Raw genomic sequence first — 56,120 nt, 5'->3', positions numbered from 1 at the left:
CGGTGTTGCCGTAGTGGTTCCAGTCGCGCTGCGCCTGCGCCGGGGTCACCGGCACCGGTGCCGGGCCGGGGCCGCTGGCGGCCACCGGCGGATGCGGCACGAACATGCCGGCCAGGCCGCCGGCGCAGGCCAGCGCCAGCACCGCTGCCAGCGCATACGCGCCGCGGCCGCCGGGCAGGCCGCGGGCGCGGCGCAGGGTCGGGTAGACCAGGGCGACCAGCAGCGCCAGCACCGCCGGCATCATCAGCCGCGACACCAGCGGCCAGAACGCCAGGCCGGCGTCCCAGCACGCCCAGGCCACGCTCAGTACGAAGGCCAGTGCGTACAGCCACGCACCGGCCGGACGCCGGCGCAGCAGCAGCACGGCCGAGACCACGCAGGCCGCGCCCATCGCCAGGAAGTAGAGGCTGCCGCCGAGGGTGGCCAGGCGGATGCCGCCGACCAGCAGCGCCAGCCCGATCAGCGCCAGCAGCAGGCCGACGCTCCACAGCACGATCCGGCCGCCGGCCGACACATCCGATTGGGTTTGCACGTTTTCGATCCTCTGCAGGGGAGACGCACGGCGTCCGCGAAGGGCCACGAGCGTGGCGAAGGCGGGGCGTGCGCACGATGACATGCCGCGTCTGGAAAGGACGTCGCCACGTTGGGCGATTATCGCATTTGTGTTCGGTAATAGAACGAATGGCGGTGCCCGCCGACGCGACGCTGCGTGCCGGTTTCCGACGTTTCTCCGACCTTGGTGAAGCCCGTACAACGCACTGTTACAGGGATGGTGCGATGCGACACATCCGTGGAGTAGCGTTGCGCGTTTCTTCCCAGCCGCACTCCCCATGTCCGACCTCTTCCAGGCGCCTCGTCGTCCCGTTCGCTGTGCCGTATTGCTGGCCATTGCCGTGGCCGGAGGCTGCTCCGGCGACAAGCCGGCGGCCGCGCCACCGCCGCGGGTGGGGGTGCTGACCCTGGGCGCGCGCACGCTGCCGGTGGAGCGCACCCTGGCCGGTCGCACCGTGGCCTACGAGACCGCCGACGTGCGCCCGCAGGTCGGCGGGCTGCTGCGCCAGCGCCTGTTCCAGGAGGGCCAGGAGGTCAAGGCCGGGCAGGCGCTGTACGTGATCGATCCGGCGCCGTACCAGGCCGCCTACGACATCGCCCGCGGCAACCTGGTGCAGGCCGAGGCGGCGCTGGCCAGCGCGCGGCCCAAGGCCGAGCGCACCCGCAGCCTCACCGACATGGACGCGGCCAGCAAGCAGGATGCCGACGACGCGGTGTCCGCGCTGCGCCAGGACGAGGCGGCGGTGGTCGCGGCCAAGGCGGCGTTGCAGGCGGCGCGCATCAACCTCGACTACACCCGCATCACCGCGCCGATCTCCGGCACCATCGGCACCTCCGCCTACACCGTCGGCGCGCTGCTCACCGCCGCGCAGGACGCGGCGCTGACCACCATTCAGCGCCTGGACCCGATCTACCTTGACGTTACCCAGTCCAGCACGCAGATGCTGGCGCTGCGCCGCCAGCTCGACGCCGGGCAGATCCACGCCATCGACGGCAAGGCGCAGGTGCAGGTGCGGCTGGAGGACGGCAGCACGTACCCGCACGCCGGCACCCTCGAATTCGTCGGCACCCAGGTCAACGCCGGCACCGGCAACGTCACCCTGCGCGCGGTGGTGCCCAATCCCGAACACCTGCTGCTGCCGGGCATGTACCTGCGCGCGGTGCTGCCGATGGCCACCGACCAGGGCGCGGTGCTGGTGCCGCAGCAGGCGGTGACCCGCGACAGCAAGGGCGAGCCGGTGGTGAAGCTGCTGGATGCGCACGACAAGGTGGTGGAGCGGCACATCCGCACCGGCGAGGCCATCGGCCACGACTGGCTGGTGGAGTCCGGGCTCAAGCCGGGCGAGCGCCTGATCGTGGTCAACGGCAGCCGTGCCGAACTCGGCAAGCCGGCGCAGCCGTATCCGGTCACCGCCGCCCAGCTCGATGCCGCGCCGGCGCTGCCAGGCGACGACGCCCAGGCCGACTGAGGACTCCCGCATGTCGCGCTTCTTCGTCAACCACCCGGTGGTGGCCTGGGTCATGGCCATCGTCATCGTCCTGATCGGCATGCTGGCCATCCATGGGCTGCCGGTCGAACGCTATCCGCACATGGCGCCGCCCACCATTACCGTGCGCGCCACCTACACCGGCGCCTCGGCGCAGACGGTGGAAAACACCGTCACCCAGCTGATCGAGCAGTCGCAGCAGAGCCTGGACCACCTGCTGTACATGACCTCCACCAGCGCCTCGGACGGCACCGCGCAGGTCAACCTGGTGTTCGAGACCGGCACCAACGCCGACACCGCGCAGGTGCAGGTGCAGAACCAGTTGCAGTCGGTGATGTCGGTGTTGCCGCAGGCGGTGCAGCAGAACGGCCTGGTCATCACCAAGTCCAGCGGTTCGCTGTTCGAGGTGGTGGCGTTCACCTCCGACGACGGCAGCATGGACAACTTCGATGTCGCCAACTACATGGAATCGAACATCGACGACCAGATCAGCCGCGTCAGCGGCGTCGGCAACATCCAGCCGATGGGCTCGGAATACGCCATGCGCATCTGGCTGGACCCGGAGAAGCTGCGCAAGTACGCGCTGATGCCCTCGGACGTGGAGAACGCGCTGCAGTCGCAGAACACCGACGTGTCGGCCGGCGAGATCGGCGGCCAGCCGGCGCTGCGCGGGCAACGCCTGGACGCCACCGTGACCACCCGCAGCCGCCTGCAGACCCCGGCGCAGTTCGGCGCGATCGTGCTCAAGAGCGATGCCAGCGGCGCGGCCGTGCATCTGTCGGACGTGGCCAGGATCGGCCTGGGCCCGGAGACCTACGACAGCATCACCCGCTTCAACGGCAAGCCCTCGGCCTCGCTGGGCATCGAGCTCAACTCCGACGCCAACGCGGTGGAGACCTCCAGGGCCATCGACCAGCGTCTGCAGGAACTCAAGCAGTACTGGCCGCACGGCTTCAACTACCACATCGCCTTCAGCACCACGCCGTTCGTCACCACCTCGATCAAGGAAGTGGTGATCACCCTGATCGAGGCGGTGCTGCTGGTGGTGGCGGTGATGTACCTGTTCCTGCAGAACTGGCGGGCCACGCTGATCCCGACCATCGCCGTGCCGGTGGTGCTGATGGGCACCTTCGGCGTGCTCGCCGCGTTCGGCTACTCGATCAACACCCTGACCATGTTCGCGATGGTGCTGGCGATCGGCCTGCTGGTCGACGACGCCATCGTGGTTGTGGAGAACGTGGAGCGGGTGATGGGCCAGGAAGGCCTGCCGCCGAAGGAAGCCACGCTGCGCTCGATGCAGCAGATCGGCGGCGCCCTGGTCGGCATCGTGCTGGTGCTGACCGCGGTGTTCGTGCCGATGGCGTTCTTCAACGGCGTCACCGGCGTGATCTACCGCCAGTTCTCGATCACCATCGCCGCCTCGATGATCCTGTCGGTGCTGGTGGCGATGACCCTGACCCCGGCGCTGTGCGTGACCATCCTCAAGCCGCTGCACCAGGGCGAAGCGCCGATCGGCTCGCACGGGCGCCTGGGCTGGTTCTTCATCTGGTTCAACACCCGCTTCCGGCACCTGTCCGAGCGCTACCGCACGCTGGTCGAGCGGGTGCTGGGCAAGCGCGCGCTGGGCCTGGTCGCCTATGCGCTGCTGATCGCGGTCACCGGCCTGCTGCTGTGGCGCCTGCCCGGTGCGTTCCTGCCCGACGAGGACGAGGGCATGCTCAACGTGCTGGTCAAATTGCCCGCCGGCTCCACCCTGGAGCAGACCCTGGCGGTGACCGACCGGCTGACCAAGGCCGCGCTGAAGGATCCGGGCGTGCGCTCGGTGCTGTCCTCGGCCGGCTTCAGCGTCACCGGCGCCGGCCAGAACGTCGGCATGGCCTTCGTGCGGCTGAAGGACTGGGACGATCGCGACGACGATGCGGCGACCATCGCCGACCATCTGAACAAGGCGCTGGCCGACGTGCCCGACGCGGAACTGTTCGTGACCTCGCCGCCGGCGATCACCGGCCTCGGCGACGCCTCCGGCTTCACCTTCGAGCTGATGGACTACGAAGGCGCCGGCCATGCCGCCCTGGTCGCCGCGCGCGACAAGCTGCTGCGTCTGGCCCAGCACGATCCCAAGCTGATGAACGTGCGCTACGCCAGCCTGGAAGACGCGCCGGTGTACGCGGTCAAGATCGACGACGCCAAGGCGCAGGCGCTGGGCGTGGACCCGGGCGACATCAACGCCACGCTCAACAGCGCGCTCGGCGGCGACTTCGTCAACAACTTCATCTACAAGGGCCGCATCAAGAAGGTCTACGTGCAGGGCGATGCCGACGCACGCATGGCGCCGCAGGACCTGGACCGCTGGACGGTGCGCAACGGCGGCGGCGACATGGTGCCGATGTCGGCGTTCACCCGCTCGCACTGGACCAGCGCACCGGCCGCGCTGGAACGCTACAACGGCGTGTCGGCGATGGAGCTGACCGGCCAGGCGGTGCCCGGGGTCAGCTCCGGCGCGGCGATGGACGCGATGGCCGAACTCAGCAAGCAATTGCCGCACGGCTTCGGCTACGCCTGGTCGGACATGGCCTACCAGGAAAAGCTGTCGGCCAACCAGGCGCCGGCGCTGTATGCGATCTCGCTGCTGTTCGTATTCCTGTGCCTGGTGGCGCTGTACGAGAGCTGGTCGATTCCGTTCGCGGTGATGCTGGCGGTGCCGGTGGGCGTGTTCGGCGCAGTGCTGCTGATGACCCTGCGCGGGCTGGAGAACGACGTGTACTTCCAGGTTGGCCTGCTGACCACGGTGGGCCTGGCGGCGAAGAACGGCATCCTCATCGTCGAGTTCGCGCGCGACCTCGAGCACCGCGGCGAAAGCCTGCTCGCCGCGACCCTGCACGCAGTGCAGATGCGTCTGCGGCCGATCCTGATGACCTCGCTGGCGTTCCTGCTCGGCGTGCTGCCGCTGGTGTTCAGCAAGGGCGCCGGTTCGGCCGCGCGCCACTCGCTGGGCACCGGCGTCACCGGCGGCACCCTGGCCTCGATCACCCTGGGCCTGTTCTTCGTGCCGCTGTTCTACGTGATCGTGCGCCGCCTGTTCCCTGGACCGGCGGTGGCCAAGTCGGAGGCGCAGGCATGAGCGCGATCTCTCGGATGAGTGTGGCGGTGACCACGCTGCTGGCCCTGTCCGGCTGCACACTGGCGCCGACCTACGTACGCCCGGCGGCGCCGGTGCCGGCCGACCTCGCTGCGGTCGATGCGGCGACCGCCGCGGGCACCGCCACCGACACCCTGGCGATGCCGGACTGGCAGCAGGTGTTCCTGGATCCGCGGCTGCGCCAGACCATCGCGCTGGCCTTGCAGAACAACCGCGACCTGCGCGTGGCGGTGCTGTCCATCGACAAGGCGCGTGCGCAGTACCGAATCCAGCGCGCCGCGCAGTTGCCCTCGTTCGACGCCAACGCCAGCATGAGCCGCGGCCGCAGCAGCGCCGCCAGCAACGACGACGGCGTCTCCCAGGTCAGCACCAGCGACACCCTGCAGGTGGGGCTGAGCAGCTGGCAGCTGGATCTGTTCGGGCAACTGCGCAGTCTCAAGCAGGAAGCCCTGCAGAACTGGCTGTCCAGTGCGGAAAACCAGCGTAACGTGCGCCTGACCCTGGTCGCCCAGGTCGCCGCGGCGTGGCTGACCGTGGGCGCCGACCAGGCGCAACTGGATCTGGCGCAGCAGACCCTGGACAGCCAGGCGCAGACCCTGCAACTGACCGAACGCCGCCACAGCATCGGCAGCGCGTCCGGGCTGGATCTGGCGCAGCAGCAGACCAGCGTGGAGTCGGCGCGCGTGGCCGTCGCCAGCGCCGCCACCCAGCTGGCGCAGGCGCGCGATGCGCTGCAATTGCTGGTCGGCGCGCCGGTGGAGGCGGCGCTGCTGCCCACCGCGCAGGCGATGCAGGACAGCGTGGCGCTGGCGCCGCTGCCGGCGCACCTGTCCTCGACGGTGTTGCTGCAGCGTCCGGACGTGCTCGCCGCCGAGCACAGCCTGCAGGCGGCCAATGCCGACATCGGCGCCGCGCGCGCGGCGTTCTTCCCGTCGCTGAGCCTCACCGCGTCCACCGGGCGCAGCAGCGATGCATTGTCCACGCTATTCTCCGCCGGCAGCCGCACCTGGTCGTTCGTGCCCAGCATCACCGCGCCGATCTTCCACGCGGGCGCGCTGAAGGCCTCGCTGGACGCCTCCAAGCTCGGCAAGGACATCGCCGTGGCGCAGTACGAGAAGGCGATCCAGTCGGCCTTCGCCGAAGTGGCCGACGCCCTGGCCACGCGCGACCACCTGCAGGCGCAGCTGACCGCGCAGCAGGCCCTGGTCGACGCCAGCCAGCGTAGCTACACCCTGGCCGACGCGCGCTACCGCGCCGGCCTGGACGGCCACTTGCCGGTGCTGGATGCGCAGCGTTCGTTGTTCGCCGCGCAGCAGGCGCTGATCGCACTGCGCCTGCAGGACGCCAGCAACCGCGTCACCCTGTACCAGGTGCTCGGCGGCGGCGCCGACGCCCAGGCCCCGGCTCAGGCCGCTACCGCGCCCTGAACCGCGATCGAGACAGGCCCCAGGCGGGCCTGCGGCGAGCGCGAAGCAGGCCTGTGCGAGCCTGAGCGAGCAGGAGCGTCGTCACGCACGACGCTCCCTTGTGGGAGGGACTTCAGTCCCGACGCGACGGCAATCGAACGCCTACCCAACCATCCACCCAGGCAACGCCTCGCGCGCGCCCTTGCCCACAACACGACAGCCCTGCGCCACCGTCTCGAAAGCTGAACGCGGCGATGCACCTCGGCGGATGTCGTAGACAAATGCCGGACGCCGCCGCGCCGCCGATCGTTCGTCGCAAAAGCCACAGCCCGCGCCGGACGCCGCTTCAGCGCGTTGGCGCCACCCTCGCGCCGCGGCGGCGTGCCCGGCACCACACCAGGCTTGCGCCATAATCGCGGCGACTCACTCCAGGTATGCCGCACCCGATGAAGATTCCCCCGAGCCTGCAGCCGCTGATCGACGATGGCGTCATCGACGGCGTGCTGCGCCCGCTCAAGAGCGGCAAGGAAGCCGCGGTCTACGTGGTCCAGGCCGGCGACGACGTGCTCTGCGCCAAGGTCTACAAGGACATGGCGCAGCGCAGCTTCCAGGCGCGCGTGCAGTACCAGGAAGGGCGCAAGGTGCGCGGCAGCCGCCAGGCGCGGGCGATCGGCAAGGCCAGCAAGTTCGGCCGCCGCGAGCAGGAAGCGGCGTGGAAGGACACCGAGGCCAACACCCTGTACCAGTTGGTGGACGCTGGCGTGCACGTGCCGCAACCGCGCGGCTACTTTCACGGCGTGCTGCTGATGGACCTGGTCACCGACGCCGACGGGCAGAGCGCGCCGCGGCTCAGCGAAGTCGAACTGGAGCCGGCGCAGGCGCAGGCCTTCCACGCGCAACTGGTCGGCGACGTGGTCAGGATGCTGTGCCTGGGCCTGGTCCACGGCGACCTGTCCGAATACAACGTGCTGGTCGGCGCCGACGGCCCGGTGGTGATCGACTTCCCGCAGGTGGTCAGCGCCGCCGGCAACAACGCCGCCCGCAGCATGCTGCTGCGCGACGTGCATAACCTGCGCGACTGCCTGGGCCGCTTCGCGCCCGAGCTCAATGCCACCCACTACGGCGAGGAGATGTGGGCGCTGTACGAGAAGGGCACGCTGCGCCCGGACAGCGTGCTCACCGGCCGCTTCACCTTCGACAGCCGTCGCGCCGACGTGCGCGCCGTGCGCGCCTCGATCGAGGACGCGCGGCAGGAAGCCATCATCCGCCAGCAGGGCCGCGAAGCCGCCGCGCAGGACGACTGAGCCGCGTTCCGCCACGCAGCGCGCAAGTCCATGCTGCGCCGCAATGTGGCGGCACCGCGTGCGCGCCCGCCGCCAGCGTGTGCCCCAAGCCGCGCAATGCCTCGCCACGCCTGCATCGCACGCGCATCCGCGCCGCGACGATCGGCCGCCTGTCGCTGATCCGCCGCTGGCGCGCACGGGCGTCCCGGTTCGCTTATTTGCGAAAATGGTTATTGAAAATAACAATCTGCCCGACGCCGCTTGCGTAGCCGCCCCGGGAGGGCCACCCATGTATTTCGATCCAGACGTCGTCCGTTTCTTCGCCCAGGCCCAGCAGTCCGGGCAGCCGCCGATGGAGGAACTGCCCTTGCCCCAGGCGCGGGCGATGATGCGCGGCGTCGCCGCGCAGTTCGGTTTCCCGCGCGTGGAGATGGCCGAGCTGCGCGACCTGCAGGCACCGGGCCCGGCCGCCCCGATTCCGCTACGCCTGTACCGCCCGCACGGCCTCGACACGGGGCCGGCGCCGACCTGCCTCTACGCGCACGGCGGCGGTGGCGTGGTCGGCGACCTCGATTCGCACGACGACGTGTGCAGGCAACTGGCTGCGCGTGCCGGTTGCCAGGTGCTGGCGGTGGACTACCGGCTGGCGCCCGAGCATCCGGCGCCGGCTGCTATCGAGGACGTGATCGCGGTGGTGCAGTGGCTGGCCGCGCACCCAGGCGAGGTCGGCGCCGATCCGCAGCGCTTGGCCATCGCCGGCGACAGCATGGGCGGCGCCCTGGCGGCCAGCGCCGCAGTGGCCGCACGCGATGCCGGCATCGCCCTGCGCTGCCAGATCCTGATCTATCCGCTGACCAACCTGCGTGCGGACAATCCCTTCCCCTCGCGCGTGCACAACGCCGGCATCCCGCCGTTGACCGAAGCGGCGATGCGCTTCTTCGACCGTCAGTACCTGCCCGACCCGTCGCTGGGGTCGGACTGGCGCATCTCGCCGGTGGTCGCGCCGGACGTGGCCGGCGTTGCCCCGGCGCTGGTGGTGCTCGCCGAGCGCGACGCGCTGCACGACGAAGGCCTGCACTACGCGCAGCGCCTGCGCGAGGCCGGCGTGGAAACCCTGGTGCGCGTCCACCCCGGCATGATCCACGGCTTCATCAACATGGGCAGCGTGATGCGCGTGGCCGGCGAAACCCTGGACCTGGCCGCGCTGCTGCTGCGCCAGCGGCTGCTGCCGGTGGCCACGTAGGACTGAGCCTCACCGCAGCGCGTACCACCTCCCGGCAATCGCCGCCGGTGCTGGCACGCGCTGCCTCGCCTGGAGCCATGTGCCAGTCGCGCGGATGCGTCGGCTTCCGTAGTCAAAGCCCCTCTCCCCCCGGGAGAGGGGTTGGGGTGAGGGTCCGGGAGCGCAGCGCCGCTCCGGACCTTAGTGCACCATCCGTACCCTCATCCGCCCCTTCGGGGCACCTTCTCCCGAGGGGAGAAGGGAAAAACAAGGAGCGGCTTCAGCCGCGACGGGGCATTGCCGATACGCCCAGATCGCGGCTGAAGCCGCTCCTGCGTGGGAGTGCTGCGCGCGATGCGCGTTCGCGACCGATCACGCCACCCGACTGCGGCGCGCCCGCTCCAGATGCACCAGCAGCAGCGAGATCGCCGCCGGGGTCATGCCGGGGATGCGCTGCGCCTGGCCCACGGTCTGCGGGCGTACGCGCTCGAGCTTCTGCTGCACTTCGGCCGACAACCCGCGCACCTGCGCATAGTCGAAGGCGGCCGGGATCGGGGTGTCCTCGTGGCGCTGCTGGCGCGCGATCTCCTCGCGCTGGCGGTCCAGGTAGCCGGCGTACTTAATGCCGATCTCCACCTGCTCGGCCACCTGCGCGTCGGCCACGCCGGGACCCAGCGACGGCACCCGCATCAGCGCGGCGTAGTCCAGTTCGGGGCGCTTGATCAGGTCCAGCACGGTGGTCTCGCGGCTCACCGCCACGCCCAGCGTGGCCGCGACCTCGCGGCCCAGCGCGTTGCCCGGCGTGGCCCACAGACCGCGCAGGCGCTCGTTCTCGCGCGCCACCGCCTCCTGCTTGGCCTGGAAGCGGACCCAGCGCGTTTCGTCGACGATGCCCAGGTCGTGGCCGATGCCGGTCAGACGCGCGTCGGCGTTGTCCTCGCGCAGTTGCAGCCGGTACTCGGCGCGGCTGGTGAACATGCGGTACGGCTCGCTGGTGCCATGGGTGATCAGGTCGTCGATCAGCACGCCGATGTAGGCCTGGTCGCGGCGCGGCGACCACGGCTCCAGCCCGCGCACCTGGCGCGCGGCGTTGAGGCCGGCGATCAGGCCCTGCGCAGCGGCTTCCTCGTAGCCGGTGGTGCCGTTGATCTGCCCGGCGAAGAACAGCCCGGGCATCGCCTTGGTCTCCAGCGAGGCCTTGAGCCCGCGCGGGTCGAAGAAGTCGTACTCGATGGCGTAGCCGGGGCGGGTGATGCGCGCGCGCTCGAAGCCGCGGATCGAACGCACCAGCTCCAGCTGCACATCGAACGGCAGCGAGGTGGAGATGCCGTTGGGATAGATCTCGACCACGTCCAGGCCTTCCGGCTCGACGAAGATCTGGTGGCTGGCCTTCTCGGCGAAGCGCACTACCTTGTCCTCGATCGAGGGGCAGTAGCGCGGGCCGATGCCTTCGATCTGGCCGGTGTACAGCGGCGAGCGGTCCAGCGCGCCGCGGATGATGGCGTGGGTGCGCTCGGTGGTGTGGGTGATCCAGCACGACACCTGGCGCGGATGCTGCGCCACCTCGCCCAGGAACGACATCACCGGCAGCGGATCGTCGCCGGGCTGTTCCTCCATCGCCGTGTAGTCCAGGCTGCGCCCGTCGATGCGCGGCGGGGTGCCGGTCTTGAGCCGGTCCACGCCGAAGCGGCCGTCGCGCAGCGCCTGCGCCAGCGCGGTGGCCGGCGGATCGCCGGCGCGGCCGCCGGCGTACTGGGTCTGGCCGATGTGGATCTTGCCGGCCAGGAAGGTGCCGGCGGTCAGCACCACCGCGGCCGCCTCGAAACGCAGCCCGGTCTGGGTCAGCACGCCGCGCACGCGCTCGCCGTCCATCACGAGGTCGTCCACCGCGGCCTGGAACACGGTCAGGTTCGGCTGCGCCTCGACCAGGCGCCGGATCGCGCTGCGGTACAGGCTGCGGTCGGCCTGGCAGCGGGTCGCGCGCACCGCCGGGCCCTTGGACGCGTTGAGGGTGCGCCATTGGATGCCGGCCAGGTCCGCGGCGTGGGCCATCGCCCCGCCCAGCGCATCGATCTCCTTGACCAGGTGGCCCTTGCCGATGCCGCCGATGGCCGGGTTGCAGCTCATCGCCCCCACCGTCTCCACGTTGTGGGTCAGCAGCAGGGTGCGGGCGCCGGCGCGCGCGGACGCCAGCGCCGCCTCGGTGCCGGCATGGCCGCCGCCGATCACGATCACGTCATGGCGGTAGAAAGAGTCGCTCATCGGGGTCTCGTCGGCCGGCGCGGGGCCGGCGGCAGGGGGCGGCACGGCGGGTCGCCCAGGGTGTGAACAGGAATTTTAGCGGTTGCATCACAAATTGCAGATCCGGGCCTCAAGTTGGCACGCAATCTGCAGATATTCCTACTGCACCCAACGTGGCAATGCGTCAGGGGCGTATGACTGGAATTGGAACAGGGGCCAGTCACGCGCACGTTGGGGGAGCTGGGGGCCGGTAGTCGGGGGACTACCGGCCCTTTTTTATGCCCGTCTTTCGCCGGTTGCCGGCGCCGCGCCAGCAATGACAAGGCCCCAACGCGAAAAGCCCCGGCGGACCGGGGCTTTTCGTTGTGAGGCGCCGACGCCCGACAGGGCCGGAACAGGGGGGATCCAGATTTCCCTGCCGGACATCGACATAGACGGTGGGGTCAACCCCTTCGGGTCATAAAGCGACGCAGGCGGTCACCCCGTAGGACGTAGAGTGCGTGCTGGGACAGGCGAACGCAAGCCCTTTCTCAGGGTTCGAGTGTGCGACGTGTCCCATTGCTGCGTCCCATATTGCCGGGGCGCGGTGCGGGCGGCCGCTGGACCCCCTCGGGGCGCTGCATCGCCGGGCGCGGCGGCTGCATCGACTGCGGCCGCGGCGTCGAATTGAGCGCGTCCGGACGGCGCAGGCGGTCCAGGTTGCGCCAGGGCGACGGCACCCGACCGCCGACGCTGGGTGGCGGCGGCGGCGGTGCCGAACCGCCGTCGTCCGGCCGCGGGCGCGGCGGCGGGCGGTGGCGCGGGCCGTCGTAGCCGCGATAGTAGTAATACGGCACCCCGTACCCGTAGTAGCCGTAGTAGGCCGGGCCGTAACCGTAATAGGGCACGGCGCCGTACGGCGAGTAGTACTCGGAGTAACCGGGCGGATAGCGGTATTCGACCGAGGGCGCGCCACGGTAGTAGCCACCCTCACCGCCTCCGGCGTAGTCGTAGGTGGCACAGCCGCCCAGTGCGGCCAGCAGTCCAGCGGCGCAGATCAGGCGCAGTTTCATGGCGTTTGCCCTCCAGCAGGCTGGCTGACAGGTTCGGTCCGTTGCATTGAATCCCCCCTTAACTTCCCGCGGTGCACTTGAACGCTTAAGTCGCGCGCAACGGCGGCGAACCTGCGCCGGTTGCGGACGCTGCAGTTTGGCGACGATACGCTACCCTTTCGCGCATGGTCTCACGTTTTCTGCCCGAGTTCGGCGACGTCCTGGCGGCCGCCGCACGCATTGCCGCGCACGCGCGGCCCACCCCGGCGCTGCGTTCGCGGGCGCTGGATGCCGCCACCGGTGCGCAGCTGTACTTCAAGGCCGAACACCTGCAGCGCGGCGGCGCGTTCAAGTTCCGCGGCGCCTGCAACGCGGTGTGGGCGCTGGACCCGGCCCAGGCGGCCTGTGGGGTGGTCACCCACTCCTCGGGCAACCACGGCGCGGCCCTGGCCCTGGCCGCGCGCACCCGCGGCATCGGCTGCCACGTGGTGGTGCCGGACGGCGCGGTCGCCGCCAAGCTCGCCAACATCGCCCGCCACGGCGCCACGCTGTGGCGCTGCGCGCCGAGCATCGCCGCACGCGAGGCGCTGTGCGCGCAGGTGCAGCGCGACACCGGCGCGACCCTGGTGCATCCCTATGCCGATCCGGCGGTGATCGCCGGGCAGGGCACCGCCGCGCTGGAATTGCTGGACGCCAGCGGCGGGCTGGACCTGCTGGTGGTGCCGGTGGGCGGCGGCGGCCTGGCCGCGGGCAGCCGCCTGGCGCTGTCGGCGCGGGCGCCGCAGGCGCAGCTGCTGCTGGCCGAGCCAGCCGGTGCCGCCGACACCGCGCGCTCACTGGCCGCTGGCGAGCGCCGCCTGGACATGGTCCCGGACACCGTCTGCGACGGCCTGCGCGGCAGCCTGGGCGCGCCGAACTTCGCCCTGCTGCACGGCCATGCCGAGGTGCTGGTGGTCGAGGACGCGGCCACCGTGGCGGCGATGCGGCTGCTGTGGCAGGTGCTCAAGCAGGTGGTGGAGCCGTCCTCGGCGATCGCCCTGGCGGCAGTGCTGGCGCAGCCGGCGCGTTTCGCCGGGCGCCGGGTGGGGGTGATCCTGTCCGGCGGCAACGTCGACCTGGACGCCCTGCCGTGGGGCGCGGCATGAGCGCGCGGCGCGGGTTCCGCTGGCTGCGCTGGCTGCTGCGCCTGGCGGCGCTGCTGGGGCTGTGGTTGCTGGGCGTGGCGATCTACATCGTCTGGGTCGGCGACCGCGACCAGGCGGCGCCGGCCGACGCGATCATCGTGCTCGGCGCGGCGGCCTACGACGCCAAGCCCTCGCCGGTGTTCGAGGAGCGCATCCGCCACGGCCTGGACCTGTACCAGCGCGGCTACGCGCCGACCCTGATCTTCACCGGCGGCTTCGGCAACGGCGCGCGCTTCGCCGAGTCGCAGGTCGCAAGGCGCTACGCGCTGCGCCACGACGTGCCGGCCGACGCGATCCTGATCGAGACGGTCTCGCGCACCACCCGGCAGAACCTGATCGAGGCGCGCCGGCTGATGCGCGAACACGGCCTGCACCGGGCCATCGTGGTCAGCGATCCGCTGCACATGGCGCGGGCGCTGCGGCTGTGCGAGGAGCTGCAGATCGACGCGCTGGCGTCGTCGACGCCGAGCAGCCGCTTCCGCAGCTTCCAGACCCGCTGGCGCTTCCTGCTGCAGGAGCTGTACTTCTTCCATCGCGACCTGCTGGAGCGGGGCGTCGAGCACGGCGGCGAGACCGTATGATGGGCCTTTCCCCGGCCGGAGGGCTGCAGCCATGAGCAACCACGGAGTTCCTGCGCAGGACCAGGCCATCGCCCTGGTCCAGGCCTATTACGCGGCGTTCAACCGCGGCGACTGGGACGGCATGCTGGGCATGCTCAGCGACGATGTCGCCCACGATCTCAACCAGGGCGCGCGCGAGACCGGCAAGGACGCGTTCGCCGCCTTCCTGCAGCGCATGAACGCCAGCTACCGCGAGCAGCTGCACGACATCGTGGTGCTGGCCGCACAGGACGGCCGCCGCGCCGCCGCCGAGTACGTGGTGCATGGCGAATACCACCACACCGATACCGGCCTGCCGGAGGCGCGCGGCCAACGCTACGTGCTGCCGGGCGGGGCGTTCTTCGACATCCGCGACGGCAGGATCGCCCGGGTCAGCAACTACTACAACCTGGAAGACTGGATCGCGCAGGTCTCCGCCTGAGCCGCGCGCCGGCCCGAGGCCGGCGCGTTCGCGCTGTCGCAAAACTGTCCGCCGGCCGTCATCTGCGGCCGCAGGCGCGGTGACTATGGTCGCCGCGTCGACCGAGAGGACTGCCGATGCGCGCGCTGCTTCGTTCCCCGGCCGTCGCGGTGGCGCTGCTGGCCTGCACGCTCGCGCTGGCCCTGCTCGGCGCCCGCGGCATCTGGGATGCCGACGAGGGCCGCTACTCCAATGTCGCGTTGAACATGCTGCACAGCGGCGACTGGCTCACACCCCGCCGCAGCGAGGACGTGGCGCACTGGACCAAGCCGCCGCTGACCTACTGGGCGATCGCCGCCAGCGTCGCCGTGTTCGGGCCGTCGCCCTGGGCGGCGCGGTTGCCGTCGGCGCTGTCCTACCTGCTGTGCGTGCTGCTGGTGTGGCGCCTGGCCGCGCGGCTGTTTCCCGAACGCCCTGAGCTGCCGGCGCAGGCGGCGCTGCTGTACGCGACCATGCTGGCGCCGTTCGGCGCGGCGCAATGGATTTCCACCGACTTCCTGCTCGCCGCCTGCGAGACCCTGGCGGTGTGGGCCTTCGTCGAAGCGCGGGCGCATCCGCCCGGACAGGGCAAGCGCTGGATCGCGGCGATGTGGGCCGGCTTCGCCCTGGCGTTCATGACCAAGGGGCCGCCGGGCCTGCTGCCGCTGCCGGCGCTGCTGCTGTTCAACGCGGTGACGCCGGGGCCGCCGCGGCGCGCGCTGCAGCTCTCCGGCATCGTCCTGTTCGTGGTGCTGGCGCTGCCCTGGTACCTGGCGGTGATCCGCGGCCATCCCGGATTGCTGCAGTACTTCGTCGGCGACGAGGTGGTCAAGCGCGTGGCCAGCGACGCGTTCGGGCGCAACGCGCAGTGGTACGGCTGGGCGGTGGCGTATGCGCCGATCCTGGTCCTGGGCACGCTGCCGTGGACGCCGGCGCTGGCGCGTTGGGCCTGGCAGTTGCCGCGGCAGCTGCGGGAATGGTGGCGCGATCCGGCGCTACGCCTGCAGCAGGCTGCGCCGCTGCTGCTGACCCTGTGGCTGCTGCTGCCGCTGCTGGTGCTGTGCCTGTCGCGCTCGCGGCTGCCGCTGTACGTGCTGCCGCTGTTCGTGCCGCTGGCGTTGCTGGCGGCGTGGCAGCGCGCGCAGGAGGGGCGCGCGCCGTGGCGCTGGCCGTGGCTGCTGGGCTGGTGCGGGTTGCTGCTGGCGCTCGAACTGGCCGTGGCGCTGCTGCCCACGCACAAGGATGCCGGCGCCTGGGCGCAGGCGATCGCGCAGCGTGCCGGCGCGCCGGTGCGCGAGGTGGTGTTCGTCGAGGACATGGCGCGCTACGGCCTGCGCCTGGAACTGGGCGCGCAGGTGCGCAAGATCCGCCTGGACCCGTTGTCCGACACGCCGCGCTTCGGTCCCGAATACGACGCCGATCTGCTCACGGTGTTGCGGCAACCGCGCGCCGGGCGCGTGTGGGTGTGCAAGCAGGACGCCTGGCCGCAGGTGGCCGCGCGCCTCGCCGCGCAGGGGGCGCAGGCGCAGGTGTTGGGCACGCCCTACCAGGGCCGGGTGCTGTTCCGGGTGCGGCCGGACTCAGTCGCCGCGGCGGCGGATCGGGATCGCTGACAGCGGCACCGCGGCGATCTCGCCGCCGCCCTCGCGGATCGGTGCGCCCGGCGGGGGCGCCCAGGCATGTGCGTAGATCACTTCCCAGGTGCTGGGCAGGGTGCCGTCGGCGCCGCGCAGCGGCTCGTAGGCGGCAGTGGCGGCGGCGAACCGGCCGCGGCCGGTGAGGGTATGGCGGCGCGCCTGCAGCGCGTTGGTGGCGCCGATCGCGCGCAGTTCGCGCATCAGCGCGGCAAGGTCCGGATAGGTGAGGTTGAACACGTCGCGGTCCAGCACCGGATCGCGGAAGCCGGACAGCATCAGCGCATCGCCGAACTGCGCGATCGGCGCAAAGCGGCTCACGTGCGGCGTGGTGCGGTCGGCCTGGGCAAAGGCCTCGCGCAGCTCGATCAGGGTGTCCGGGCCGAAGCTGGAGCACAGCAACAGGCCGCCGGGGCGCAGCACGCGGCGGAACCCGGCGAACACCGCCGGCAGGTCCTCGACCCACTGCAGGCACAGATTGCTGAAGATCACATCGACGCTGTGCTCGGCCAGCGGCAGGGCGCGCGCGTCGGCGCAGACGCGGCCGAACGGCTTCCACCAACCGGCCTGGCGCTTGGCCTGCTGCAGCATCGGCAGGGCCTGGTCGAGCGCGATCACCTGCGCGCGCGGCCAGCGCTTCTTCATCGCCGCCGCGGCATGTGCCGGACCGCTGCCCACGTCCAGCATCACCTGCGGCACGCGGTCGCCGAGGTAGTCCAGCGATTCCAGCAAGCGCCCCTGCACCTCGCGTTGCAGCGCCGCGGCGGCGTCGTAACTGGCGGCCGCACGCGCGAAGGCGCGGCGGATGTGCTGGGAGTCGAACGCGGAAGGATCCATCCGCGCATTATCGCCGCCGGCGTCGCGCCGCGGCCAGCGGTGGCGCGGATCACCGCGTTGCGCACTTCGCGCCGATCCAGCGGCGCGACCGCCGCTACGTACTCCCGATGTCGAATCCAGCCGGTTCCTTATCGCCGCCTTTCCCTCGTGGCCAGCGTGGTCCGCAGATCATCATGTTCAGCGCCTCGCGCCGACCAAGCGGCGCGACCGCGGCTGTGCATCCCCACTCCCGAATCCCCAATCCCGGCTCTTCAGAACGTCCCCGGATAGCTGCCGCCATCCAGCAACAGGTTCTGTCCGCTGAGGTAGCCGGCCTGCGCGCTGCACAGGAAGGCGCAGGCCGCGCCGAACTCCTCCGCGGTGCCGAAGCGCCCGGCCGGGATCTGCTGGCGCTTGCGTTCGGCCAGCGCGGCGGGGTCGATGCCCTCGCGCTGAGCGGCGTGGGCGATGTTGCCGCGCAGCCGGTCGGTGTCGAACTGCCCGGGCAGCAGGTTGTTGATGGTGACGTTGTGCGCCACCGTGCGCCGCGCCAACCCGGCGACGAAGCCGGTGAGGCCGGCGCGCGCGCCGTTGGACAGGCCCAGGCTGTCGATCGGCGCTTTCACCGCGGCGGAGGTGATGTTGACGATGCGGCCGAAGCCGCGCGCCTGCATCGCATCGACCGTGGCGCGGATCAGCGCGATCGGCGCCAGCATGTTGGCGTCGAGCGCGCGCAGCCAGTCCTCGCGCTCCCACTCGCGGAAATCGCCGGGCGGCGGCCCGCCGGCGTTGTTGATCAGGATGTCGACCTGCGGGCAGGCGGCCAGTGCGGCGGCGCGTCCTGCCTCGGTGGCGATGTCCGCGGCCACGGCGACCACCTCGCCACCGCCCTCGAGCGCGCGCAGCTGCGTCGCGGCCGCATCGAGCCCGGCCTGGCCGCGCGCCACGATCGCCACGTGCACGCCTTCGCGGGCCAAGGCCTGCGCGCAACCCAGTCCCAGCCCCTTGCTCGCGGCGCACACCAGCGCCCACTTGCCGGCGATTCCCAGGTCCATGCTTGCACTCCGGTTCGATGGAACCAGGATGATCGGATATCGGTGCGGTGGCGGCCAGTGTCGCATCGCGACGTTGAGGACACTGAGCACGCACGGCAGGTGCAGGAGTGGCTTGGCTGCGCAGCGTTTTGCTGCCATGCGTCGCGACTGCAGTCGCTCCCACAGGGGTGGCCGGCATCCTTGTGGGAGGGACTTCCGTCCCGACGCCGGAGGCTGTCAGTCGGCTTTCGGCGTCGCTTGTCGCGGCGGCACGACAGTTGAATCCCACGGCGGAGCCGCTTGCGTCTTTCTGACGTCGGTGCGGGTCGCGTGATGCAGTGTGCCAGTCAACTGTCATGCAGCGCGCGACGCGCGAGGTGGTGTGCGCTTTCCGATGGCGCAATGCGTCGGGACTGAAGTCCCTCCCACAGTGCACCCGGCGGGCTCGCCGCAAGCGCCTGTAGGAGCGGCTTGAGCCGCGACCAGATGCAGCAGGCGTGTCGCGGCTGAAGCCGCTCTTACGACAGCATCGTGGAACGCGCGGCGCGACGCCGCTAGTCCAGCGTTGCCAGGAATCCGCGCAGCGCCTCGGCCACCGTATCGGCATGACCGAGGAACGGGGCGTGGCCGCCGCCGGCGACGATCAGTGCGCGCGCGTTCGGCGCCAGCGCCGCGGCGGCCTCCATGCCCGCGGGTGGGACCAGGCGGTCGCGCTGGCCGCCGATCCACAGGCTGGGCACGCGCAGGCCGGGCAGGGCGCGGCGCAGGTCGGTGCGTTCCAGCAGGGTCAGGCCGTCCTGCAGCACGTGCGGGTCGGGCGCGCCGCGGGCGTCGAGCGCTTCGCGCAGGGTGCGCAGTTCGGCGCGTGCGTGCGCCGAACCGAGCGTGTCCAGCGCCAGGAAGCGGTCGAGGGTGCCGCGGTAGTCCTCGGCCAGATCGTGGCCGAACTGGGCGAACACCTGCGGCTCCACCGCGTGCGGCCAGTCGCTGCCGCGCACGAAGCGTGGCGTCGCCGCGAGCATCGCCAGCCCGCGCACCTGCGGTTGCGTGGCGGCGGCGTGCAGCGCGAACAGCCCGCCCAGCGACCAGCCCAGCCACACTGCTGGCGGCGTGGCCGCGGCGATCGCGCTGACCACGTGCGGCAGTGCCAGCGGCGTGTCGTCACCGCGGCTGTGGCCGTGCCCGGGCAGGTCCACCAGATGCAGGCGGTACTGCGCCGACAGGCGCTCGACCAATGGCGCGAAGATGCCGCCGTTCAACGCCCAGCCGTGCAGCAGGACCAGATCGGGGCCTTGCCCCAGGGTGTCGATATGCATCGTCGTCCGTCGTCGCGAGGGAACAGGAAAGGCCGCTTCGGCCGTCGCGTCAGTGCGAAGCGCGCTGCGCCAGCACCTGCGGCAGCAGTAGGCGCCACTGTCGGCGCGGGTAGTCGCGGGTGCACCAGGCGGATACGCGATGCGCACCGCGACGCTGCTCGATCGCCGCGCTCAGCCAGTCGCCGTCGATGCCTTGCCAGGCGCCGGCGGGCGTCAGCAGGTTCGGTGCCAGCCGCGGATGCACGTCCTCGCGCAGCATCTGCCACAGCGTGTCGGTGGCGAACGGCGAGGCGGCGAGTACCGCGGCGATCTGCGCATGCCGCGCGTCGACCGCATCGTCCAGGTACAGCTCGGCCAGCGTGTCCCACACCGCGCGTCGCGCGGCGAGGTCGGTTGCGCTCACGCTGGCACGCCGGGCGGATGCGCGGCCACGCGATCGCGCGCCAGCGCCAGCGCATCCAGCAGCGCCTGCACCTGCGCCGGTGTGTGCAGTGCGGACAGGGTCACGCGCAGCCGCGACTTGCCTTCCGGCACGGTCGGCGGGCGGATCGCCGAGACCAGGTAGCCGGCCTGTTCCAGCGCCGCCGACCACGCCAGCGCGGTGCTCTCCTCGCCGCACAGCAGCGGCTGGATCGGCGTGTCCGAGGCCATCAGTTCCAGGCCATGGCGCCGCGCGCCGCCGCGGAACAGGGCGATCAGCTCGACCAGGCGTTCGCGCCGCCACTGGTCGCGCCGCGCCAGCTTGACCGCCGCCAGCGATGCCGCGGCTTGCGCCGGCGGCAGCGCGGTGGTGTACAGATACGGCCGCGCGGTCTCGGCCAGGTGCCGGATCAGCGTGGCATCGCCGACCACTGCGGCGCCGTAGCCGCCCAGTGCCTTGCCCAGGGTCACCAGTTGCAGCGGAACGTCGTCGACACCGAGGCCGGCCTCGGCGACGCTGCCGCGCCCCTGCGGGCCGATCACGCCGACGCCGTGCGCGTCGTCCACGTACAGCAGCGCCTGTTGCGTGCGCGCCACCAGCGCCAGCGAACGCAGCGGAGCGACGTCGCCGTCCATGCTGAACACGCCATCGGTGGCCAGCATCGCCGCACCGTCGGCGGCGTGCTTGAGCTGGCGCATCGCGCCTTCGGCATCCAGGTGCGGATAGCGGCGCAGGCGGCAGCCGGCCAGGCGGCTGGCGTCGAGCAGGCTGGCGTGGTTGAGCCGGTCCTGCACGCACACGTCCTCTTCCTCGCTCAGCAGCGCCTGCTGCACCGCCAGGTTGGCGATGAAGCCGCTGCCGAACAGCAGCGCCTGCGGGTAGCCGAGCCAGTCGGCGATCTCGCGTTCCAGCGCCTCGTGCAGCGCATGGTGGCCGCACACCAAGTGCGAGGCGGTGGCGCCGGCGCCTTCGCGCGCGGCCGCGTCCTGCAGGGCCGCGACCACTTCGAACTGCTGCGCCAGGCCCAGGTAGTCGTTGCTGCAGAAGCCGGTCAGCCAGCGGCCGTCGACTTCCAGGCGCACGCCGTCGCGGCGGCCGACGCTGCGGCGCATGCGCAGGCGCCCCTGCGCTTCGCGCAAGGCGCGCGCGGACTGGATGCGGTCGTGCAGGTCGGGACGGGCCATGGGCGCGGGACGGGCATCTGGCGGGCTAGCGTAGCGCGTCCCCGGCCAAGCCGGACGCCGCCGGCGATGGACGGCCGGATCGGCGGACGGACGCGCGGCGTCAGACCAGGGCGGCGGCGATCGCCGGCGGGGTGGTGATGTCGGCGTGCACTGTGCCGGGATGGTCGTGCGCGTCGGCATCGACCATCACCTGCATCGGCCGCAGCCCCAGCCGTGCGAACAGCGCCTGGTCGCGCTCGGTGTCCGGGTTGCCGGTGGTCAGCAGTTTCTCGCCGTAGAAGATCGAGTTGGCGCCGGCGCAGAAGCACAGTGCCTGCAGTTCGTCGCTCATGCTCTCGCGCCCCGCCGACAGCCGCACCATCGCCCGCGGCATCGCGATGCGCGCAACGGCGATCGTGCGCACGAACTCGAACGGATCCAGCTCGACCGTTCCGTGCAGCGGGGTGCCGGCGACCTGCACCAGGCGGTTGATCGGCACCGAATCCGGATGCACCGGCAGGTTGGCCAGCGCCTGCAGCAGGCCGGCGCGCTGGTCGCGCGACTCGCCCATGCCGACGATGCCGCCGCAGCAGGTCTTCAGGCCGGCGTCGCGCACGTGGGTCAGCGTGTCCAGGCGGTCCTGGTACTGGCGGGTGTGGATGATCGAATCGTAGAAATCCGGCGCGGTGTCCAGATTGTGGTTGTAGTAGTCCAGTCCCGCCGCCTTCAGCGCCTGCGCCTGGTTGCCGTCGAGCATGCCCAGGGTGGCGCAGGTCTCCAGGCCCAGCGCCTTCACCTCGCGGATCATCTCCGCCACCTTCGGGATGTCGCGGTCCTTGGGCGAACGCCAGGCCGCGCCCATGCAGAACCGCGAGGCGCCGGCGGCCTTGGCCTGGCGCGCCTTGTCCAGCACCGCCTCGGTGCTCATCAGCTTCTGCGCCTCCACGCCGGTGGCGTAGCGCTGCGCCTGCGGGCAGTACGCGCAGTCCTCCGGGCAACCGCCGGTCTTCACCGACAGCAGCGTGGACACCTGCACCTGCGCCGGATCGAAGTGTTCGCGGTGCACGGCGGCGGCGCGGTGCAGCAGTTCCGGGAACGGCAGGTCGAACAGGGCGAGCAATTCCTGGCGTTGCCAGTCGTGTCGGACGACAGCGGACATGGGGGTTTCCTGACGGTCAGCGGCTGGGAAAGCGGGCAGTCTGGTGAGCATGCAAAGTCCTGTCAACTTCGTGAGTGGCGGTTTGGTTGACGGCGGCTGGCGCTGGCTGCAGCGCCGCCTGCTGCCGGAACGCTGCCTGGTCTGTGGCGAGCCCGGCGTGCCGGGCCTGGACCTGTGCGCGGCCTGTCGCGACGGCGTGCCATGGAATGCGGCGGCCTGCTGCCGCTGTGCACTGCCGCTGCCGGCGCTGGATGCCGAGCAGGTCTGCGGTGTGTGCCAGCGTCGGCCGCCGTTGCTGGAGCGGGTCGCCAGCGCCTGCGTATACGCCGCGCCGGTCGATGGCCTGTTGCGCCGCTTCAAGTTCCACCAGGACCTGGCGGCCGGACGCCTGCTCGCCGCGCTGCTGCAGACTCGCTGCGCGGCCTTGCCGCGGCCGCAGGCGCTGTTGCCGGTGCCGCTGCATCCGGCCCGGCTGCGCCAGCGCGGCTACGACCAGGCGCTGGAACTGGCGCGGCCACTGGCCCGCGCGCTGGAGCTGCCGCTGTGCCTGGACATGCAGCGGGTGCGGGCGACCGCGGCGCAATCCGAACTGGATGCCCGCGCGCGTCGGCGCAACCTGCGCGGCGCGTTCGCGGTACCGGCCTCGGTGGCATTACCTGCACATGTGGCGCTGATCGACGACGTGATGACCACCGGCGCGACCCTGCACGCCGCGGCAAAGGCGCTGCGCCGTGCCGGCGTGGAACGAGTCGATGCCTGGGTGGTGGCGCGGGTGCCGTGAGCGTCCGCGTGCCCGTCGTCCGCGGATGTGTGCGGATACCTGCCGTCAGGCAATCCGTTTCGACATACGGTAGTTGTGCAGCATCACGCCATTGAAAAAGAACGCGTTGCGGGAGTCGAGCGCGAAGCCGCGGCGTGCGAAGAGACGGCGCGCGCCCTCGCTTGCTTCGACAGACAGCACGGCGATGCCGGTCTTCTGAGCCACCGCCTCCAGTTCGGCGCAGATCCCCGAGCCTATGCCGGTTCCCACCCGCTCCGGGTGACAGTAGAGATGATCGATGTGGCCGTCCGGCTCCAAATCGCCATAGCCGACGACCACGCCCGTTGCGTCCACTGCGACCAGGATCGTCCGGTGTACGGCTCGCCTTAGATAGGTGCCGGGGTCGGGGCGCGACGGACTCCAGGCCGCGACCTGCTCGGCCGAGTAATCGCCGATGCCTGCCTGGCGCACGGACGCATGGAACAAGGTGGCAAGCGCGTCCGCGTCGGCAGGCGCAAACGCACGGACACGGATCGGCATCGACATCCACGGAGCATAAGGCCGCATGCGATAGCGGGAAAGCGGCGGCAGGCCGGGTTTCGCGTCAGGGCGGCCACGGCGGACTTGCAGGCACAAGGCGTGGAACGGATCGAAATGGCAATGCCGCCGGGTCTGCGCGGCAAGCGGGGATGGCCCAGCTGCGTTATCGGCGGCGCTCGCGCCAACCGCGAGCAGCGGCCTGCGATTTCCTCACGCTGTGGCCGCGAGTCGGTGGCCTCAGTGGGATGTCGCGCGCAGCGCCAGCGACGCGGCGATGCCGGCGAAGATCGCCAGGCCGACCCAGTTGTTGTGCAGGAAGGCGCGGAAGCAGGCTGCGCGTTCGCGGTGCCGGGCCATGCGGAACTCGGCGGCGACCAGCAGCGCCGCCACGCCCAGCCCGGCCCAGTACCACACGCCCAGATCCGCGCGGTGGCCGACGAAGGCCAGGGCGACGAACATCAGTGCGTACAGCACGCCCTGGATGACCAGGTCCAGTTCGCCGAACAGGATCGCGGTGGACTTGGAGCCGGCGCGCAGGTCGTCCTCGCGATCGACCATCGCATACCAGGTGTCGTAGGCGGTGGCCCACAGGATATTGACCGCGTACAGCAGCCAGCCCAGCGCAGGCACCTCGCCGCGCACCGCGGCGAAGGCCATCGGGATGCCCCAGCCGAAGGCCATGCCCAGGTAGACCTGCGGCAGGTAGGTGTAGCGCTTGAGGTAGGGATAGCTGGCGGCCAGGAACAGCCCGACCACGCTCAGGCCGATGGTCAGCGCGTTCATCGTCAGCACCAGTGCGAACGCGACCAGCATCAGCAACGCGAACACCGCCAGCGCCTCGCGGCCGCTGACCGCACCGGTGGCCAGCGGCCGGCTGCGGGTACGCTCGACCTGCGGGTCCAGCCAGCGGTCGGCGTAGTCGTTGATCACGCAGCCGGCCGAGCGGGTCAGCCAGACCCCGGCGGTGAACACGAACAGCGTCCACAGTGGCGGTACCCTGTCGGCAGCCAGCCACAGCGCCCACCAGGTCGGCCACAGCAGCAGCAGCACGCCGATCGGCCGGTCGCCGCGCAGCAGTTTCCAGTACTGGCCCAGGCGCGCGCGCGGCGGCAGCGCGGCAGGCGTTTCGTAGCGTTCGTAACCCATCGTGCAAGGGTAGCAGCCACGTCGTGCGGGCGGCAGCACGCGGTGTTGTGCGCTTGGCCCGCGCTCCGCGCGCTGGCGGCGGCAGCGCGAGGCGTCGGCGGTGCTGGTGGCGCTGCGGATGCGCGCTGGTGGTCTGTCCGGCGCCAGACGGACGACACGCCGGCGCGCCTGCGACGCCCGGCGTTCGATCGGCCCCTGCGTCATCCGGGTGCCGCGCACCGCTTGCCTGGACATCGGTGCAGCCGGATCGGACTGGCCGTGGCGCCGTTGCCGCAGCGAGTTGCGGCCGGGGGAGACGCGGCCGACGAATGCCGTTAGAATGCGCGTCCGTTGCGCCCGTAGCTCAGCCGGATAGAGTAGTGGCTTCCGAAGCCATTGGTCGGGGGTTCGAATCCCTCCGGGCGCGCCATCCAGTCCTGCCCTTGCGTCCTCCGCATCGTCTTTTCGACGAGCGCGTGCTTGGTCAACAGGCCCGCAGGCGCCGCAGCGCGCATGCCGGCGACGCGGCTATCGTATGCGCATGCCAGCGCTCATCGTCCCCATTCCTGCTCTTGTGCCTGCCCATCCTGCCGCCTGTTGCGCCGCAGATGCCAGCATCGTCGGCCCGTGCCTGCGCATCGGGCGCTCCGCGCAGACTTGCGCTCGGACATGACCATTCCGCGTACCGTCAGTCCACGCACCGCGTTGCCCAAGCCCGCCGTCCGCCGGCTCGGTGCGGACGATGCGCTGGCCTATCTGCGGGTGGGCGAGGGCGCGCCGGTGCTGCTGGTGCACGGGGCGCTGTGCGACTACCGCTACTGGGCGCCGCAGGTGCGCGGCCTTGCCGACCGCTTGCAGCTCAGCGCGCTGAGCCTGGGCCAGTACTACCCGCGGTTGCCATCGGCGTCGCGGCATGCGTTCGGCTGGCGCTGGCATGCGCAGCAGCTCGCCGCCTTCATCGCCGAGGAGGCGCGGCCGATGCATCTGGTCGGCCACTCCCGCGGCGCCGCCGTCGCCTGGCAGGCGGCATTGCTGCGTCCAGACGCGATCGCCAGCCTGGCCCTGTTCGATCCGGGCGGCCCGCAACCGCAGGGCCTACCGGCCGCGGTGCAGGCGGTCCGCGCGCAGGCGATCGCGTTGCTGCAGGGCGGCCAGGTCGAGGCCGGTCTGGAATGCTTCGTCGATTCGGTCAGCCAGTCCGGTGCCTGGGCGCGCAGCAGCGCGAGCTTCCGGCAGATGGTGCGCGACAACGCGCAGACCCTGATACCCCAGATCGCGGATGCACTACCGGCGTACCGACCCGAGCAGGCTGCCACCCTGATGATGCCGGTGTTGTTGGTCGCCGGCGAACGCAGCCCGGCGCAGTACCGCGACAACGCCGCCGCGCTGGCGTCCTGGCTGCCGCAGGCGCGCCACGAGGTGCTGGCGGGGGCCTCGCACGGCATGACCTTCACCCACGCCAGGCGGTGCAATGCCTTGCTCGCCGAGTGGGTGAACGCTGCCAGCGGGTAGGCGCGTATGGCAGGAGATGCGCTCGTCCATCGCTGCCGGGTGCCGAAGAGCGGGACACACCGGCCCCCTGCGGCGTCTTCAACCGACCAGGCGGCGTGCTCCGGGTGACGTCAGACCCACGGCGCTGGCCGTCGGCTCGCAGCGGTCCAGTTGCCGGTACGCGATGGCCTCGGTCAGGTGCGCGGTGGCGATCGCGTCGCTGGCGTCCAGGTCGGCGATGGTGCGTGCCACGCGCAGGATCCGGTGCAGCGAGCGTGCCGACAGCCGCAGGCGCTCGATGGCCTGTTCCAGCAGCGCCTCGTCGCGCGGTTGCAGGCGGCAGTCGCGCAGCGTTTCGCTGTGGCCGAGCTGGCCGTTGGGCCGGCCGGCGCGGGCCTGCTGGCGTTGTCGTGCCTGTTCCACGCGTTCGCGCACGGCGGCACTGGACTCGCCTGGCGGCGCATCGGCGCGCAACGCCTGCGGCGGCAGCCGCGGTACGTCCACGTGCAGGTCGATGCGGTCCAGCAGTGGGCCGGAGATGCGTGCGCGATAGCGCCGCACCGCGTCCTCGCTGCAGCGGCAGCGGCCGCTGGGGTCGCCGGCCCAGCCGCAGGAGCAGGGATTCATCGCCGCGACCAACTGGAAGCGCGCAGGGAACTCGGCGCTGCGTGCCGCGCGTGACACGGTCACCTGGCCCGACTCCAGTGGCTCGCGCAGCACTTCCAGCGCATGCCGGTTCCACTCGGGCAACTCGTCCAGGAACAGCACGCCATGGTGCGCGAGCGAGATCTCGCCGGGACGCGGATGGCTGCCGCCACCGACCAGCGACACCGCGCTGGCGGTGTGGTGCGGTGCGCGGTACGGGCGTTGCCGCCAGCGCGCCGGATCCACGCCGCGGCCGCTGACCGAGGCGATGGCCGCGCTCTCAAGCGCCTCGGCTTCGCTGGCTTCGGGCAGGATCCCGGGCAGGCGCGAGGCCAGCAGGGTTTTGCCGCAGCCGGGACTGCCGATCAGCAAGAGGTGGTGATGCCCCGCCGCGGCGATCTCCAGGGCGCGCCGCGCCTGCGCTTGGCCGCGGACGTCGCTCAGGTCGGGAAAGGGCGCGGCGACCGCCGGCGGCGCCGTCGCCGCAGGCAGGGTCTTGCTGCCGTTGAGCAATCCGCAGACCTCCAGCAGGGTGCGCGCGGTGAAGGCCTGCACGTGTTGCGCCAGTGCCGCCTCGGCGCCGTTGTCGGCCGGGACGATCAGGGTGCGCCCGGCCTCGGCGGCGGCCAGCGCGGCCGGCAGGACCCCGTCGACCGGGCGCAGTTCGCCGGTCAGCGCCAGTTCGCCGAGGAATTCGTACTGGCCGAGCACCTGCGGGTCGAGCTGGCCGGCGGCGGCGAGGATGCCCAGCGCGATCGGCAGGTCGAAGCGGCCGCCCTCCTTGGGCAGGTCGGCCGGCGCCAGGTTGACGGTGATCCGCCGTGCCGGGAATTCGTATTGCGCGCAGAGCAGGGCGGCGCGGACGCGATCGCGCGATTCGCGTACCGCCGCCTCGGGCAGGCCGACGATCTGGGTGGCCGGCAGGCCGCCGGAGAGATGGACTTCGACCCGAACCGGAGGCGCAAGCACCCCCGCGCGGGCACGGCTGTGCACCAGCGCCAGGCTCATGGTGGCGGGTGGATCAGGCGGTGGGGCTGGGCGAGGGCCCGCTGCGTGCCGCTTCCAGCGCGGCGACGCTGCGCTCCAGCGCCTCGAGCTTCTCGCGGGTGCGCAGCAGCACCGCGCGCTGCACTTCGAATTCCTCGCGAGTGACCAGGTCGAGCTTGCCCAGCCCGGCCTGCAGCGCGCTCTTGAAGGTGCTCTGCAGTTCGTCGCGGGATTGGCGCAGGCCCGGCGGCACCAGGTCGCTGAGGCGGCGGGCGAGGTCGTCGAGATGGTTGAGGTCGATCATGGTTGTGCTCCGGCAGGTGGCGTCAGAGTGCGGTACCCGGCAGGTCGGGACCATCGGGATCGGACGCGGCGCGCTGTCGGAAAATTCCGGCGTTGGGGGCGCGCGGCCATTGAACCCGACGGCCGGGAATCGCGCAACCGCGCTATCCTGACGCCATTGTGATTGGAGAACGCCGCATGAAGATGATCATGGCCGTGATCAAGCCGTTCAAGCTCGACGACGTGCGCGAAGCGCTCGCCGCGCAGGGCGTGGCCGGCATCACCGTTACCGAGGTCAAGGGCTTCGGCCGGCAGAAGGGCCACACCGAACTGTACCGCGGTGCCGAGTACGTGGTCGATTTCCTGCCGAAGGTGAAGCTGGAAGTGGCGGTCAGCGAGGACCAGGTGGAGCGCGTGGTCGAGGCCATCGTCAAGGCCGCCGCCACCGGCAAGATAGGCGACGGCAAGGTGTTCGTCTACGACCTGGGCACGGTGGTGCGGATCCGCACCGGCGAACTGGACGCGGACGCGCTGTAACGCGCTCGCCGTGGCTGCATCGCCGTGGCATGGATGGTGTCGTGTAGGAGCGGCTTCAGCCGCCATGGGCGTTTCCGATAGAACCTGTCGCGGCTGAAGCCGCTCCTACAGGCATGGCGGGCCAGCCGGATGGGCTGCCACGCTGCGCCAGACGCGCGCTCAGACGCCGCCGTAGCCCCGGCCGAGGGTGAGCCAGAACGTCGCCACCACCAGCACCGCCACGATGACCGTGGCGCGGCTGGACGGTAGCGGCAGCGGCGCACGCGACCGGCGCGACAACGCAACGACCACCAGGCCGATCGGTGCCAACAGTCCTTCCTGCGCCGCCTCGCGCAATGCCGGCAGCACCGGCCCGGCATGAAACAGCACGCTCGCGCAGGCCACCGTGCCGGCAGTGGCGTAGGCTGCCAGCATTGGCCTGCCTTTCGGCAGCCACGGGGCGATGGCGCGCAGCATCTGCAGATACAGCCAGGCACCGGCCAGTCCCATCCCCGGCCGCCAGGCCCAGGCCGGCTGCAGGGCGAGATCGCGGAGGACGAAGGCGAGGTCGCCGTCATCGGTGACTGCGGAGAACAGCAGGTAGCCGGCGCCCCACAGTCCGTTGAAGGCGGCGATCAGCGCGAGCGCCAGGCGCGGCATGTCCGCGCGACGGCGGTGTGCCGCCAAAATGCAGATTGCGGCCACGCACAGATTCGCCAGCGGCCCGGCGGCATCGACGAAGGGGCGCCCAGGCTGGCAGCGGAAGTACACCGACGTGAGCCAGCGGACGGTGCCGCCGCTGCCCAGGCAGGCCAGGCCATGGCCCACCGCTTCGTGGGCGACGCAGGCGACGACGAAGCCGATCGCGGCCAGCGCGCACAGGGTCCACGGCGACGTCGTCTGGGAGCGCATGGGAGGCTCGCGGTGTGGTGCGATTGGTGCCGGCGCATCTTCGCACGCGCGGGCCATGGCGTGCGGCTTCTTTGGCGTTGGCGTCTGTGCAGTGCGCGATCGCGTACCGGCGAGGCGATGCCATGCGCGATGCAGCGCGCCTGTCGATGCGGATGCGAACGTCGGAGCAGGGGCCGGCGACAGCGCCTGCGATCCGCGGCATCGGCGCACGTCGAGCGCGCGCCGATGCCGAAGAGGACCGGGGGGCTTAGCCGCCCAGCGCCTCGGCCACGAACGGCGGCAGCGCCTGGGTGCCGGTGTGCAGGTGCGCGCTGTAGTAGCGGGTGGCGAACGGCTTGGCCGCGGCGTCGTCCTGGCGGAAGTCGAAGCCGCCCTGCTTGCGCGCCATGGTCACGCTCCACCAGCCGGTCGGGTAGCACGGCTGCGGGAACGGCACGGTGTGGAAGCTGGCGAAGCCGGCCTTGCCCATTTCCGCGCGCATTTCCTTGATCAGGTCCAGCAGCGCCAGCGGCGATTCGGACTGCTGCACCAGGATGCCGTCGTCCTTCAGCGCATTGAAGCAGCTCTCGTAGAAGGCCTTGTTGAACAGGCCTTCGGCCGGGCCGACCGGGTCGGTGGAGTCGACGATGACGATGTCCACGCTGCCGGCCGGGCAGTTGGCCATGTAGGCCACGCCGTCGTCGAACAGCAGTTCGGCGCGCGGGTCGTTGTTGGAGTCGCACAGTTCCGGGAAGTACTTCTCGGCCATGCGCGTGACCTGCTCGTCGATGTCGCACTGGGTGGCGCTTTCCACGCCCGGGTGCTTGAGCACTTCGCGCAGGGTGCCGCAGTCGCCGCCGCCGATGATCACCACGCGCTTGGGCGCGGCGTGGGTGAACAGCGCCGGGTGGCTGATCATCTCGTGGTAGAAGAAGTTGTCGCGCGTGGTCAGCATCACCGCGCCGTCGATCACCATCAGCTTGCCCCAGTCGGTGGTGTCGTAGATCTCGATCTTCTGGAACGGCGACTGCACCTCGTCCAGCTTGCCGGTGATGCGGTAGCCGATGGCCGAGCCGGTGGGCTGGAAGTGTTCGATGTACCAGTTGTCGTTGGCGCTCATGCAGATGTCCTAGGAAAGCAAGAAAAGAAGCGGCGATTCCTTCTCCCACCGGGAGAAGGTGGCGCGTAGCGCCGGATGAGGGTCGGGCGCAGCCTCGCGCATCCAGCCCGCACCACGCGCCCGCGAACCCGGCCCGGCTCCACCAGGAGCCGAGGGCGTCGGAACGGCGCGGATTGTAACGGACCCCACGCGTAGCAGGGGTTACAATCCACGCCCTTTTTCCGTCAGCCGAGCCGCCACGATGAGCGATTGGTCCCTCGACCAAGCCCGCAAGACCTACTCGATCCCGCACTGGGCCGACGGGTACTTCGACGTGGACGCGGCCGGCCGGGTGGTGGTGCGGCCGCAGGGCGCCGACGGCGTGGCGATCGCACTGCCGGAGGTGGTGGACGCCGCGCGCGCGGCCGGCGCCAAGCTGCCGATGCTGGTGCGCTTCCCCGACATCCTCGGCGAGCGCCTGGGCAAGCTGCAGGCCGCCTTCGCCCAGGCCCAGTCCGATTGGGACTACACCGGCGGCTACACCGCGGTGTACCCGATCAAGGTCAACCAGCACCGCGGCGTGGCCGGCACCCTGGCCAGCCACCAGGGCGAGGGCTTCGGCCTGGAGGCGGGTAGCAAGCCGGAACTGATGGCGGTGCTGGCGCTGTCGCGGCCGGGCGGGTTGATCGTCTGCAACGGCTACAAGGACCGCGAATACATCCGCCTGGCGCTGATCGGGCGCAAGCTTGGCCTGCAGACCTTCATCGTCATCGAGAAGCCGTCGGAGCTGAAGCTGGTGCTGGAGGAGGCGCGCGCGCTGGACGTGAAGCCGGGCCTGGGCGTGCGCATGCGCCTGGCCTCGCTGGGCGCGGGCAAGTGGCAGAACAGCGGCGGCGACAAGGCCAAGTTCGGGCTGTCGCCGCGGCAGGTGCTGGACCTGTGGAAGACCCTGCGCGACACCGAGTACGCCGACGCGCTGAACCTGCTGCACTTCCACATGGGCTCGCAGATCTCCAACGTGCGCGACATCGCCAACGGCATGCGCGAGGCCACGCGCTACTTCGTCGAGCTGTCCAAGCTGGGCGCGAAGATCAGCCACGTCGACGTCGGCGGCGGCCTGGGCATCGACTACGAAGGCACCCGCTCGCGCAGCTACTGCTCGATCAACTACGGCCTGCATTCCTACGCCAGCAACATCGTGCAGCCGCTGGCCAGCGCCTGCGAGGAGCACGGCCTGGCGCCGCCGCGCATCGTCACCGAGTGCGGGCGCGCCATGACCGCGCACCACGCGGTGCTGATCGCCAACGTGTCCGAGGTGGAGCAGGCGCCGGAAGGCCGCGTGCCCGACGCGCACGACGACGAACCAGCGGCGATCCGCCACCTGCGCGAGATCCATGCGGAACTGGACCAGCGCCCGGCGGTGGAGCTGTTCCAGGAGGCGCAGCATTTCCACGCCGAAGGCCTCAGTGGCTACGCCCTGGGCCAGATCGACCTGACCCACCGTGCGCGCATCGACGACCTGTTCTACGCCATCGCCCACGGCGTGCGCGCGCGGCTGAGCCACGAGGAAAAGAGCCACCGCCCGGTGCTGGACGAACTCAACGAGCGCCTGGTCGACAAGTACTTCGTCAACTTCAGCGTGTTCGAGTCGATCCCCGACGTGTGGGCGATCGACCAGGTGTTCCCGATCGTGCCGATCGAACGCCTGAACGAGGCGCCGGCGCGGCGCGGCGTGGTCTGCGACATGACCTGCGATTCGGACGGCATGGTCAAGACCTACGTCGAGAACGAAAGCCTGGACAGCTCGCTGCCGCTGCACGCGCTGCGCCCGGGCGAGAGCTACCGCATCGGCTTCTTCCTGGTCGGCGCCTACCAGGAAATCCTGGGCGACATCCACAACCTGTTCGGCGACACCGACGCGGTGGAAGTGGCGGTGGACGGCGACGGCTACCGCATCGCCCAGCAGCGCCGCGGCGACACAACCGACGTGATGCTGGACTACGTCGGCTACCGCCTGGACGACCTGCGCGCCGCCTACGCCGAACGCGTAGCCGCCGCGCAGTTGCCGGCCGCGCAGGCGACGGAACTGGCCGACGCGCTCGAGGCCGGCCTGACCGGCTACACCTACTTGTCCGACGAACCGCTGGGCTGACAGCGGCGACCCACGCAAGCCCCTCTCCCCCCGGGAGAGGGGTTGGGGTGAGGGTACGCCCGTGCACGCAATCTTGGGGTTGGCCGCCTGGCGCCGCGGCTGCATCTTCCAGGCGCGATCGCTTGGGCGTCGGTGAACGCCCACTGCCGCAACCGGCGATGCAACCAGTAAGCTGCGCGCTCCCCACCGCCACCGCCCTACGATGCGCTATCCTGGCCTCGACCTGCTGCGCGCCACCGCCATCGTCTGGGTGATGTTGTTCCACTCCTTCGTGGTCGGTGGGCTGGGCTCGGATTGGGAGTGGCTGTCGCGCTATGGCTGGATGGGCGTGGACCTGTTCTTCGTGCTCAGCGGCTTTTTGATCGGCGGCCAGGTACTGGCGCCGCTGGCCCGCGGCGAGCCGCTGCGCTACGGCGAGTTCTATCGCCGCCGCGCCTACCGCATCCTGCCGGCATACGCGGTGGTGCTGGCGCTGTATCTGGCCTGGCCCGGTTTTCGCGAGGCGCCCGGGATCGCGCCGTGGTGGCTGTTCGCCAGTTTTACCCTCAATCTGGGCATCGACTACGCCAACCAGCAGGCGTTCTCGCATGCCTGGTCGCTGTGCGTGGAAGAGCACTTCTACCTGGTGTTCCCGCTGCTGGCGGCGTGGCTGCTGCGGCGGCCGTCCGCGCCGCGTTTCGTGGCGCTGTGCGTGACCGTGGTGCTGGCCGGCATCGCCCTGCGCAGCGCCATCTGGCTGCACGACAGCGCACTGGATCGCATCGGTGCCGGGCTGCAGCGCAACTGGTTCATCGAGGATCTCTACTACCCGACCTGGAACCGCCTGGACGGCCTGCTGGCCGGCGTGGCGCTGGCGGTGCTGAAGACCTTCCGGCCGCAGCAGTGGCAGCGCCTGCAGCGCCATGCCAGCACGGTGGCGCTTGCCGGCATCGTGGTCTGCGCGCTGGCGATGTGGCTGTTCCGCGATCGCACCGGCCTGCTCGGCAATGCGGTCGGCTGGCCGGTGCTGTCGTTGGGGCTGGCGCTGCTGGTCGGCGCCGGTGCCTCCACGCAGGGATGGCTGGGGCGTTGCCGGGTGCCGGGTGCGGCCTGGCTGGCCGCGGTGTCCTACAGCCTGTACCTGAGCCACAAGGCCGCGTTCCATCTGACCCAGGTGTGGTTCGGCGCGCAACTGGACGGCCGCGGCCTGCTCGCCTTCGCCGCCTATGCCGGCATGGCACTGCTGTTCGCGGCCGTGCTGCACTACGCGGTGGAGCGGCCGTTCCTGCGCCTGCGCGAGCGACGCAGCGTTCCCGCCCCGCTCGCGCTGTCCGGCAGCTGACGCCCTGCGACGGTGCTCATCCGCGCGCTGCCAGCGCCGCATGCGCCGCCTGCAGGCGCTGTTGCAGGATCTCCGCCAGCCGCGTCACCGCCGGCGGTGGCGTGGCGACCGCGCAGTGCAGGGTCAGTCCCAGTGCCGGCAGCGTCGGCAGGCCGCCGGCGCCGGGCGCCAGCAGGGTCAGTCCGGCCGGCACGCCGGCCGGGGTGCGCAGGGTTATGCCCAATCCGGCGCGGACCGCCGCCCACACCCCGCCAAGGCTGGCGCTGGTGAAGGCGATGCGCCACGGGATGCCGGCTCGGTCCAAGGCGGTGGTCGCCGCCGTGCGCAGCAGACACGGTGCTTCCAGCATCACCAGCGGCAGCGGCGCGTCGCCGCTCCAGGTGGCCGTCGTGGGCAGGCTGCTACGGTCGTCTGCGGCGATCCAGCGCAGCGGCCACGCCGCTTGCGCCTGCCGATGCGGCGAGGCGGCGCCGGACTCCCAGGCCAGGGCCAGATCCAGGTGCCCCGCCTCCACCCGTGCCAGCAGTTCCTGGTGGCGGGCGATGCGCGCTTCGATCCGCACCTGCGGGTGGGCGCGGGCGAAGCGCCCCAGCACGTCCGGCAGCATGTGCTCGCCGAAGTCCTCCTGCAGCCCCAGCCGCACCCAGCCCTGCAGCGCCGTGTCCTGCAGGGCCACCACCGCCTCGTCGTTGAGCTCGAGCAGCCGCCGCGCGTAGCCCAGCAAGGCTTCGCCGGCCTCGGTCAGGGCCAGGCCGCGGCCCTGGCGGCGCAGCACCGGCTGCCCGGCCTGCTCCTCCAGCTTTTTCAACTGCGCGCTGATCGCCGAGGTGGAGCGCCCGCGGCGGTCGGCCGCCTTGGCAAAGCTGCCCAGTTCCACGCCGGCGACGAAGCTGCGCAGCGCGTCGAGGTCGAAGGTGATGGGGCGCATAGGTCGATCCTGATTTTCCGGATGGTCGTTTCGATATTTTCCGATTTTTCGGAAGGTTGTGCGCGACTAGGCTGTGCCCGTTCCCACGCGAGACCTTCCGATGTCCGATCCAGCCACCCCGTTTCCTTCCCCCCAGGCCGCGTTCGGCGACATCGCGCCGGCCTTCGCCCGCCTGACCGACGAGGTGCTGTTCGCCGAGGTGTGGCAGCGCCCGGGGCTGTCGCCGCGCGAACGCAGCCTGATCACGGTGGCCACGCTGGTCGCGCTGTATCGGCTGGAGCAGTTGCCGTTTCACCTGGCGCGCGCGCTGGACAACGGCCTGGACCGCGACACCCTGGCCGAAGCCATCACCCACCTGGCGTTCTACGCCGGCTGGCCGTGCGCGGCATCGGCGCTGCCGTTGCTGCGCGCCGCCAGTGCGGCGAAGCCGGCCACGACGGAGACGCGCTGATGCCGTACGCCCGCATCTCGCTACTGCGCGGTCATCCGCCCGCCTACCTGCGCGCGCTGTCGGCCAGCCTCTACCAGGCCATGCACGAGGCCTTCGAGGTGCCGGACGGCGACTGCTTCCAGGTCATCCACCAGCACGACCCGGACGAACTGGTGTTCGACCGTCACTACCTCGGCGGGCCGCGCTCGGAGGGCTTCGTGCTGATCGCCATCACCGCCGGCCGCGAACGCAGCGACGCCTGCAAGCAGGCGTTCTACCGGCGCCTGGTCGAATTGCTGGCGATCGCGCCGGGGATCTCCCCGGAGGACGTGATGGTCACCATCGTCACCACCGCGGCGCAGGACTGGTCCTTCGGCGGCGGCCGCGCCGGCATTTCCGCCAGCGGAGCACCGGCATGATCGCCATGCAGTACAGCATCGCGCTGCCGGCGGACTACGACATGGCGATCATCCGCCGCCGCATCGCCGACAAAGGGCCCTTGCTCGACACGCTGCCGGGGCTGCGGTTCAAGGCTTACCTGGTCGCCGATCGGCACGATCCGCGCCTGCCCGGCCGGCAGAATCTGTATGCGCCGTTCTATCTGTGGCGCGATGCGGCAGCGATGCATGCGTTTCTCGCCGGTCCCGCGTTCGCCGCACTGTGCGAGGCCTTCGGCCGCCCGCCAGTGCAGTCGTGGATGGTCGGCACGGCATGGACGTCCGCGGCGCTGCGCACGGCGCGCTATGCAACCCGCGCGCTGCAAGCGCCGTCGCCGGCCTTGGAGAACGACGCCGACGCTATGCGTGCTCCTGACGAACGCACGCTGGCCACGGTGCACGGTTACGAACCGCAGGGATGGACGCGGCTGCGGTTTCATCTGTGGCGCGACCTGCCGCCGGCGGACGACGATGCGCACTGCTATGCGGTGCATCACCTCAGCGCGCCCGGCGCGATCGACGCAGACGGGTGAACCGGCGGCGTTGCGCGCTCAGTACATGTTCTTCTTGTAGTCGGCCTGCAGTCCTTTGCGGACCATGCCGGGCACCGAGACCGCCGCGCGCAGCAGCGTGGCCTGGGCGCCGCGCGCGCCGCTGCGCCTGACGTGGTCGCGGAAGATCGTCGGCGGGTCCAGGTCGTGTGCGATGGCAGTGGGCGGCCAGTGGTCGAAGCGGCGCAGCGCAGCACTGTGGATGTCTTCGAGCACCGCCGGCAGCACCCACACCGCCAGATGCGGAACGCGTCCATCGACCGCGAGCGCGCTGCGGATCGCTGCATCGGTGCTGGGACGGGCGAGCCCTTCGATGCGCACGCAGCGCGCGCTGCCGGGGCGCAGCGCCAGCAGCGCGATCTGCGGCTGCGCCAGCAGATTGCCCAGGCTGTCGACGCGGCGGTTGCCTGGGCGGTCGGCGAACCACCAGGCGTCGCGGTGGGCTTGCAGCAAGGCGCCGGGGCGATCGCCGCGCGGGCTGACATCGACGCGGCCTTCGGCATCGGCGGTGGCCAGGACCAGCAGCCGGCAATTTCCCAGAAATCCCTCCGGCGTCTGCGGCGGCGCTTCGTCGGTGGATTCCGCGGCCTGCCACCAGTTGGCGCGGAGCAGGGCCTTGGCGCAGTGCAGATAGCATTCCTCGACGGCAACGAACACGCGCGTGCCATCGTCGCCGGCGATGCGGCCATTGATGCGCAGGGTCTCGCCCAGGCCGCGCACCAGGAACAGCGCGCCGAAGCCGGCGCCGACAGGCGTGTGGGCCGTATCCAGCGCCTGCAGCGGGATCGACAGCAGGTGCGGGGTGTCGCCGCGCGCAAAGCCGGGCGCACCGCTGCCCACGCTCAGCGCCAGGCGCTGAGCCGCGACGCCGGCGAACAGCAGCGGGCTGGCGGCCAGCCAGCGCAGCGCGTGCGCGTCCAGGTGGTCGATCACCTTCATGTCGCGTGGACCAGCCAGACGGCCCACGCAATCCTGCAGCTGTGCCGCGTCTGTAATGAAGTCGGTCATCGCCGCGGCCCCTGCGAGAAAAGGACGGCGCGGTCGAACGGAGAGGGAGAGAGCATCGCAAAGCACTCCGGTGAACGGGCGGAAGGCTTGCGCGAAGGCTGGCGACGCCGGAACCGTACCACATGCGGCGAGGACGTCGCATCCGACGACTGCGCGGCTATCCTTGCCCAGGCAAACGCCGCTGCCGGGCACCTCTCACCCCGGGACGTGCCCCATCGGCGCGGTTTCTTCAGACGCGATGGTCGCGTTCGCGGTGAAGCCCGTCGCGGCTGAAGCCGCTCCTGCGCAGCACGCTGTGGCGGATGCAGGGGATGCGAGTTGCCCTACAGCCGCAGTTCGAAACCGAGATAGGCAGAACGTCCGGACGCTGGCGAAAACATCGGCTGGTCGTTGCCGCCCCAGAAGAAGTTGTCGTACCAGACGTAGGCATAGCGCGCGTCGGTGAGGTTCTTCACCTGCAGGTCGAGGCTTGCGCGCGGGCTGAGCTGGTAACGCACGCTGGCATCGACCACGCGGAAGCCGCCGTACTTGCCCTGCGTGTTGCGTTCGTCGATGTAGTAGTCGCCCTGCGCGCGCGCCTGCACGCCGAACTTCCAGCGCGCGTCGGGCCGGTAGTCGAGGCCGACGTTGCTGATGTAGCGCGGCGTGGAGAACACCTCGCGTCCGCGCAGCGACTCGCCGGTGGCGGTGTAGGCGCTGACCACCTTGGCTTCCTGGAGCGCGTGCGACAGCCACAGCGTCCAGCGCTCGCCCAATTGTGTGCTTAGCTGAAGATCCACGCCTTGCCGACGGGTCTGGCCGAGGCCGACCGTGGTGCCGGTGCTGGGCATGTTCGCCACTTCGTCGGTGGCGTCCTGGCGCCAGACCGCCACGCGCGCCTCGGTGCCGGCCACCGGCTGCAGTTTCAGGCCCAGTTCCTTGCCGGTGTTGATCGAGGGCCGGAACGCCGGCTGGCCCGGGGTGAGATAGGCCGGCGCGGTGGAGCCGGTGAGGATCTGGAAGGTGCGGCCCCAATTGGCGTACACGCTCAGCTGCGGCGTCAGCGCGTAGATCACGCTGAGCTTGGGCTGGTCGATCCAGCCGTAGCGCTGCAGCGGCGCGTGGATGCCGCCAGGCAGCGCGGTCTCACCGGAGAAGCGGTCGGCACGGAATGCGGGGACGATCTTCAGCGCATCGCTCGGTTGGATCACCGCCTGCAGGTACAGGCCGAGGTTGTCCAGGCTGTAGCGGTCGTCGTTCTGCACGCGTGCCGGCGCGCGGTCGAAATCTGTCGGTACGCTGTAGGCGTAGCGCGCGCGCCGGTAACGGTTGTCCTGGTGCTCGGCATTGACGCCGGCTTCCACGCTGAGCAGGGCGCTGGCCTGCCAGGTGACGGTGCTGAGCAGGCCGGTCTGGGTTTCGTCCCACTGCCGACGCTGCCGCGGCGCATTGCCCAGCGGGTAATTGGTGAAGGTGACGCGGCGGTCGTCTTCATAGCGGTTGAAGTACAGCGTGTTGCGCAGCTGCAAGCCGCCGCCGAGATTGAAGTCGGCGTGCACGCTCGCCTGGCGCATGTCGCGGTCGTCGCCGTCGTTGGCGTTCTTCGGCGGCGACTGTTCGCGGTCCTCGACCAACTCGGTGGCAGTGAGGAAGCCCGGTTCGTCGGCGTCGTGATGGTAGGCGCGGGCGATCAGGCCGATGCGGGCGGCATCGTCGTCTTCGCCATAGAACCATTTGCCGCCCAGGGTGTATTTGCGCGAGCTGTCGTGCTGGCGATAGCCATGCGCGGCCTGCGCGCCGACGAAATAGTTCTGCGCCAGACCATCGGCCTCATGGCCGACGGCGTACTGCAGTTCGCGGGTGGCGAAGCTGCCATAGCGCAGCCGCAGGTCCTGGTAGTCGCCGCCCTGGCGGGTGGCGATGTTGAAGTTGCCGCCGATGTTGTGCAGGCCGTAACGCGGATCGTTGGTGCCGCGCACCACCTCGATGTAGGCGATCTCCAGCGGGAAGATCATGTCGATGAAGCGTTGGTTGCCGCTGTTGACGTTGCTCGGCACGCCGTCGATCAGCACCTTGATGCCGTTGATGTAGCCCTCGCCGTTGAAGGCACGGAAGGTGACCTTGCCGGACTCGGCGCCCTGGCGGGTTTCGGTGAGCTGCATGCCGGGCATCTGCCCGAGCAACTCCCAGCTGTTCATGACCTGCTTGTCGGCGATCTGTTCGCTGCCGAGCACGTCGACCGAACTGAGGATATTGCGCGTGGACAGCGAGGCGGCACTGTGGCGCCGCGCTTCCACGGTACCCAGCGTGGTGGTGGTCTCGGTCGACGTCTGCGCGGCGCCGTCGCCGGCCGCGAGCCCGGCCAGCACGGCGAGGGCATGGGTGTAGGTCTTCATGGTGGCTGTGGACGAAGCGGCAGGGAGGTTGGCGGCAGCGGTGGGCTGCAGGCGAGCAAGTGGTGCGCTGCCCGATGCCGGGCAAGGCTGCATGAAAGATATGTTATATCATTTCGTTAAAGTATTGTCGGAATTGCCATCCGACCGGCGCAGTCGATGCGCGTCGCTGCCGCGCGGCGGCAGAGGGGCTCCGCCGCGTGAGCGTGAGAAAAGAAGCGTCATGGCGGGGCCGCGCGTCGCGGCCCCGCGGCCGTTCAGGCCGGTTGCCGCGCGACCTGGAAGCCGGCGAAGGACTGCGTCACCGGCATGATTTCCAGCCGATTGATGTTCAGGTGCGGCGGCAGCGTCGCCACCCAGAAGATCTGTTCGGCGATGTCCTCGGCGGTCATCGGCTGTGCGCCCTGGTAGAGCGTGTCCGAGGCCTTCTGGTCGCCATGGGTGCGGACCAGGGTGAACTCGGTCTCGGCCATGCCCGGTTCGATCGCGGTCACGCGCACGCCGGTGCCGTGCAGGTCCGAGCGCAGGCCCAGCGAGAACTGACTGACGAAGGCCTTGGTGCCGCCGTAAGTGTTGCCGCCGGGATAGGGATACAGCGCGGCGACCGAACTGATGTTGATGATCGCGCCGCGGCGCTGGATCAGCGTCGGCAGCAGGCGATGGGTCAGCGTCACCAGCGCGGTGACGTTGGTGTCGATCATCGTGCGCCAGTCGTCCAGTTGCGCGGCCTGCGCCGGCGCGGTGCCCTGGGCCAGGCCGGCGTTGTTGACCAGCAGGTCGATGCCGCGGAACGCCTCTGGCAGCGCCGCCAGCATCGCGTCCAGCGCGTCGGTATCGCGGATGTCGAAGGCGGCGATGTGCACGCGTTCGGCGCCGAAGGCGTCCAGCAGCGGCTGCAGGCGCTCGGCACGGCGGCCGGTGGCGATCACGCGCCAGCCCGCGTCGACGAAGCGGCGCACGGCGGCGGCGCCGAAACCGGAGGTGGCACCGGTGATCAGGGCAGTCTGGGTCATTGGGGGGCCGGGAATGGGGAGGGGGAATCGGGAATGGTAAAAGCAAAACCCGGTCGCGCGCGTCGACAGCGCGTGTGCCCGTGGGGGAGTCGGCTTCGATGATCGATGACGTCAGCGCGGCGCGACGGCGCGCGGATCCGAAGCGTCTTCAAGTCGCGTCGCGCGGAACGGGACGTGCCCGCGTCCCCATTCCAGATTCCCTGGCGACTAAGTCTTTTGCGTAGTCCCCAGCAGATCGCCGTCGTGGAACTGCAGCGTCATCTCGGGGCCAGCGCGGCCCAATGTCAGCGGCGACAACGCATCCGCGCACGTACAGGTGAAAACGGCAAGAAGGCCGCTTCACCCATTCCCCAATCCCGATTCCCGATTCCCAGCCTCACTGCGCCTTGATCGCGATCGCCGACAGCCCGCTGCCGTTCAACTTCTGCTTGGCCTCGGCCAGTTCGCTGGCGGTGCCGTAGGGCCCCATGCGCACGCGGTACACGGTCTTGCCGCTGATCTGCGCCGATTCCACGCGCGCCGACAAGCCCAGCATCGCCAGCTTGGCCTTGGTCGACTCGGCGTCGCCGGAGGCGCCGAACGAGCCGGCCTGCAGGATGTAGCGTGCGGTGTCGGGGGCCGCAGTCGCCGCGGCCGCTGCCGGTGCGGTGGTCGCGGCCGGCGTTGCCGCCGCGGTCGCCGGCCTGGAGGCGGCCGGCGTGGCGCTGGCCGCGGTGCTAGGCGTTTCCGGCAGCGGGGTCGGATTGGCGGCCGTCGCGGTCGGCGCAGTGGCGGCCGCGGCCGGGGTGGTGCCGGCGGCCGCCGTGCCTGCGGCGGCCTGCGCCTTGGCCTGGCGAATGGCCTCGGCGCGCGCGCTGGCGGCCAGTTCGGCGTCGGACATCTGCACTTCCTTGCCGGGTAGCAGGGTGTAGAAGTCGTACTGGGTCTGCGCGTCCTTCTTCGCCTCCGGCTTGGTGCTGCCGGCCGCATTGGCGGCGGGTTTGGGCAGCTCCGGGGCCGCATCGACGTCGGCATCGGCCACCGGTGCGGGCTGCGCGTCCGGATTGGCGCGCGGGCCGCCCACGCGCAGGAAGTCGCCGTCCTTCTTGAACAGGCCCGGCGCGCCGAGGAACACCACCGCGGCGATCGCCGCGCCGGCGATCAGCCACACCCATCCGGGCGTGCCGTTGCCGGTGTTTCGCCGGGCCTGGGTCTTACCGCGTCGTGCTGCCATTTACCGCTTCTCCACTCACATTTTTTCCGGGGCCGAGACGCCCAGGAGATTCAGACCGTTCGCCAGTACCTGCTGCGCCGCCACCGCCAGGGTCAGCTTGGCGTTGCGTTCGCCGGCGTCGTCCACCAGCACCGGGGTGCCGTGGTACCAGGTGTGGAAGGCCGTGGCCAGTTCGCGCAGGTATTGCGCGATCAGGTGCGGTTCCAGCGCATGCCCCGCATTCTCCACCACTTCCGGGTAGCGCGAGAGTTCCTGCATCAGTTCCAGCGAGGTCGCGTCGTTCAGCCGATTCAGTTGCGCCTGGCCGTCGGCTTGGTCGTAGTCCAGCTTTTTCTCCTGCGCCTGGCGCAGCAGGCTGCACACGCGGGCATGCGCGTACTGCACGTAGAACACCGGGTTGTCGTTGCTCTGCTGGCGCGCCAGGTCGATGTCGAAGGTGAGCTGGGAATCGGGCTTGCGCGCGATCAGGAACCAGCGCGTGGCATCGCGGCCGGCTTCCTCGATCAGGTCGCGCAGGGTCAGGTAGCTGCCGGCGCGCTTGGACAGCTTCACTTCCTCGCCGCCGCGCATCACCGTGACCATCTGGTGCAGCACGTATTCCGGCCAGCCCTTGGGGATGCCCAGGTCCATCGCCTGCAGGCCGGCGCGCACGCGCGCCAGCGAGCCGTGGTGGTCGGCGCCCAGTTCGGTGATGGCGCGCACGTAGCCGCGCTGCCACTTGCTCAGGTGGTAGGCCACGTCCGGCACGAAATAGGTATACGTGCCGTCGGACTTGCGCATCACGCGGTCCTTGTCGTCGCCGAAATCGGTGGATTTCAGCCACAGCGCGCCACCGTCCTCGTAGGTGTGGCCGGAGGCGACCAGCTTCTGCACCGCTTCCTCGACCTTGCCGTCGCGGTACAGCGAGCTTTCCAGGAAGTAGATGTCGAAATCCACGCCGAACGCGGCCAGGTCGTGGTTCTGCTCGTTGCGCAGATAGGCCACGGCGAAGCGGCGGATCGCGTCCAGGTCCTGCGGGTCCTTGGCGCCGGTGACCACGTGGCCCTCCAGGTCGACTGCAGCGCCGGCCATGTAGGCCTCGGCCACGTCCTGGATGTAGTCGCCGCGGTAGCCTTCTTCCGGCCAGTCCGGGCTGTCCGGGGTCTTGCCCAGGGCGCGCGCCTGCACCGAGCGCGCCAGGTTCTCGATCTGGTTGCCGCCGTCGTTGTAGTAGAACTCGCGCTTGGCATTCCAGCCGTTGGCCTCGAGCAGGCGCGCCAGGCAGTCGCCGATGGCCGCGGCGCGGCCGTGGCCGACGTGCAGCGGCCCGGTCGGGTTGGCCGAGACGTACTCCACGCCCACGGTGCGGCCGTTGCCGACCAGGCTGCGGCCGTAGTCCTCGCCCTGCTTGAGCACCGCCAGCACCTCGCGCTGGTAGGCGCCGGGGCCGAGGTGGAAATTGATGAAGCCAGGGCCGGCGATCTCGACCTTGCTGACATCGTCGTTTGCCGGCAGCGCGTCCACCAGTTGCTGGGCGAGGGCGCGCGGATTGGTGCGCGCGGCCTTGGCCAGCAGCATTGCCGCGTTGGTGGCGAAGTCGCCGTGCTCGCGGGTCTTGGGGCGCTCGACCACGAAGTCCGGCGGCAGGGTGTCGGCCGGCAGGGTGCCATTGGCGCGCAAGGCTTCGATGCCTTGACCGATCAGGGCGCGGAGTTGGGATTTCACGAGATCTCTGCTTGAAGCGCGGAACCGGCGATTTTACCCGACCCGCCGCCTCCCGGCCCGTCCCGGGTTCAGCCCGACCTCAGCCGTGGCGCCGTGACGCCGTGACCGGGCGCAGGCCTGCGCCTGGGCCCGCCGCGGCCCGCCGGCCGGGTGTCTGCTTTGTGCGGCACGCGCGCCACCCCGGCACCGCCCGCCACGCACATCGGTTCAGGCCCAGCCGCGCGAGGCCATCGAGACCGGGACGCCGTCGCCGACGATGAAGTGGTCGAGCAGGCGCACGTCGATCAGGTCCAGCGCCTGTTTCAGCCGGTCGGTGACGGCGCGGTCGGCGGGCGAGGGTTCCGGGTTCCCGGACGGGTGGTTGTGGCCGATGATCACCGCGGCGGCATTGAGCGTGAGCGCACGCCGGACCACTTCGCGCGGATGCACCTCGGCGCCGTCCACGGTGCCCTGGAACAGCTCCTCGAAGGCCAGCCAGCGGTGCCGGGTGTCCAGGAACAAGGCGGCGAAAACCTCGTACGGCCGCGCCCGCAGGCGTTGCGCGAAGTAGCGGCCGGCGGTGACCGGGTTGCTGAGGGTGTCGCCGCGCTGCAGTTCCGCGGCCAGGTGGCGCTGGCCCAGTTCCAGCGCCGCCGACAGCTGGCAGGCCCGCGCCGGCCCCAGCCCGGGCAGGCGCACCAGGTCGCCGGGCGACCGGTCCAGCAGCGTGCGCAACGGCCCGTGCCGATGCAGCAGGTCGCGCGAGGTGCGTACCGCGTCGCTGCCGGGCAGGCCGGAGCCGAGAAAGATCGCCAGCAGTTCGGCGTCGGAAAGGGCCCGGGGACCGCGCGCCAGCAGCTTTTCCCGGGGACGTTCTTCGCAGGGCCAGTCGGAGATGTGCATATCGCCAGGGTGCCGGCCGACATGGCGCAACGGTATCAGGCCGCCAAAAGCCATCGGGTAAGCTAATCGTCCTTGTATGGGTAGGACATTCCCGACGTGACCGCGATTTTCGAGAGGCCCCTGCCGGGGCGACGTGTGCTGTTGTGCGTCGGCGGGGGAATCGCCGCCTACAAGGCGCTGGAACTGGTGCGGCGGCTGCGCGATGCCGGCGCCGAGGTCCAGGTGGCGATGACCGCCGGCGCGCAGCAGTTCGTCACCCCGCTGAGCTTCCAGGCGCTGTCCGGCCATCTCACCCGCACCACGTTGTGGGACAGCGGCGCGGAACAGGCGATGGGCCATCTGGAACTGGCCCGCTGGGCCGAACACATCGTGGTGGCGCCGGCCACCGCCGACCTGCTGGCGCGCCTGGCGCACGGGCTGGCCGACGACCTGGTCGGCACGCTGTGCCTGGCCAGCACCGCCCCGCTGACCGTGTGTCCGGCGATGAACCACCGCATGTGGCTGCACCCGGCCACCCAGGCCAACATCGCCACCCTGCGCCAGCGCGGCGCACAGGTGGTCGGCCCCAACGACGGCCCGCTGGCCGAAGGCGAGTCCGGCCCCGGCCGCCTGGCCGAGCCCGGGCAGATCGTCGCGGCGCTCGCCGGGCGCACCGACCAGGGCGCCGCGTCGGCCACGCCGGCCGCCACCACCGCCGTCCCGTCGCGTTCCGGCACCGGCGCCACCGGCGCCTTACGCTGCCTGCGCCTGCTGATCAGCGCCGGTCCCACCTACGAAGACCTGGATCCGGTGCGCTACCTGGGCAATCGCAGCAGCGGCAAGATGGGCTACGCGCTGGCCGCGGCCGCGGCCCGGCAGGGCGCCGAGGTGGTGCTGGTCAGCGGTCCGGTGCATTTGTCTACGCCCGATGGCGTGCAGCGCATCGACGTGCGCTCGGCCGCGCAGATGCGCGAGGCGGTGCTGGGCGCACTGCCGGCGGACATCTACATCGGCACTGCCGCGGTCGCCGATTACACGCCAAAACACGTGGCGGCGCAGAAGATCAAGAAGAGCGGCGAGACCCTGACCCTGGAGCTGACCCGGACCCCGGACATCCTGGCCGAGGTCGCCGCGCAGACCCAGGCGCTGAAGCTGGTGGTCGGTTTCGCCGCCGAGACCCACGACATCGAGCGCTATGCCCGTGGCAAACTCGCCGACAAGCACCTGGACCTGATCGTGGCCAACCGGGTGGGGGTGGCCGGCAACGGCTTCGAGAGCGACCAGAACGCGGCCACCGCCTATTGGCAGGACGGCGAACGCGACTTCCCGGCGGTCTCCAAGACGCAGCTGGCCGAACAACTGCTGGACCTGATCGCGCAGAGGCTGCACGCATGAGCACTCCCACGCCCCATCCGCTGCAGGTGAAGCTGCTGGATCCGCGCTTCGGCGACAGCTGGCCGCTGCCCGACTACGCCACCGAAGCCAGCGCCGGGCTCGACCTGCGCGCGGCCACCGAGGCGCCGCTGACCCTGGCCCCGGGCGACACCGCGCTGATCCCCAGCGGCCTGTCCATCTACATCGCCGATCCGCAGCTGTGCGCGGTGGTGCTGCCGCGTTCGGGCCTGGGCCACCGCCACGGCATCGTGCTCGGCAACGGCACCGGCCTGATCGATGCCGACTACCAGGGACCGCTGCTGATCAGCGTCTGGAACCGCGGCCGAGAGGACTTCACCATCGCCCCCGGCGACCGCATCGCGCAACTGGTGGTGATGCCGGTCGTGCGTGTTGCCCTGCAGGTGGTGGATACTTTCGCCGACAGCGCCAGGGGAACGGGTGGATTCGGCCATACCGGAGTGCGCTGACAGGGGATCGTCTGCATGAGCGAGGCAACACAAGCGCGGCCGGTGCCGCAGGGTTTGCGCAAGGTGGCGCCTCTGCTGACGGTGCTGCTGGTGCTGATGGTCGTCTGGTTCGGCTGGAGCGGGGTCGAGCAATGGCGCGCCGAACAGGCCGCCACCACCCTGGAGCAGGCGCGCGATGCCGCGGTGACGCAGACCCAGCAGGCGCTGGCGGGCGTGGGCAAACGCCTGTCCGAGCGCCTGCAGCAGCCGGCCGTGCAGGCGGCCCTGAGCCGCGGCGACGCCGCGGCCGCGGCCCAGGCGCTGCGCGCGGACTGGGCGCAGGCCGAGGACGCGCAGGTACTGCCGGCCGACCTGGAGCCGGGCTATACCGATGCGGCGCGCTTCGGCTACGGCCGCCTGGCGCTGCTGGAAAAGACCCTGCTGAGCGACAAGATCGCCAGTGCGGTGATTCGCGACGGCGGCGGCCCGCGGCTCGGGCTGGCCGCGCCGGTATCGCTGGGCGGCACCCCCGCGGTGGTCTACCTGCGCCTGCCGCTGGCGCTGTTGACCGACCCGGTCGCGCAGGCGCCGGTGCCGGGCAGCGGCTATCTGGCGCTGCGCCAGGGCAACTACGACGTGATTGCCGCCGGCAACAATGCGCTGCACGACCGTGCCGACGCGCTGTCGCGCCCGGTCGGCGACAGCGGCCTGCGCATGGTCGCCTCGCTGCCGGATAGCGAAGCCGGTCCGCTGGGGCTGGGGGCGATGCCCTGCCTGCTGGTTGCCGGCCTCTGCCTGGTGCTGGGCGCACTGCTATTGCTGGCCGCGCGCGGGCGCCTGCCGCAGCCGCGGGTACGCCGCGCCGACGCCGCGGCCACCGAAGAACACACCCTGCAGCAGAGCCTGCAGCGTCAGGAGCCGCCCCCGCCGCCGCCCTCGGCCGCCGAGGAGGCCGCGCCGGCCAAGCCGGTGCCGGCGTTAGCAGTGGCGCCGGAGATCTTCCGCGCCTACGACATCCGCGGCGTGGTCGGCCGCGACCTCAGCCCGCAGGTCGCGGCGCTGATCGGCCAGGCGATCGGCGCGGTGATGCAGGAGCAGGGACTCAACGAGGTGGTGGTCGGCCGCGATGGCCGCCTGTCCGGGCCGGAACTGTCGGCCGCGCTGATCGAAGGCCTGCGCCGCGCCGGTTGCCATGTCACCGACATCGGCCTGGCGCCGACCCCGGTGGTCTACTTCGCCGCCTATCACCTGCGCGCCGGTAGCTGCGTGGCGGTGACCGGCAGCCACAACCCGGCCGACTACAACGGCTTCAAGATCGTGGTCGGCGGCGAGACGCTGTCCGGCGCGGCCATCGCCGATCTGTACGCGCGGATCAGCGCCGGCCGCCTGCCCACGGCCGAGGAGCCGGGCCGGCTGCAACAGCGCGACGTCGGCGACGACTACATCCAGCGCATCGCCGACGACGTGCAACTGGACCGCCCGCTCAAGGTCGTGGCCGATGCCGGCAACGGCGTCGGCGGCGAACTGGCACCGCGGCTGCTGGAAGCGATCGGCGCCGAGGTGGTGCCGTTGTACTGCGACGTCGACGGTACCTTCCCCAACCACCATCCCGACCCCAGCGAGCCGCACAACCTCGAGGATCTGGTGCAGACGGTGCGGCGCTTCGACGCCGACCTGGGCGTGGCCTTCGACGGCGACGCCGACCGCCTCGGCGTGGTCACCAAGGAAGGCACGGTGATCTACCCGGACCGCCTGCTGATGCTGTTCGCCGCCGACGTGCTGCAACGCAACCCCGGCGCGCTGGTGATCTACGACGTCAAGTGCACCGGCAAGCTGTCCGACTATGTGCTGCGCAACGGCGGCAGCCCGCTGGTATGGAAGACCGGGCATTCGCTGATCAAGGCGAAGATGCGCGAGACCGACGCCGAACTGGCCGGCGAGATGAGCGGCCATTTCTTCTTCAAGGAGCGCTGGTACGGCTTCGACGACGGCCTGTACGCAGCTGCGCGATTGCTGGAGATCCTGGCTCAGCGCGAGGAATCGCCGTCGGAGGTGCTGGCCGAACTGCCCGACAGCGTGGCCACGCCGGAGATCAAGCTGCCGGTGGACGGGCAGGATGCGCACGCGCTGGTCGCCGACCTGGTCGCCCAGGCGCAGCAGGAGGGCTCGCCGTTCGCTGGCGCGCGGCTGCTGACCATCGACGGCCTGCGCGTCGACTTCCCGGATGGCTGGGGGCTGGTGCGCGCGTCCAACACCACGCCGGTGCTGGTGCTGCGCTTCGAGGCCGACAACGCGGCGGCGCTGGAGCGGATCAAGGCGCTGTTCCGCGCCCAGGTGCAGGCAGTGCTGCCGGGCGTGGCGCCGACCTTCTGAGCCAGCGGTACGCGCCCGGCACGGTCGGGCGCCGAGCCACGCTGCGGCTCAGCCGCCGGCGGTGGTCGCGGTCGCTGCCGGGCCGCCGCCGCGGGCCGCCCGATAACGCTGCAGCACGTCCTCGATTTCCTGGTCCAGGCCGAGCCGCTGCTGTTCGAAGTTCTTCTGCATGCGCAGCTGCCACAGCAGGGCACGGTGCCGTTGCTGCACGTCGTCGGCGATCTTGGCGGGCACGCTCTGCCCGGCCAGTTCGCGCGCGCCGGCGCCGGACAGCAGGCCGATCAGACCCTGGCGCAGGCTGGCGACGTTGTAGCGGGCGGTGTTGATGTTGTTGTCGACGATGCCGATGCGCTCGGCGAACACCCGGCGCAGTTCGTCCTCGGTCTGGTACGACAGCAGCATCGCCTGGTCGGTGCGCTTGCGCGTCTCCAACGCGGCCTGGTCGGCGCGCTGCTGCGCGGCATCGGCCGCGGCCGCGGCGCGTTCGTCGGCGTTGAGCGCACGCCCGACCTCGGCGCTGCGCATGCCGCTGGTGGCGTTGAACTCGTCGCGCGCCTGGTTCACCGCTTCCGGCGGCAGCGCATCGCTGCAGGTGCGTTGGCCGCCCTGGTTCCAGCAATACAGTTTCTTGGACGGTGCCGACGCCTGTTGCGCGGCGGCCGGCAAGGCCAGCAGCGCCAACACGGCCGGCAGGACGCGGTTGCGTGGTCGGATCGGCATCGTGGCAGCCCCCTGCTGTCAGCCAGACGAAGCGCAACCGTAGCGGGCCCGGTAGGCCAGCAGCGGTTCGCGGAAGCCGACAAGGTCTGCGTTTCCGTCGATGAATGCAAGCAGGTCGCCCAGATGCGCGACCGACACCACAGGAACGCCGGCTTCGGCGGCCACCGCCTGCGCCGCCGAGCGGCGGTCGTCCTCGGCGGCGATCTCCTGGCGGTCCAGCGCGACCAGGATCGCGGCCGGCTTGCCACCGGCGGCACGGATGATGCCCAGCGCCTCGCGGATCGCGGTGCCGGCGGTGATCACATCGTCCACGATCAGCACCCGGCGGCCGGCCAGCGGCGCGCCGATCAGGCTGCCGCCTTCGCCATGCGCCTTGGCTTCCTTGCGGTTGAACGCCAGCGGCAGGTCGCGCCCGCGCCGCGCGTATTCGCAGGCCACCGCCGTCGCCAGCGGGATGCCCTTGTAGGCCGGGCCGAACAGCAGGTCGAAGTCGAGCCCGGCCGCGTCGGCCGCATCGGCGTAGCACGCCGCCAGCCGCGCCATGCTGGCGCCGGAGTCGAAGCGCCCGGCGTTGAAGAAATAAGGGCTGAGGCGCCCGGACTTCAGCGTGAACTCGCCGAAGCGCAGCGCCTCCGCGTCCAGGGCCAGTTGCAGGAAACGTTGCCGGTAGTCGGTCATTGGGGGGCCGGGATTCGGGATTAGAGATTGGGGATTCGTAAAAGCGTACCCCATGCGCGGACGCTGCACGGGCGTGACCGGCTATGCTTTCACAAATCCCGTCATCCCCAATCCCGAATCCCGGCTCCTCATGCGCATCATCAGCTTCAACGCCAACGGCCTGCGGTCGGCCGCCACCAAGGGCTTTTTCGAGTGGTTCGCCACCCAGCAGGCGGATGTGCTGTGCGTGCAGGAGACCAAGGCGCAGGAGCATCAACTGGCCGGACCGGCGTTCCTGCCGGACGGCTACCGGGTCTGGTTCCGCGACGCCAGCACCAAGAAGGGCTACAGCGGCGTGGCCATCTACAGCAAGCGTGAACCCGACGAGGTGCGCACCGCGCTGGGCTGGCCGGAGTTCGACGAGGAAGGCCGCTACATCGAGGCCCGCTTCGGCAACCTGAGCGTGGTGTCCTTCTACATTCCCTCCGGTTCCTCAGGCGAGCTGCGCCAAGGCTACAAGTTCCAGGTCATGGACTGGCTGCGGCCGATCCTGGTGGAGTGGCTGCACAGCGGCCGCGACTACGTGCTGTGCGGCGACTGGAACATCGTGCGCTCGGCGCTGGACATCAAGAACTGGAAGTCGAACCAGAAGAACTCCGGCTGCCTGCCGGCCGAGCGTGACTGGCTCAACGGCCTGTGCGCCGACCGTGCCGACGAGGCCGACCCGGCCAGCGGCCGCGGCTGGGTGGATGCCTACCGCGCGCTGCATCCGGACGGCCAGGACTACACCTGGTGGAGCAACCGCGGCGCGGCGCGCGCCAACGACGTCGGTTGGCGCATCGACTACCAGTTCGTCACCCCGACCCTGCGCGAGCGCCTGCAAGGCTGTTCCATCTATACCGCGCAGCGCTTCTCCGACCATGCGCCGTTCACGGTGGACTACCGCGAATGAGCGGCGGCACCTCCGCGGCGCCGGTGTCCTACAAGGGCTGGGCCGGGATCAAGCGCGCCTTCGCCACGCCGTCGGCGGCGACGATGGCGCTGCTGGGCTTCGGCAGCGGCCTGCCGTTCCTGCTGATCGCCTCGCAGACCCTGTCCACGCGCCTGCGCGACGTCGGCCTGGACCTGGGCAGCATCGGCCTGATCAGCCTGGCCAGCTTCTTCTACCTGCTCAAGTTCCTGTGGGCGCCGCTGCTGGACCGCTATCGCTTCCCGCTGTTCGGCTTCCTTGGCCGGCGCCGTTCCTGGCTGCTGGTCGCGCAGCTCGGCGTGGCCATCGGCCTGGTGGCGCTGGCCTTCACCCGCCCGGAATTGAGCGTGGGCGCGCTGGTGCTGTGGGTGCTGATCGCCTCCTTCGCCGGCGCCACCCAGGATTCGGTGGTGGATGCCTATCGCATCGAGATCGCGCCGTCCTCGGCGCAGGCCGCACTCGCTGCGACCTACACCTTCGGCTACCGCATCGGCCTGATCCTGTCCGGCGCCGGTGCGCTGTATCTGGCGCAGTTCGGCAACTGGACCTTGGCCTATCTGGTCATGGCCGGGCTGATGCTGCTGCCGATCGTGACCACCCTGGTGTGCCGCGAACCGGAGGTGCCGGCCTCGACGGTGGTGCGCAGGATCGACGTGGTCGGTGCGTTCTGGCAGCCGATCTCCAGTTTCTTCTCCAGCAACGGCATGGCGCTGGGCCTGGCCCTGCTGCTGTTCGTCGGCCTGTTCAAGTTTCCCGACCAGGTGATCGGGGTCATGTCCGGCCCGTTCTACCTGGACTCGGGCTTCGACAAGGCCGACATCGCCACCGTCTCCAAGCTGTTCGGGGTCTGGATGGGGATTGCCGGCGCCTTCGCCGGCGGCCTGGCGGTGGCGGCCTTCGGCTTCCGACGCATGCTGCTCGTCGCCGCGCTGGGCGTGGCGCTGTCCAACCTGGCGTTCCTGCTGATGGCGCACAACCCTGGCCAACTCTGGTCGTTCTACGCCGCGCTCAGCGCCGACAACCTGTTCCAGGGCTTCGCCGGCACCGTGCTGGTCGCCTTCATGTCCTCGCTGACCGACCGCAACTTCACCGCCACCCAGTACGCGCTGCTGGTGTCGCTGGCCAACCTGCCGGGCAAGTTCGTCGGCGGCGTCTCCGGCTACATCGTCGAAGCCACCTCCTACAGCACCTTCTTCGTGCTCAGCGCCTTCACCGTGATCCCGACCCTGTTGCTGCTGGCCTGGCTGTGGCCGCGGATCCGCGAACAGACGCCACAGGCGGCCGCCTCCAGCGATTGAAAGGCGGTCCCCGGGCAGGGATGATGGGCAGCGGCGCATGCGTGCGCCGCCGTCCGGGAGTCCGCATGAGCGACCTTGTGTTGCGCGATATCGACCCGTTCCTGCTCGAACGCATCCGCCGCATCGCCGTCGCGCGCGGCTGGACCCAGCGCCAGGCGGTGCTGGCGCTGATCGAGCAGGGCCTGTTCTCCAGCGAGTACGACGTACGCAGCGGGTTCGAGCACCGCGAAGTGGATGCGCTGTCGGAGGCAATCGCGGCCTTGCGCGCGCTGCCCGCCGGCAGCGGTTTCTGAATCCCGACGCCTCGCTTACGCGGGGTGGATCGCGCCGAGGATGCGCGGCCCGCGCGCGCCGCTGACCGACGGCAGGTTGCCCGGCAGCCCGGCCAGGGTCTGTCGCGCCAGCCAGGCGAAGCCCATCGCCTCGATGTAGTCCGGGTCCAGGCCCTGCGCCTGGGTCGACTGCACCTGCACCCCCGGCAACCGCGCCTGCAGCCGCGCCAGCAGCAGCGGGTTGTGCACGCCGCCGCCGCACACCAGCAACTGCCGGGTCGCCGGTTGCTGCGCCAGCAAGGCGTCGGCGACGGTGGCCGCGGTCAGTTCCAGCAGCGTTGCCTGCACGCTGGCCGGCGCGGGTGCCGGGGTGTCCAGGCAGGCCTCCAGCCAGCGCAGGTGGAACTGCTCGCGCCCGGTGCTCTTGGGCGGCGGCAGCGCGAACCACGGATCGGCCAGCAGGCGCTGCAGCAGGTTGGCGTCGACCGCGCCGCTGGCGGCGAAGGCGCCGCCGGCATCGTAGGGCTGGCCGCGATGGCGCTGGCACCAGGCATCGAGCAGCGCGTTGGCCGGGCCGGTGTCGAAACCGCGCACGGCACCGTGCGCCGGCAGCAGGGTCAGGTTGCCAATGCCGCCGAGGTTGAGCACCGCCCGGTCCTCGTGCGCCGCGCCCAGCATCGCCGCGTGGAAGGCCGGCATCAGCGGCGCGCCGTGGCCGCCGGCGGCGACGTCGCGGCGGCGGAAATCGCAGACCGTGGCGATGCCGGTCAGTTCGGCGATGCGGTTGCCGTCGCCGAGCTGCCAAGTGAAGGCCGGGTTCGCCAGCGGGCGATGGCGCACGGTCTGCCCGTGCGACCCGATCGCGCGCACCGCGGCCGGCGCCACCCCGGCGTCGTCGAGCAGGCGCAGCGCCGCCTCGGCGAAGGCGATCGCGACCTCGGCATCGAGTTGCCCCAGCGCGTCCAGCGAGGCGATGTCGCCGCCTTCGCCCAGCGCGATCAGCGCCGCGCGCTGCTGCGGTGCCCAGACATAGGTGCGGCCCAGTTGCAGCTGCGGGTTGCCGTCGTGGCCGAAGCGCACCAGCGCGGCATCGATGCCGTCGGCGCTGGTGCCGGACATCAGGCCCAGGAACAGGGCGTCGTCGGGAACGGCGGAAGGCGAGGACATGCTAGGCACCAGGCGGCGGTCGGCGCCGCAGCGTGTGCCAGGCGCCGCCGCCCGTCAATGCGCGGCGCGGCGGAAGCGGACGCCAGTGCTCAGCCGGCGTCGTGCGAGGCGGCGGCCTTGGACGAGGCGACGACCTTCTTCTTCTTCGCCCCCGGCTCGTCGGCATCGGCGTAGATCAGCTTCTCCACGCGCTGGATGCGCGCCAGCGCCGGCGAGGTCTGCGCGCGGAACGCGGCCAGTTCAGCCCCGGCCAGCGGGGTCGGCGGCGGCATCGTCACCGAGGCCGGATTGCGCTGCACGCCGTCCACGCGGAATTCGTAGTGCAGGTGCGGACCGGTGGCCATGCCGGTCATGCCGACATAGCCGATCACCGTGCCCTGGTTGATGCGCTGGCCGGCCTTGATCCCGCCGAAGCGCGACATGTGCCCGTACAGCGTGCTGTAGCCCTTGCCGTGATCCAGGATGACGACGTTGCCGTAGCCGCGCTGGGTGCCGACGAACTGCACCCGCGCATCGCCGGCGGCCATGATCGGGGTGCCGGTCGGCGCCGCATAGTCGATGCCCTTGTGCATGCGCATGGTGCCCAGCACCGGGTGCTTGCGCGCGCCGAAGGTGGAGCTGATGCGGCTGTAGGACACCGGCATGCGGATGAAGCTCTTCTTCAGCGGCCGCCCGGTCACGTCGAAGTACTCGGCCGGCTTGCCGCCGCGCTCGAAGCGGAAGCCGCTGTAGGTCTTGCCGCGGGTGGTGAAGGTCGCCGCCAGGATCTTGCTGGTGTCGATGCGCTCGCCTTCGCGCCAGGTCTCGTCCATGACCACGCTGAAGCGGTCGCCCGGCTGCAGGTCCTTGTCGAAGTCGATGTCGTACTTGAAGATCTCGTCGGTCATCGTCGCGATCGCCGACGGCGACAGCCCGGCCTTGCGTGCGGCCACGTACAGCGAGCTGGTGATCTCGCCGCTGGTGACCACGGTGCGCGTGCTGGTCTCGCGCTCGATCACCTTCTCCTTGATGTCGTCGCCCAACAGCGACAGCTCCACCCGGTGGGTGGCATCGCGGTCGAAGCGCAGGGCGCGCAGGTCGCCGGTCGTCGCCAGGTCGAAGCCGATTTCCGCGCCCGGGCGCAGCTTGGTCAGCGCGTCGTGGGTGCCCGGATGGTCCAGCACCCGCTGCATCACCGTGGCGGGGATGCCGAGCTTCTCGAACACCGAGCCCAGGGTCTGCCCAGACTCGATCCGCACCACCTGCCAGTTGTCGGTGATCGCCGCCTGCTGTTGCTGCGCCAGCGAGATCGGCGGCAACGGCAGCGCCAGCGTCGCCTGCGTGGTCTGCAGCGGCACGTCGATGGCGTTGGAGAAGCCCGGGACGATGGTGGCGACCATCGCACCGATGGTGGCGAACAGGCTGGCGTGGATCCAGTGGCGGCGCGTCCAGCGGCCGGCGGGAAGGTGTTCCTTCAACTTGCGATGCAGCGCAGTGTCGTGGAGAACGTGAAGGCGTTGCTGGAACCGCTGCCGGCGCGCGCGTTCCTGATCACTGTTGGGCATCAAGGCTTCCTCACGAGCCCGAAGCGCGAGCTCAAAACTCGGCTACCATAAACATCGTTCCACAGCGCGTCAAACCATTGAGCCGGCTCGAATTTTCACCTGGCTGCACGGTTAACTCGCTCTTAACGCCATTCACGTTTGTTGACGCCATTCGCCGGAGTTCCTGTTTTGTCCACGATCGAAGAGTCCCTTGCCCTGATCGGCCGCGGTGCCGACGAAATCCTCAAGCGTGAAGAACTGGAGGCCCGCCTGCGCAGCGGCCGCCCGCTGCGGATCAAGGCCGGCTTCGATCCCACCGCGCCGGACCTGCACATCGGTCACACCGTGCTGTTGAACAAGATGCGCCAGTTCCAGGACCTGGGGCACCAGGTGATCTTCCTGATCGGCGACTTCACCGGCATGATCGGCGACCCGACCGGCAAGAACGTCACCCGCAAGCCGCTGACCCGCGAGGACGTGCTGGCCAACGCCCGCACCTACGAGGAGCAGGTGTTCAAGGTGCTGGACCGGGAGCGCACCGAAGTGCGCTTCAACTCCGAATGGTTCGGGCAGATGAGCGCGGCCGACATGATCCGCCTGGCCGGCCAGCACACTGTCGCGCGCATGCTCGAGCGCGACGACTTCGCCAAGCGTTACGCGGCGCAGCAGTCCATCGCCATCCACGAGTTCCTGTACCCGCTGGTGCAGGGCTACGACTCGGTGGCGCTGAAGGCCGACGTTGAACTGGGCGGCACCGACCAGAAGTTCAACCTGCTGATGGGCCGCGGCTTGCAGGAGCACTACGGGCAGCCTGCGCAGATCGTGC

At 70.6% G+C, this 56,120-nt stretch carries 50 protein-coding genes and 1 tRNA gene (2 of these 51 only partly in view); 25 read left to right on the top strand and 26 right to left on the bottom strand.

The window, feature by feature from the left end; translation table 11 throughout:
• Window positions 1-532, bottom strand: the start of a protein-coding gene (locus RAB71_RS19740; RefSeq protein ID WP_041500701.1) for a glucose/quinate/shikimate family membrane-bound PQQ-dependent dehydrogenase. 1,898 nt of this gene lie to the left of the window's left edge; only the first 532 of its 2,430 coding nucleotides appear in the window; it begins with the start codon at window positions 530-532; its stop codon lies beyond the left edge, outside the window.
• 346 nt (window positions 533-878) lie between these two features.
• Between RAB71_RS19740 and RAB71_RS19735 the strand changes: the two genes are divergently transcribed.
• From RAB71_RS19735 to RAB71_RS19715, 5 genes are all read left to right on the top strand, one after another.
• Entirely contained in the window at window positions 879-2,021 is a 1,143-nt protein-coding gene (locus tag RAB71_RS19735; RefSeq protein ID WP_010341884.1) for an efflux RND transporter periplasmic adaptor subunit, read from the top strand.
• Between the two features lie 10 nt (window positions 2,022-2,031).
• Window positions 2,032-5,160: an efflux RND transporter permease subunit gene (locus RAB71_RS19730; protein WP_010341883.1), complete on the top strand. Its 3,129-nt coding sequence runs from the start codon at window positions 2,032-2,034 to the stop codon at window positions 5,158-5,160.
• Window positions 5,157-6,605, top strand: coding sequence for an efflux transporter outer membrane subunit (locus RAB71_RS19725; protein ID WP_040901424.1), 1,449 nt, complete (start codon window positions 5,157-5,159; stop codon window positions 6,603-6,605). Before RAB71_RS19730 ends, RAB71_RS19725 begins: the two co-directional genes overlap by 4 nt.
• A gap of 425 nt (window positions 6,606-7,030) precedes the next feature.
• Window positions 7,031-7,888 carry a PA4780 family RIO1-like protein kinase gene (locus RAB71_RS19720; protein ID WP_010341880.1) on the top strand — a complete coding sequence of 286 codons (858 nt, stop codon included), beginning with the start codon at window positions 7,031-7,033 and terminating at the stop codon, window positions 7,886-7,888.
• A gap of 268 nt (window positions 7,889-8,156) precedes the next feature.
• Window positions 8,157-9,110: an alpha/beta hydrolase gene (locus RAB71_RS19715; protein ID WP_010341879.1), complete on the top strand. Its 954-nt coding sequence runs from the start codon at window positions 8,157-8,159 to the stop codon at window positions 9,108-9,110.
• A 351-nt stretch (window positions 9,111-9,461) separates the two neighbouring features.
• Here RAB71_RS19715 and mnmG read toward each other — a convergent pair whose 3' ends face one another.
• Window positions 9,462-11,351 carry a tRNA uridine-5-carboxymethylaminomethyl(34) synthesis enzyme MnmG gene (mnmG, locus tag RAB71_RS19710; protein WP_010341878.1) on the bottom strand — a complete coding sequence of 630 codons (1,890 nt, stop codon included), beginning with the start codon at window positions 11,349-11,351 and terminating at the stop codon, window positions 9,462-9,464.
• Window positions 11,352-11,860: 509 nt separating this feature from the next.
• On the bottom strand, window positions 11,861-12,382 hold the full coding sequence (locus tag RAB71_RS19705; RefSeq protein WP_010341877.1) for a hypothetical protein: 522 nt from the start codon (window positions 12,380-12,382) through the stop codon (window positions 11,861-11,863).
• A 164-nt stretch (window positions 12,383-12,546) separates the two neighbouring features.
• Between RAB71_RS19705 and RAB71_RS19700 the strand changes: the two genes are divergently transcribed.
• From RAB71_RS19700 to RAB71_RS19685, 4 genes are all read left to right on the top strand, one after another.
• Window positions 12,547-13,506, top strand: coding sequence for a pyridoxal-phosphate dependent enzyme (locus RAB71_RS19700; protein ID WP_104609536.1), 960 nt, complete (start codon window positions 12,547-12,549; stop codon window positions 13,504-13,506).
• Complete coding sequence (locus RAB71_RS19695) at window positions 13,491-14,126, top strand: YdcF family protein (RefSeq protein ID WP_010341873.1); 636 nt, start codon at window positions 13,491-13,493, stop codon at window positions 14,124-14,126. Before RAB71_RS19700 ends, RAB71_RS19695 begins: the two co-directional genes overlap by 16 nt.
• Before the next feature lie 31 nt (window positions 14,127-14,157).
• On the top strand, window positions 14,158-14,586 hold the full coding sequence (locus RAB71_RS19690) for a ketosteroid isomerase-related protein (RefSeq protein WP_010341872.1): 429 nt from the start codon (window positions 14,158-14,160) through the stop codon (window positions 14,584-14,586).
• 116 nt (window positions 14,587-14,702) lie between these two features.
• Window positions 14,703-16,217, top strand: coding sequence for a glycosyltransferase family 39 protein (locus RAB71_RS19685; RefSeq protein WP_010341871.1), 1,515 nt, complete (start codon window positions 14,703-14,705; stop codon window positions 16,215-16,217).
• On the opposite strand, the gene bioC is transcribed toward RAB71_RS19685, so the two are convergent.
• The 6 genes from bioC to bioB all read right to left on the bottom strand — a co-directional run bounded on the left by bioC (window position 16,185) and on the right by bioB (window position 22,147).
• The gene (gene bioC, locus RAB71_RS19680; RefSeq protein WP_010341870.1) at window positions 16,185-17,075 is read right to left on the bottom strand and encodes a malonyl-ACP O-methyltransferase BioC; all 891 of its coding nucleotides are present in this window, start codon (window positions 17,073-17,075) and stop codon (window positions 16,185-16,187) included. The genes RAB71_RS19685 and bioC overlap by 33 nt on opposite strands.
• A gap of 251 nt (window positions 17,076-17,326) precedes the next feature.
• Window positions 17,327-18,109 (bottom strand): SDR family oxidoreductase, encoded by a 783-nt coding sequence (locus tag RAB71_RS19675; protein WP_010341869.1) that lies wholly within the window; start codon window positions 18,107-18,109, stop codon window positions 17,327-17,329.
• A gap of 533 nt (window positions 18,110-18,642) precedes the next feature.
• Window positions 18,643-19,404 carry a pimeloyl-ACP methyl ester esterase BioH gene (gene bioH / locus RAB71_RS19670; protein WP_010341868.1) on the bottom strand — a complete coding sequence of 254 codons (762 nt, stop codon included), beginning with the start codon at window positions 19,402-19,404 and terminating at the stop codon, window positions 18,643-18,645.
• A 49-nt stretch (window positions 19,405-19,453) separates the two neighbouring features.
• A complete protein-coding gene (locus RAB71_RS19665) occupies window positions 19,454-19,807 on the bottom strand; it encodes a hypothetical protein (RefSeq protein WP_010341867.1) in 354 nt (117 codons plus the stop codon).
• A complete protein-coding gene (gene bioF / locus RAB71_RS19660) occupies window positions 19,804-21,009 on the bottom strand; it encodes an 8-amino-7-oxononanoate synthase (protein WP_010341866.1) in 1,206 nt (401 codons plus the stop codon). Before bioF ends, RAB71_RS19665 begins: the two co-directional genes overlap by 4 nt.
• 100 nt (window positions 21,010-21,109) lie before the next feature.
• Complete coding sequence (bioB, locus tag RAB71_RS19655) at window positions 21,110-22,147, bottom strand: biotin synthase BioB (protein ID WP_010341865.1); 1,038 nt, start codon at window positions 22,145-22,147, stop codon at window positions 21,110-21,112.
• 49 nt (window positions 22,148-22,196) lie between these two features.
• On the opposite strand from bioB, the gene RAB71_RS19650 reads away from it, so the two are divergent.
• The gene (locus RAB71_RS19650; protein WP_087943464.1) at window positions 22,197-22,928 is read left to right on the top strand and encodes a ComF family protein; all 732 of its coding nucleotides are present in this window, start codon (window positions 22,197-22,199) and stop codon (window positions 22,926-22,928) included.
• Window positions 22,929-22,973: 45 nt separating this feature from the next.
• Here the strand turns inward: RAB71_RS19650 and RAB71_RS19645 are convergent, their stop codons facing one another.
• The gene (locus RAB71_RS19645) at window positions 22,974-23,453 is read right to left on the bottom strand and encodes a GNAT family N-acetyltransferase (RefSeq protein ID WP_010341862.1); all 480 of its coding nucleotides are present in this window, start codon (window positions 23,451-23,453) and stop codon (window positions 22,974-22,976) included.
• 231 nt (window positions 23,454-23,684) lie between these two features.
• Entirely contained in the window at window positions 23,685-24,593 is a 909-nt protein-coding gene (ubiA, locus tag RAB71_RS19640; RefSeq protein WP_010341861.1) for a 4-hydroxybenzoate octaprenyltransferase, read from the bottom strand.
• Window positions 24,594-24,925: 332 nt separating this feature from the next.
• Between ubiA and RAB71_RS19635 the strand changes: the two genes are divergently transcribed.
• Window positions 24,926-25,002 (top strand) — tRNA-Arg (locus RAB71_RS19635).
• Window positions 25,003-25,241: 239 nt separating this feature from the next.
• Window positions 25,242-26,084: an alpha/beta fold hydrolase gene (locus RAB71_RS19630; protein WP_010341860.1), complete on the top strand. Its 843-nt coding sequence runs from the start codon at window positions 25,242-25,244 to the stop codon at window positions 26,082-26,084.
• Between the two features lie 78 nt (window positions 26,085-26,162).
• Here the strand turns inward: RAB71_RS19630 and RAB71_RS19625 are convergent, their stop codons facing one another.
• Together RAB71_RS19625 and RAB71_RS19620 are read right to left on the bottom strand one after the other, a co-directional pair.
• Window positions 26,163-27,716 (bottom strand): YifB family Mg chelatase-like AAA ATPase, encoded by a 1,554-nt coding sequence (locus tag RAB71_RS19625; protein WP_010341858.1) that lies wholly within the window; start codon window positions 27,714-27,716, stop codon window positions 26,163-26,165.
• A gap of 13 nt (window positions 27,717-27,729) precedes the next feature.
• The gene (locus tag RAB71_RS19620; protein ID WP_010341857.1) at window positions 27,730-27,999 is read right to left on the bottom strand and encodes an accessory factor UbiK family protein; all 270 of its coding nucleotides are present in this window, start codon (window positions 27,997-27,999) and stop codon (window positions 27,730-27,732) included.
• Window positions 28,000-28,175: 176 nt separating this feature from the next.
• On the opposite strand from RAB71_RS19620, the gene RAB71_RS19615 reads away from it, so the two are divergent.
• Window positions 28,176-28,514: a P-II family nitrogen regulator gene (locus RAB71_RS19615; RefSeq protein ID WP_010341856.1), complete on the top strand. Its 339-nt coding sequence runs from the start codon at window positions 28,176-28,178 to the stop codon at window positions 28,512-28,514.
• 159 nt (window positions 28,515-28,673) lie between these two features.
• Here the strand turns inward: RAB71_RS19615 and RAB71_RS19610 are convergent, their stop codons facing one another.
• A complete protein-coding gene (locus RAB71_RS19610; RefSeq protein WP_234006527.1) occupies window positions 28,674-29,462 on the bottom strand; it encodes a hypothetical protein in 789 nt (262 codons plus the stop codon).
• Window positions 29,463-29,652: 190 nt separating this feature from the next.
• On the bottom strand, window positions 29,653-30,504 hold the full coding sequence (gene speE, locus RAB71_RS19605) for a polyamine aminopropyltransferase (protein WP_010341853.1): 852 nt from the start codon (window positions 30,502-30,504) through the stop codon (window positions 29,653-29,655).
• A 241-nt stretch (window positions 30,505-30,745) separates the two neighbouring features.
• Here speE and speA point away from each other — a divergent pair, with 241 nt between their 5' ends.
• Both speA and RAB71_RS19595 read left to right on the top strand, forming a co-directional pair.
• Entirely contained in the window at window positions 30,746-32,635 is a 1,890-nt protein-coding gene (gene speA, locus RAB71_RS19600) for an arginine decarboxylase (protein ID WP_010341852.1), read from the top strand.
• A gap of 202 nt (window positions 32,636-32,837) precedes the next feature.
• Entirely contained in the window at window positions 32,838-33,956 is a 1,119-nt protein-coding gene (locus RAB71_RS19595; RefSeq protein ID WP_010341851.1) for an acyltransferase, read from the top strand.
• 16 nt (window positions 33,957-33,972) lie between these two features.
• On the opposite strand, the gene RAB71_RS19590 is transcribed toward RAB71_RS19595, so the two are convergent.
• Complete coding sequence (locus RAB71_RS19590; RefSeq protein ID WP_010341850.1) at window positions 33,973-34,884, bottom strand: LysR substrate-binding domain-containing protein; 912 nt, start codon at window positions 34,882-34,884, stop codon at window positions 33,973-33,975.
• 100 nt (window positions 34,885-34,984) lie between these two features.
• Between RAB71_RS19590 and RAB71_RS19585 the strand changes: the two genes are divergently transcribed.
• The 3 genes from RAB71_RS19585 to RAB71_RS19575 are packed head-to-tail and all read left to right on the top strand — an operon-like array spanning window position 34,985 to window position 36,284.
• Complete coding sequence (locus tag RAB71_RS19585; RefSeq protein WP_010341848.1) at window positions 34,985-35,335, top strand: carboxymuconolactone decarboxylase family protein; 351 nt, start codon at window positions 34,985-34,987, stop codon at window positions 35,333-35,335.
• Window positions 35,335-35,733 (top strand): tautomerase family protein, encoded by a 399-nt coding sequence (locus tag RAB71_RS19580; RefSeq protein WP_010341847.1) that lies wholly within the window; start codon window positions 35,335-35,337, stop codon window positions 35,731-35,733. Before RAB71_RS19585 ends, RAB71_RS19580 begins: the two co-directional genes overlap by 1 nt.
• A gap of 41 nt (window positions 35,734-35,774) precedes the next feature.
• Entirely contained in the window at window positions 35,775-36,284 is a 510-nt protein-coding gene (locus tag RAB71_RS19575; RefSeq protein WP_234006528.1) for a DUF4865 family protein, read from the top strand.
• Window positions 36,285-36,302: 18 nt separating this feature from the next.
• On the opposite strand, the gene RAB71_RS19570 is transcribed toward RAB71_RS19575, so the two are convergent.
• From RAB71_RS19570 to radC, 6 genes are all read right to left on the bottom strand, one after another.
• A complete protein-coding gene (locus RAB71_RS19570) occupies window positions 36,303-37,310 on the bottom strand; it encodes a pyridoxamine 5'-phosphate oxidase family protein (protein ID WP_029561935.1) in 1,008 nt (335 codons plus the stop codon).
• Window positions 37,311-37,633: 323 nt separating this feature from the next.
• Window positions 37,634-39,685: a TonB-dependent receptor gene (locus RAB71_RS19565; protein ID WP_010341844.1), complete on the bottom strand. Its 2,052-nt coding sequence runs from the start codon at window positions 39,683-39,685 to the stop codon at window positions 37,634-37,636.
• Window positions 39,686-39,939: 254 nt separating this feature from the next.
• Window positions 39,940-40,695, bottom strand: coding sequence for an SDR family NAD(P)-dependent oxidoreductase (locus tag RAB71_RS19560; protein ID WP_010341843.1), 756 nt, complete (start codon window positions 40,693-40,695; stop codon window positions 39,940-39,942).
• 376 nt (window positions 40,696-41,071) lie between these two features.
• Window positions 41,072-41,908, bottom strand: a complete 837-nt coding sequence (locus RAB71_RS19555; protein WP_104609537.1) for an SPOR domain-containing protein — start codon at window positions 41,906-41,908, stop codon at window positions 41,072-41,074.
• Between the two features lie 15 nt (window positions 41,909-41,923).
• A complete protein-coding gene (gene argS, locus RAB71_RS19550; RefSeq protein ID WP_010342062.1) occupies window positions 41,924-43,612 on the bottom strand; it encodes an arginine--tRNA ligase in 1,689 nt (562 codons plus the stop codon).
• Window positions 43,613-43,819: 207 nt separating this feature from the next.
• Window positions 43,820-44,494, bottom strand: coding sequence for a DNA repair protein RadC (radC, locus tag RAB71_RS19545; RefSeq protein WP_010342061.1), 675 nt, complete (start codon window positions 44,492-44,494; stop codon window positions 43,820-43,822).
• 96 nt (window positions 44,495-44,590) lie between these two features.
• On the opposite strand from radC, the gene coaBC reads away from it, so the two are divergent.
• The 3 genes from coaBC to RAB71_RS19530 are packed head-to-tail and all read left to right on the top strand — an operon-like array spanning window position 44,591 to window position 48,687.
• Entirely contained in the window at window positions 44,591-45,868 is a 1,278-nt protein-coding gene (gene coaBC, locus RAB71_RS19540) for a bifunctional phosphopantothenoylcysteine decarboxylase/phosphopantothenate--cysteine ligase CoaBC (protein ID WP_175300583.1), read from the top strand.
• Complete coding sequence (gene dut / locus RAB71_RS19535) at window positions 45,865-46,335, top strand: dUTP diphosphatase (protein ID WP_010342059.1); 471 nt, start codon at window positions 45,865-45,867, stop codon at window positions 46,333-46,335. The genes coaBC and dut overlap by 4 nt, the downstream gene beginning before the upstream one ends.
• Before the next feature lie 15 nt (window positions 46,336-46,350).
• A complete protein-coding gene (locus tag RAB71_RS19530) occupies window positions 46,351-48,687 on the top strand; it encodes a phosphomannomutase/phosphoglucomutase (RefSeq protein ID WP_010342058.1) in 2,337 nt (778 codons plus the stop codon).
• A gap of 48 nt (window positions 48,688-48,735) precedes the next feature.
• On the opposite strand, the gene RAB71_RS19525 is transcribed toward RAB71_RS19530, so the two are convergent.
• The gene (locus RAB71_RS19525; RefSeq protein ID WP_010342057.1) at window positions 48,736-49,407 is read right to left on the bottom strand and encodes a hypothetical protein; all 672 of its coding nucleotides are present in this window, start codon (window positions 49,405-49,407) and stop codon (window positions 48,736-48,738) included.
• Between the two features lie 18 nt (window positions 49,408-49,425).
• Window positions 49,426-50,085, bottom strand: a complete 660-nt coding sequence (gene pyrE, locus RAB71_RS19520; RefSeq protein WP_010342056.1) for an orotate phosphoribosyltransferase — start codon at window positions 50,083-50,085, stop codon at window positions 49,426-49,428.
• Window positions 50,086-50,215: 130 nt separating this feature from the next.
• Here pyrE and RAB71_RS19515 point away from each other — a divergent pair, with 130 nt between their 5' ends.
• The 3 genes from RAB71_RS19515 to RAB71_RS19505 all read left to right on the top strand — a co-directional run bounded on the left by RAB71_RS19515 (window position 50,216) and on the right by RAB71_RS19505 (window position 52,625).
• On the top strand, window positions 50,216-51,016 hold the full coding sequence (locus RAB71_RS19515; protein ID WP_010342055.1) for an exodeoxyribonuclease III: 801 nt from the start codon (window positions 50,216-50,218) through the stop codon (window positions 51,014-51,016).
• Window positions 51,013-52,332: an MFS transporter gene (locus tag RAB71_RS19510; RefSeq protein ID WP_010342054.1), complete on the top strand. Its 1,320-nt coding sequence runs from the start codon at window positions 51,013-51,015 to the stop codon at window positions 52,330-52,332. The genes RAB71_RS19515 and RAB71_RS19510 overlap by 4 nt, the downstream gene beginning before the upstream one ends.
• Before the next feature lie 65 nt (window positions 52,333-52,397).
• Window positions 52,398-52,625: a hypothetical protein gene (locus RAB71_RS19505; RefSeq protein WP_010342053.1), complete on the top strand. Its 228-nt coding sequence runs from the start codon at window positions 52,398-52,400 to the stop codon at window positions 52,623-52,625.
• Between the two features lie 15 nt (window positions 52,626-52,640).
• On the opposite strand, the gene RAB71_RS19500 is transcribed toward RAB71_RS19505, so the two are convergent.
• Window positions 52,641-53,771, bottom strand: a complete 1,131-nt coding sequence (locus tag RAB71_RS19500) for an anhydro-N-acetylmuramic acid kinase (protein WP_029561964.1) — start codon at window positions 53,769-53,771, stop codon at window positions 52,641-52,643.
• An 89-nt stretch (window positions 53,772-53,860) separates the two neighbouring features.
• The gene (locus tag RAB71_RS19495; RefSeq protein ID WP_010342051.1) at window positions 53,861-55,315 is read right to left on the bottom strand and encodes a M23 family metallopeptidase; all 1,455 of its coding nucleotides are present in this window, start codon (window positions 55,313-55,315) and stop codon (window positions 53,861-53,863) included.
• A gap of 168 nt (window positions 55,316-55,483) precedes the next feature.
• On the opposite strand from RAB71_RS19495, the gene tyrS reads away from it, so the two are divergent.
• On the top strand, window positions 55,484-56,120 hold the 5' portion of the coding sequence (gene tyrS / locus RAB71_RS19490; RefSeq protein ID WP_010342050.1) for a tyrosine--tRNA ligase. The gene runs 575 nt beyond the window's last position; the window shows 637 of its 1,212 coding nt (coding positions 1-637); its start codon is at window positions 55,484-55,486; the stop codon falls past the right edge of the window.

The organism is Xanthomonas sacchari (genome assembly GCF_040529065.1).
In the GTDB taxonomy this organism is placed as follows: domain Bacteria; phylum Pseudomonadota; class Gammaproteobacteria; order Xanthomonadales; family Xanthomonadaceae; genus Xanthomonas_A; species Xanthomonas_A sacchari.
The sequence above is the reverse complement of the archived record's forward strand: the minus strand, read 5'-3'. Positions and strand labels throughout refer to the sequence as shown.

Coding starts and splice junctions, on each gene's coding strand:
- RAB71_RS19730 (WP_010341883.1), top strand. CDS start 2,032: ATGTCGCGCTTCTTCGTCAACCACCCGGTGGTGGCCTGGGTCATGGCC.
- RAB71_RS19725 (WP_040901424.1), top strand. CDS start 5,157: ATGAGCGCGATCTCTCGGATGAGTGTGGCGGTGACCACGCTGCTGGCC.
- RAB71_RS19720 (WP_010341880.1), top strand. CDS start 7,031: ATGAAGATTCCCCCGAGCCTGCAGCCGCTGATCGACGATGGCGTCATC.
- RAB71_RS19715 (WP_010341879.1), top strand. CDS start 8,157: ATGTATTTCGATCCAGACGTCGTCCGTTTCTTCGCCCAGGCCCAGCAG.
- mnmG (WP_010341878.1), bottom strand. CDS start 11,351: ATGAGCGACTCTTTCTACCGCCATGACGTGATCGTGATCGGCGGCGGC.
- RAB71_RS19705 (WP_010341877.1), bottom strand. CDS start 12,382: ATGAAACTGCGCCTGATCTGCGCCGCTGGACTGCTGGCCGCACTGGGC.
- RAB71_RS19700 (WP_104609536.1), top strand. CDS start 12,547: ATGGTCTCACGTTTTCTGCCCGAGTTCGGCGACGTCCTGGCGGCCGCC.
- RAB71_RS19690 (WP_010341872.1), top strand. CDS start 14,158: ATGAGCAACCACGGAGTTCCTGCGCAGGACCAGGCCATCGCCCTGGTC.
- RAB71_RS19685 (WP_010341871.1), top strand. CDS start 14,703: ATGCGCGCGCTGCTTCGTTCCCCGGCCGTCGCGGTGGCGCTGCTGGCC.
- bioC (WP_010341870.1), bottom strand. CDS start 17,075: ATGGATCCTTCCGCGTTCGACTCCCAGCACATCCGCCGCGCCTTCGCG.
- RAB71_RS19675 (WP_010341869.1), bottom strand. CDS start 18,109: ATGGACCTGGGAATCGCCGGCAAGTGGGCGCTGGTGTGCGCCGCGAGC.
- bioH (WP_010341868.1), bottom strand. CDS start 19,404: ATGCATATCGACACCCTGGGGCAAGGCCCCGATCTGGTCCTGCTGCAC.
- bioF (WP_010341866.1), bottom strand. CDS start 21,009: ATGGCCCGTCCCGACCTGCACGACCGCATCCAGTCCGCGCGCGCCTTG.
- bioB (WP_010341865.1), bottom strand. CDS start 22,147: ATGTCCGCTGTCGTCCGACACGACTGGCAACGCCAGGAATTGCTCGCC.
- RAB71_RS19650 (WP_087943464.1), top strand. CDS start 22,197: ATGCAAAGTCCTGTCAACTTCGTGAGTGGCGGTTTGGTTGACGGCGGC.
- RAB71_RS19645 (WP_010341862.1), bottom strand. CDS start 23,453: ATGTCGATGCCGATCCGTGTCCGTGCGTTTGCGCCTGCCGACGCGGAC.
- ubiA (WP_010341861.1), bottom strand. CDS start 24,593: ATGGGTTACGAACGCTACGAAACGCCTGCCGCGCTGCCGCCGCGCGCG.
- RAB71_RS19630 (WP_010341860.1), top strand. CDS start 25,242: ATGACCATTCCGCGTACCGTCAGTCCACGCACCGCGTTGCCCAAGCCC.
- RAB71_RS19625 (WP_010341858.1), bottom strand. CDS start 27,716: ATGAGCCTGGCGCTGGTGCACAGCCGTGCCCGCGCGGGGGTGCTTGCG.
- RAB71_RS19620 (WP_010341857.1), bottom strand. CDS start 27,999: ATGATCGACCTCAACCATCTCGACGACCTCGCCCGCCGCCTCAGCGAC.
- RAB71_RS19615 (WP_010341856.1), top strand. CDS start 28,176: ATGAAGATGATCATGGCCGTGATCAAGCCGTTCAAGCTCGACGACGTG.
- RAB71_RS19610 (WP_234006527.1), bottom strand. CDS start 29,462: ATGGCCCGCGCGTGCGAAGATGCGCCGGCACCAATCGCACCACACCGC.
- speE (WP_010341853.1), bottom strand. CDS start 30,504: ATGAGCGCCAACGACAACTGGTACATCGAACACTTCCAGCCCACCGGC.
- speA (WP_010341852.1), top strand. CDS start 30,746: ATGAGCGATTGGTCCCTCGACCAAGCCCGCAAGACCTACTCGATCCCG.
- RAB71_RS19595 (WP_010341851.1), top strand. CDS start 32,838: ATGCGCTATCCTGGCCTCGACCTGCTGCGCGCCACCGCCATCGTCTGG.
- RAB71_RS19590 (WP_010341850.1), bottom strand. CDS start 34,884: ATGCGCCCCATCACCTTCGACCTCGACGCGCTGCGCAGCTTCGTCGCC.
- RAB71_RS19585 (WP_010341848.1), top strand. CDS start 34,985: ATGTCCGATCCAGCCACCCCGTTTCCTTCCCCCCAGGCCGCGTTCGGC.
- RAB71_RS19580 (WP_010341847.1), top strand. CDS start 35,335: ATGCCGTACGCCCGCATCTCGCTACTGCGCGGTCATCCGCCCGCCTAC.
- RAB71_RS19575 (WP_234006528.1), top strand. CDS start 35,775: ATGGCGATCATCCGCCGCCGCATCGCCGACAAAGGGCCCTTGCTCGAC.
- RAB71_RS19570 (WP_029561935.1), bottom strand. CDS start 37,310: ATGACCGACTTCATTACAGACGCGGCACAGCTGCAGGATTGCGTGGGC.
- RAB71_RS19565 (WP_010341844.1), bottom strand. CDS start 39,685: ATGAAGACCTACACCCATGCCCTCGCCGTGCTGGCCGGGCTCGCGGCC.
- RAB71_RS19560 (WP_010341843.1), bottom strand. CDS start 40,695: ATGACCCAGACTGCCCTGATCACCGGTGCCACCTCCGGTTTCGGCGCC.
- RAB71_RS19555 (WP_104609537.1), bottom strand. CDS start 41,908: ATGGCAGCACGACGCGGTAAGACCCAGGCCCGGCGAAACACCGGCAAC.
- radC (WP_010342061.1), bottom strand. CDS start 44,494: ATGCACATCTCCGACTGGCCCTGCGAAGAACGTCCCCGGGAAAAGCTG.
- dut (WP_010342059.1), top strand. CDS start 45,865: ATGAGCACTCCCACGCCCCATCCGCTGCAGGTGAAGCTGCTGGATCCG.
- RAB71_RS19530 (WP_010342058.1), top strand. CDS start 46,351: ATGAGCGAGGCAACACAAGCGCGGCCGGTGCCGCAGGGTTTGCGCAAG.
- RAB71_RS19525 (WP_010342057.1), bottom strand. CDS start 49,407: ATGCCGATCCGACCACGCAACCGCGTCCTGCCGGCCGTGTTGGCGCTG.
- pyrE (WP_010342056.1), bottom strand. CDS start 50,085: ATGACCGACTACCGGCAACGTTTCCTGCAACTGGCCCTGGACGCGGAG.
- RAB71_RS19515 (WP_010342055.1), top strand. CDS start 50,216: ATGCGCATCATCAGCTTCAACGCCAACGGCCTGCGGTCGGCCGCCACC.
- RAB71_RS19510 (WP_010342054.1), top strand. CDS start 51,013: ATGAGCGGCGGCACCTCCGCGGCGCCGGTGTCCTACAAGGGCTGGGCC.
- RAB71_RS19505 (WP_010342053.1), top strand. CDS start 52,398: ATGAGCGACCTTGTGTTGCGCGATATCGACCCGTTCCTGCTCGAACGC.
- RAB71_RS19500 (WP_029561964.1), bottom strand. CDS start 53,771: ATGTCCTCGCCTTCCGCCGTTCCCGACGACGCCCTGTTCCTGGGCCTG.
- RAB71_RS19495 (WP_010342051.1), bottom strand. CDS start 55,315: ATGCCCAACAGTGATCAGGAACGCGCGCGCCGGCAGCGGTTCCAGCAA.